Origin of the sequence: Vibrio sp. 10N.286.49.C3, assembly GCF_041469545.1 — a bacterium.
Taxonomy (GTDB): Bacteria; Pseudomonadota; Gammaproteobacteria; order Enterobacterales; family Vibrionaceae; genus Vibrio; species Vibrio tasmaniensis_A.
Map to the genome: position 1 here is coordinate 57,672 of NZ_JBFRKT010000054.1, position 56,516 is coordinate 114,187.

The following is a 56,516-nucleotide window of genomic DNA, read 5'->3' on the forward strand; positions in this document are numbered from 1 at the left end:
GTCAGGCCGATCTCAACGCCATTAACGACCTTAAAATAGGGACGTTAACTATTGCCGTAAGTGACATCATTTCCCGATTCTTGTTGATTCGCCCGTTTCAGAAGTTCAAAGCGCAGTATCCGGGTATTGACCTTACCTTGTTGAATACCACCTCATCTCAGGCGTCGAGTTTAGTTAAGAACGCTCAGGCGGATCTTGGTTTTGTGATTGCCAAAGAGCAACACAACGAGTCGCTCTATTTTACTAAGCTTCAAGAGCTTTCATGGTGTGCGTTAGGCGATGGGTTTGATATCCAAGACTCTGACGAAGAACTCACCTTGATTCTACTTGGCCACGATACGAGAACGCGTGACTTCATTGATGAAGGTTTACCGAGCCTTAATCTACCGAGTTATAGGGTGATGGAAGTAGGGAGTGTCGATGCTCAAATCGACTGGGCGGAAGCGGGATTTGGTGTGGCGATTGTTCCTGAATTTGCGGTATCCACCAAGCAGCATCTGCATTCGAAAGTGACACCGTTGATGAACTTTTCTAGCACCAGTCTTGGTTATATTGTTCGGCAGAACCAAGTGTTGTCTAAAGCGACCAAGCAGTTATTAGGCTGGGTGAATGATGAGATTACTCTGTTACAAAGCAAATAAACGCCATCACTGACTTTGAGTTACCTGAGCCTGCCAAGTGTGGGCTTTTTGTGTTCTGTTAATCATCGTTTTCTAGCATGATAATTCGTAGGTGACTTCCCAAAATAAAAGGGTCGCTAATGAAGTGCTTGGTTGATACGGTATAATTCAATGATATGAAAGTTAATTTAGTACGCTAGTTGGTAAATAGAACATGAAAAACACTGATTTTAGTCTGATCCCGTATTTTGTTGTCATGATGGAAGAGCTCTCTATCTCGAATACCGCGAAACGTTTTGGCGTTACTCAGCCCGCAATTAGTAAGGCGCTTAACCGACTAAAAGAAACCTATGATGACCCGTTGTTTGTGAAAACAAAGGAAGGCTATAGACCGAGCAGTTTTTGTTATGACATCTACCCTCAGATAAAACAGGCCTACGATGCCTTTGAATCGACTTTCCCGAGTAAGCGAAAGTTCGACCCAACAAAAATTGAAAGGTCGTTTAACGTCGCTTGCATTAGTGGTGCAACTTATTCATTGATGAAGCGTGTATCCGATATCCTCTATGCGGAAACGCCAGATATAGGTCTTCATATTGACCCTTACTATACTGCAGACATCATTCTAGACCTTCGCCAACACCGATATGATTTGTGTATAGTCCATACGCCTATCAACGATCCGGCAATGGAATGTATTCAGCTCTCTAACGAACCTATGGTGGTTGCTTATGATAAAAACCACCCTAGATTAGGGAACGAGATTACGTTGGAAGAATACCTTGAAGAGAAGCATGTTCTTCATAGTATGTGGGATATCAAAGAATCGCCGTTAACCAAAACCAGTAAGTATGCGAAGAGTAGAAAGGTTGCACGAAAGGCGCCTGGCCCATTTGAAATGCTTGATATGGTAAGAGGAACGGATTGGCTTTGTATTAGTCAGAAATCGATACTTGAAAGGTATGGTTTGCTGGATGATTTTAAGCTGTCGCCTTTACCGTTTGAATCGGATCTTGGTACTGAATATCTGGTGTGGCACAAGAGTCGTAATGCAGATATGGCGCATTCATGGTTTAGAAAAAAGATTGTTGATGCCTCACAAAAAAAGCCCCAGTGGGGCTTTAATTAGTCAGTTATCTTTAATGGTCGGTAGCCGGGTTATCTAGCTGTTGCTTCGCTGTTTAACCCTTGCTCCGCTATTTCGCGTTTTGTGCTTGCATCTGCTGAATCAGCTTTTGCATTTTTAGCGTGTTGTAATTGATCTCTGCGGCGCTGAAGCCTTGGCCTTGTTGCATTGGGTAATCGTTTAGAGAGCCCATGAACTTAATCACTTCTTGAGACATTGGTACGAATAACCACATGTTGTCTACCATCCAACGAGTGTACATGCCAGATTCTTTCGCTGCGGTTTCAAACGGGTCCATACGTAGGTTTGTAATTGAAGCCCAAGCAGGAGCTTGACGGATAGCCGATTGCATTGTGCCTTCCATCATAGCGAAGCTTGCTTTCCAATCGTTCCAACGAAGCGCATTGAAGTCACCGTTTGCAGAGAAGTAGAAGATAGTTTCACGGGGTGACTTTTCAGCCTCTCCTTCAAAATATGGCATAAAGTTCGAGCCATCTAAGTGAACACGCCAATCTGTATTATTTAGAGAAACACCTTCTTTAAGGTCTTCAACGATAGAGTCATTACCGGCAGCAGCAGCTAGTGTCGGTAACCAGTCTTCTTGAGACATTAGCGCATTGACCGCAGAGCCAGGTTCGATTACACCAGGCCATTTCACGATTTGTGGAACACGCATGCCGCCTTCGTAAGTTGTGCCTTTCTCACCGTGGAAAGGAGATGTACCGCCGTCAGGCCATGTAAACTTTTCTGCACCGTTATCGGTAGAAAGGATAACAATCGTGTTGTCTGCAACTTCTAAGCGTTCAAGAGTATCAAGCAACGCGCCCACGTTGTCGTCTAATTGAGCCATACCATCAGCGTAGATACCTTGACCAGAAATACCGCTGTAATGTTCGTTCAGACGAGTCCAAACGTGCATACGAGTCGAGTTGTACCAGATAAAGAACGGTTTATCTTCTTTTACAGATTTCTCCATGAACGTGATAGCCGCTTCGGTAAAGTCCTCATCGATGTTTTCCATACGAGCGCGAGTCAGTGGACCCGTATCTTCGATTTTGCCATCAGAGGTTGCTTTGATAACGCCGCGAGGCCCGTAGTTCTTTCTGAATTCTGGGTCTTTAGGGTAAAAGTAGGTTTCAGGCTCTTCTTCCGCGTTTAAGTGGTAAAGGTTACCAAAGAACTCATCAAAACCATGGTTTGTAGGAAGGTGTTTGTCTTGATCGCCTAAGTGATTTTTACCGAATTGTGCCGTCACGTAACCTTCTTCTTTAAGAGCATCACCAATGGTAGGAGCCCAGTCAGGAATTCCGTGTGCAGAACCTGGCATACCGATAGTAAGTAGGCCGGTACGGAATGGGTGTTGCCCCGTCACGAACGAAGCACGGCCAGCCGTACAAGATTGTTGTGCGTACATATCCGTAAAAATAGCACCCTCGTTGGCAATACGGTCGATGTTCGGCGTTTCGTAGCCCATCATTCCACGGTTGTATGCGCTCGTGTTGTAGTAACCAAGATCATCTGCCCAGATAGCAAGAATGTTCGGTTGGTCTGCCGCAGCGACGCCTTGAGCAACGCTGAGTGCGCTCATTGCTAACACGGTTTTGGTTAATTTAGTCAAGGTAATGTCCTTTCTTTAGTTTCTATTTGTTTAGAAAGAAAATACCAATTTTGTATTAACTCAGAGGACTACTGGGTATGAATTCTAGTTACTTAGAAGAATAGTGGAGCCGTGATTAGGGCTAGTGTTTTACTCAAAATCAGAGACCTGCCCAGAGTTTATTTCTTGATTAAGTGAGCCTTATTGATTTTCGTCCCATTTCGAAAATCAAATTCGCCGTTGACAAAGTTTGATGATCAAACTAAATTTCAACCAATTGCTTTGATTGTCAAATTACTTGTCAATCAAAGGGCTTTTATTAACAACGATCATCTAACCGCAAACATCAGCTAAGGACGCCATTTTTAGTTTTCCAACACGTCACCAACACAACTTTTCTTCACATAACAGCCAAGGTGAAAAGCGTACTTTCTACGTTCTCTTGTTAACTATCATCACCATGGTTGTTGAGATCGTTGCGGGGACTATTTACGGCTCTATGGCGTTACTTGCCGATGGTTGGCACATGGGGACGCACGCTGCAGCGTTTGGTATCACCTTATTTGCATACCGTTATGCGAAGAAGCATGCCGAGAGCGAACGTTTCTCTTTCGGTACTGGCAAAGTTAGTGTGCTAGGGGGCTACACCAGCGCGATTGCATTGGGTATTGTGGCATTATTAATGCTGGTTGAATCAGTGCATCGTTTATTTAACCCACAAGCGATTCAGTTTAATGAAGCGATCATCGTTGCTTGTATTGGTTTAACCGTGAATGTAGTGAGTATGTTTTTACTCGGCGATCACCATCATGATCACGGACACGAGCATGGCCATGATCATAGTAAGAACCATGGCCATTCGCACGGTCATTCACATAGTCATGATCACGACAGCGACCATGGTCATAAACATGTTGAGCATCACGGACACCATCATGATCACAACCTACGCGCAGCCTACATGCATGTGTTGGCGGATACTTTGACTTCACTGTTGGCTATTGTTGCGCTGCTATTTGGTAAGTTTTACGGTTGGAACTGGTTAGATGCAGCAATGGGCATGGTGGGTGCTGTCGTGATTGCCAAATGGACAATGAACCTAATGAAGCAAACAAGTCCAATCTTGCTCGATCAGAATATTGATGATGAGTACCGTAACGGAATCACTGAAGCTTTAGCTCCTTACGCAGCCGTAACCGACTTACACATGTGGAAGGTGAGTGGACATCACTATTCAGCAGCGATTACTCTTGAATCAAACAGTGATAAAACCGTGTCTGAATATAAACAAATGCTCTCCAAGTTTGATAAGATTAATCATCTTACTCTTGAAGTGCATTCAAACGACCATGCGAAATATAGAACAGCTTAACCAAATACTGACTGAGTTCTACGATAAAATGTCTTCGTGGGAACAGTCTGTAGTCAAAGATACGGGTTACTCCCTGGCTCAAGTACACACTATTGAAGTACTTGGTATGCATGGCGCGTTAAGAATGAAAGAGCTCGCTGAAAAGCTGGGCATCACCACGGGTACATTGACCGTTCAAATCGAAAAGCTGGTTAAAGCCGAATTGATTGAACGCCATGAACACCCAACGGATCGTCGTGCAATTGTGGTTGCATTAACTGATGAAGGGCAGAAGATTCACGTTCACCACAATCAGCTTCACTTGAACCTAGTTAATGAATTAACGCAAGACATCGAAGAAGATGAGAAAGTGGTATTACTGAAGTGCCTATCTAAGATGGTAAAAGCGTTTTAGTCAGCCTTAAGTTCAAACCCTAACTTATTAGCTGCAAAGCGATTGATTAAGAAATCTAAAAATGGACCTGACTCGAATTGAGTAGGTCCATTTTTTCGCCGTTTTCTCTCGACTATACAATCACTAATCGATGGACTCACCGTTTCAAAAAAAAGTCAAAACCTCCCAATATTGCTCTTCGTTCTTGCTCCGCTGATGAGCCAAAAAAATGTCATTCACAGCCGTCAGATCATTAATTGCCCAAACTGTTTTAATTCAAAGCCTTAATAGCAAGGCGTTCAGCTATTTATACCCCGTCAAATATCTGTCTCTCAGTTTTATAATTCTATTAATGTACATGTAGCGAAAATGTGTTATTGATTAATCTGTCGTTAATGGGTTGGGTCTTCTTTGTTTGAATGTATTGATGATGTCACTACTGGCGGGCGGGGCCGCTGCAAAAACTCAACCCCATTACTGATAAAAAATCATAACAATAACTCGATCGCACTAGCCGTATATCCATGCTTTGATGCGATCAATTAGATACTTATAGTTAATTTAGTAAAGACGAGCCATGTATATGAATATAAAGAAAAAGCTCTATTCGTTGGGGGTGTTCTCCATCTTCGGCATGATTTCATTGTTGTTTACCACATCTCAATTTGCGGACACCACCGCTAAAATGAGCGAAGCCAAACAAATTACCAAAGAACTTGAAGTGCGACTGCTCAACCTTCGTCGTAACGAGAAAGATTTCTTACTTCGCAGTGATCTGAAATACCTCGACAAGTTCGACGTAAATTACAAAAAATTCTTAGCGTCTGAATCTGAGCTTAATGCTGTGCTGAATGATCTGGGTTTGGCCAACAGTACGCATTTGCGTGAAGATATCGAAACGTACCACACAAGCTTTGTTAACCTTGTTAAAGCCAGCCAAGTGTATGGACTAGCACGAGACAAAGGATTGTTAGGGGAATTTCATACTGTACTCGATAACATCAGCGCCACCGCGAGTGCTGAACAAAAAATTGAGCTGTATCTCTTCAATGATCTGATCGAGAAGGGTGAGTTCGACCCAAGTGTTCTGTCTATTACTTCTAATGCGGGTGGCTCAGCTGCTTTGATAGAAGCAGCTCGTCAAGTCGTAGATCAGAAACGAGTGATAGGGTTAAAACATAACGAAGGGTTACTAGGGCAAGCGCGCACAGGTTCGCACGTTATCGAGACTCAATTCAAAGAATTCTCGGCCGTGTTAGATCAACAGGCGCAACAAGAGATGGATAAACTATCGCTGATCAACAACACCCTTTGCGTCACACTGTTAGTGGCGATCATTCTATTCAGCTGGTTAATCGTACGTTCAATCATCGGTAAGATTGAATCTCTACTTACTGTGATCCGTAATATTGTCGACTCGAACGACGTGTCTATTCGTGCGACGGAGAATGGCAAAGACGAACTCGGTAAGCTAGGCGAATACTTCAATCAACTGCTAGACCAGCTTGAAGGATTGATTGCGACGTCTCAATCTAAGTCACATCAGTTGACACAAAGTACGTCGAGCATGCATGACGAGCTAGAATCGGTCATCAAACAGTTCGAAGTTCAAGCAAACCACACCTCAACAATGACAACTTCAGTGCAAGAGATGGTACTGACTATTGGGGAGATATCAGAAAGTACATCGGTTGCCGCTGAAGGCGTTCATCAAGCGAAAGTGAATGCTGACAAAGGTCGTGAAGTGGTGGTCGATACTATAAATAACATTACCCAGTTGTCTGAACGCCTTTCAAGTAGCCAAGATTCGATTAGTTCTTTGAATCACCATGTCGATCAAATTGGTAGTGCCGTTAACATTATCCAAGGTATTGCGGAACAGACTAATTTATTGGCACTGAACGCAGCCATTGAAGCCGCTCGTGCTGGTGAGCAAGGTCGTGGCTTCGCCGTTGTTGCGGATGAAGTCCGAGCGTTAGCAAGCAGAACGCACCAATCAACCACTGAAATCACAAGTGTAGTCACTGCAATCCAGAGCCAAATGAATGCTTCTATGACAGAGATTGGCGAGTGTAATCAACAAGGCCAGCTGACACTTAAAGATTCAGAAGAACTGGATGCAAGCTTGCAACTGATCTTGAGTGATATGGAAAGCATTCAAGGCAACTCAGAACGTATTGCTTCAGCGATTGAAGAGCAGGGTGCCGTAATGACACAAGTGAGTGACTCAATTACTGAGTTGAATACCATCTCGAATGATAACAACGCTTCGGCGCAGCATTGCTTGGTCGAAGTCGATAAAGTAGCTGAGCAAGCGAACGATATGGATCAAGCGGTAGCGCAGTTTAAGACGTCATAAGATTTCTAGAGCGGCTATAAAACAAAGGCGTGAATTATTCGCGCCTTTTTTGTGCCTGAAGGATAGGCAAGTTCCTGAATCGATAGAAATAAGAATAAGGCATTACAAAATAGACTTAAGTATCTGTGGAATAAAACTAAAATAATGACAGACTAACGATGAACGAACGCATTGACGTGAGCCATATCTTTGGCGCGTTTCAAATAAACGTTAAATCTTACGGAAGAGGAATAGCATGCACTACGACGTATTCAATGGAGACGCAGACGGCATCATCGCGTTGTTACAACTGCGATTAAGTGAACCGAGAAAAAGCGTGCTCGTCACCGGTGTAAAGCGTGATATTAAGTTGGTTTCTCAAGTTGCCAGTCAAATCATAGAGCCGGGCAATCCAAATGATGTCTCTTCCGTTACCGTTCTTGATGTGTCGATGGAGAAGAACCTGCCAGCATTGCACTCACTGTTAGATGCCAACATCGATGTGTTTTACTGCGATCACCATCGAACAGGGGACGTGCCAATCTCTGAGCATTTAGACACTCTGATAGACACCTCGCCAGAGAGCTGCACGAGTTTACTGATTAACCAGAAGCTAAATGGTGCACACGTAGCTTGGGCAATCGCGGCGGCCTTTGGTGATAATTTAAAAGTAGTGGCCGCACAGTTAGCTGATGAAAATGGATTCGAACAATCACAAATTGAGTTCTTAGAAGAGCTAGGTACCTTGGTTAATTACAACGGCTACGGTACATCACTGAGCGATTTGCACTTCACGCCAGTTGAGCTCTACCAAACCCTTTATCAATATCCGAATCCGTTTGATCTTTTTGATGACACAGACTCGGTGTTTTATCGACTACGAGCTGCTTACCAAAATGACCGCCAGCAACTATCAAACCTTGCCCCTGTTTATGAAAGTAAAGTCGCACGTGTGTTTGAACTGCCCGGTGAGACTTGGGCAAGACGTATCAGCGGTGTATTTGGCAATGAGATCGTGAATCAAGATCCAAACCGAGCGCAAGCAGTATTAACGAAAAACCAAGATGGCGAATCTTATACTGTTAGCCTAAGAGCACCACTATCCAATAGAACAGGCGCAGATGAAATTTGCTCTAGCTTTGTAACTGGCGGAGGAAGAAAAGCAGCGGCTGGCATTAATCAACTTAGCGAACTTGATAGAGGGAATTTCATTTCACTGTTGGACGCTTATTATTCGCCGAGTGTTGAGCGCTAACTAAAATAGTAGCGAGAGTGAATAGGGTAAAGAGAGGCCATTTGGCTTCTTTTTTTGTGTCTAAAGTCACCCAAATAAGCCTTTCAAAAACTTAGTTAGCATCAAATTCGGCACTTCACATTGTATGACATCAAAGTAAGAGTGATTATCAATTGTATTAATTCTGGGGAAATAGCACTATACGCATATTGAATCTTCAGTATTTTGAATATCCTTATAATGAATCTTGCCCAGGTCGACCTTAACCTACTCGTTATTCTTAAACACCTTCTTGAAGAGAAGCACGTATCAAACACAGCCTTGGCGCTAGACATGAGCCAACCGACGGTGAGTCGTTCACTACAAAAACTACGAACGGTATTCAACGATGACTTGTTAGTCCGCGCAGCCTATGGGTATGAGTTAACTCCGAAAGCAGAAGTCATTAAGCAAGACCTCAACTCTGTGCTCACACGCCTTGAGAAATTGGTCCATGGAGACGTATTTGAACCGCAGACGAGCAATAGTACCGTTCGGTTCTTTGGCTTGGTTCCGCAAGTCTCGCATTTGTTACCAAAAGTGGTGGCACAAATCCGCAAGCAAGCGCCGAATATGGTTGTCGATATCGACTCGATTCCTAAACGACACTTTGAACCTCTGTTATCAGGTGATGCGCACTTTGTATTGTCGACGCATGAACCATTAAGTTCTGAACAAAACTTGTATCGAATGTTCGTAATCAGTCGCGACTATCGGTTATTGATGAGCAAAGACCACCCTCTGGCGGATAAAGAGATCACCGTTGATGATTTATTGAGTAGCCAACTCGGCCAGATCTCACTGCAAGGGGATAAGAAGCTCTCGATTGAAAGTCGTTTCAAAGATTTGGGCTTGATCGATAAGCAGCGTCAGCTATCGATACCGATTCAACTGTCTAACTTTAACGTCGCTCCAGATATGGCTGAAGCGACCGATATCATCTTTCACCTGCCGACACCTTTCGCTCAACAAGCAGCAAAACAGAGAAACCTCGTTTGTAAACGCGTACCCAAAGCGATCAGGAGCCCATCAGAAGACGTATATCTCTACTGGCATAAACGTTTCCACAATGACCCTATGTGCCGTTGGATTCGTGAACTATTTAAAGAGACATACTCCTAGATTATCTGGCACATGAATGTTACTGGCTTAATGCTAATGAATTGAATATATGTTGTCTACGTTATTTGATAAATGAATAATCATAATGAATTTTCAGCATGAAACTTTCGTTGATTGGAGTGATAACTGGCTGTTTAATGCAAACTATTATCATTACTAATTACATATAAGAATAAATATCATGCCTGAGAAATCTCTTTTGATTCGCAAGCCTCTTTTGATTCGCAAGCCTCTTTTGGTTCGCAAGCACCTTATAGTTCGCAAACCTCTTATGATTCGTAAACCCCTTTCGGTCGCAGTAGCTGTTATTTGCACCTCACTATCGGCTAACGTGTTAGCGCAAAAAGAAGCGCAAGCGACAGATGAGCAAATGGTTGTTACGGCAACTCGTACTGAAATGGCTCTAAAACAAGTGCCAGCTTCAATGTCGGTTATCACCGCTCAAGACATCGAAGACAGCCCTGGAATCACTTTGGCTGACATCGTTGCAGAATCAACGAGTGTGGAATCTGATTTTGATAGCACACGTGCTGGCCGTCAGATGATCTCTATTCGTGGTATGGATTCAGACTATACGCTTATCATGGTGAATGGCCGTCGCTTAAGCTCTGCAAGTGCCATCATTCGTGGTAACGATTTCGATCTCTCGACTATTCCAGCTGAGTCAATCGAACGTGTTGAAATCATCCGCGGCCCAATGTCTGCACTTTACGGTTCAGCTGGTATGGGTGGCACAATCAACATCATCACCAAAGCTCCAGAAAATGATTGGAGCTCAACGATTAACATGGACACTTCATCTCCATTAGACGGAGATGGTGGCGAAGAATATTCTGTTGGTTTTACTACGTCCGGTGCATTGATTGATGATGAGTTGTTTGCGCGTTTTTCTTTAAATCAAACCTCGCGTGACGCATGGCAACCATATACAGGTAATGGTCGTGAAAATATTACCGCTCTAGAGGAACGCGACACTTTAAGTTTGCTTGCCAACCTGACATGGAATATGACAGACAATCAGACGATTGATTTAGACCTTGGCTATAGTGACGATAAACGTGATGGTTTAGCAGAACACGGTACAGGTTCGAACCTAGTGGATAGTAATGTTGTACGTAACAGTCAAGCGATTACACACAGCGGTTTTTGGAACTGGGGTGACACACAAGTTCGTTACTCTCGTGAAAACGTGACAGACAACGATGCCGCTGATCTAGGTAACAATTACAGTAGCGATGTAGAAGAGCTAACTCAAATAGTAGAAGCGTCAGCAACGACTTATCTCGGTGATAGTCACACCGTAACTTTTGGTATGGACTACCAGTTGAGCGAATTAACCAACAAAGAAAACTTGATCAACGGTACATCAGAAGCGTATCAAGGTGCTTTGTTTGTTCAAGACCAGTGGTTGATGACTGAACAACTCACCGCAACCATTGGTGGACGTTTAGATAAGCACGAATTGTACGGTGAAGAATTCAGCCCGCGTGTGTATTTAGTTCACCAAACGACTAATGACCTCATCATCAAAGGTGGTGTAGGTAAGGCTTTCAAAGCACCTTCGCTGACTCAAAACCAAGCCGACTACACAGTTAATAGCTGTAAGGGAGCGTGCGATTTATATGGCAACGAAAACCTGAAGCCTGAAACGAGCTTGAACTATGAAATTGCAGCAATATACAACCAACCACGTTGGAATGTTGAAGGTGCCTTGTTCCGCAACGAAATCAATGACCTTATTGATCGCGATGAAACGTACTGCGAGAACGGCGGAGTGTTTGAATCGGGTAAAGGGTGCGCAGACAGTTCTAGCTCTACTGGCTATGTGAAAGGGAAGCGTACTTATACCAATGTATCTGAGGCGGTGGTTCAAGGTGCCGAACTTACGGGTCAATTCCAGATTACCGATGAGTGGGGCGTGTCTGGTAACTACACGTTCTTAGACACAGAAGATAAGTCAACGGGTGAAGAACTGCTCGAGCGTTACAAGCATTCAGGCTTAGTTAAACTGAACTGGAGCCCAACTTTCGATCTGAATGCCTTTATTAGTGCGCGTTACCGTGGAGAGCGTAATATCGAAACTGATTTGACTCAAGATGCATACACTACTTTAAACATTGGTGGCGTATACAACATTAATGATTCAGTTAGAGTACGTGCAGGCATTACTAACTTGACTGATGAAGCTGTATCACAAGAGCTAGAGAGTATGGGTTATGTTGAAGAGCCACGTACTTACTACGTAGGTATGACAGCGGACTTCTAATCAATCTGTGTTTGATTTGGTAGCAAGATACATATAGAAACGAAGAACCCACATTGGCTCGATACTCTATAAAGAGAACGGCGAGTGTGGGTTCTTTTTTGTGTGCTTGTATCGGTTTAATTCGTTTGGAATTGGCTTACCTAGATTTTTACACAAGTGACCAAAGCATTACCTGATTTGGTATCCCAAGGCAGCAGCTTGTCATAATCGTGCTCAAAAATATGAACCTCAAAGTAGGGCTTCAATATCTCGATCAATTCCTTAAACGAGAATGCCACCATAGGGTGTTCGTCATTCCATACTTGAGTTTCACCCGCAGTCGTTTTTTCGATACTTAGCTTTAACATTTGCTTACTACCTTCGCCGGAGTAGTACCAACCTGAGCGAAAGGTAAAGTCATCATGTTCTTTGTTGGCTGTATGTCGAACAAACAAGTCATTGCTTATCTTCTCTTTATCAACCACGTTGAAGCAGAAGACACCTTCGTGTTTCAAAGCTCGGTGCACGCTTGCAATGCACTCTTTTAGTCTCTCAATACCGTCGTTGTAATGGATGGAATACAAGAAACAAGTGATAAGATCGAGCGGTTCTGAGACCTCAAAGTTACTCATGTTTTGTACTGAAAAGTTAGCTTCAGGGCAACGAACTTGAGCAATGTCGAGCATTGGTTTATTCAGATCAAGGCCACTACTTTGATAGCCGTAATCAATAAAATGGCGAACGTGTGGTCCAGTGCCACATCCAAGGTCGAGGTGTGTTTTTCCTTCATTTCCAAAAATCTGATGTAACCTACGAACGCAGTCACTCTGCGCTTGGTAGTCAATATCGACACACATTAAATCATAGTAACCGGATAGGTCGGTATAGAGTGCGTTGGCGGACATGTTTGCCTGCAGCATTTGCTGAAAAAATTGGGGTGGCGCATAGTAAACTAGAACTTAAAAATAACAAGAAAATCTTGGGTCAACTTATAGGCTTAAATGACCTTTTCTTGATGCTTAGCAATTGTTTCACGAGCCACACTCTATACATGCACCTTCGTGGTTTACTGAGACTCTATTTTTTCCGTTGGATTTAGCACGATAGAGCGCGTCGTCTGTAACTCGAATCAACGTATCTAGGGAGTTGTTGGTACGAACGATGCAGCTGTCGGTAATGCCAATACTGACGCTTGATTGAAACTTGGTGCGATTAAATCCCAAGAATTGATGAGTTCGAAATTCTTCGCAAATACGTTGACCAACAATTTTCGCTTGGGAGTATGCCGTGTCGAAAATGGTTCCATGAGTCGTTCGGTTTTTTGGAAAGAAGACGATAAACTCTTCACCTCCCCAGCGGCCAACCACGCCGTTCAAGGCTTTGACGTGCTTCTTAATGGTATTCGCGAGAGTGCGAATCACTTCGTCACCAACACTGTGTCCAAATTGGTCATTAATTTTTTTGAAGTCATCAATATCCAACAGTAAACAAGACATCTCAGTTTGTTCTTTTAACGGTTTTTTTAACCAATCGTAAATGGCACTGCGGCTGAATACTTGTGTTAGGTCGTCGTGAAGTGCGCGGTGCAGTAGCTCTTGTTCTAATTTAACCTTGTCGGAAACGTCTTCTACCACCACTTGGATCGCTTTTTCGCCTTCCCAATTGATGATGTTGTCGTAGATATTGAAGTGTTTTTTACTCCCGTCAAAGCATTGGTTTTCAACCACAGAACTGAAGCTTGGTGTATCACCGGCAAGAATACTCTGGCTGCGTCTCATGGCATTGATACGACTGTCCGGCGGAATAATTGAAATGATTGAGTCCATGGCGAGCACTGCTTCTATCGATTTGGCACCCTGCATTTCAACCCAGGCTTGATTAACCATTAGAGGCTTGAAATTTTGGTGGACGAGCACGCCCTGTTTCGAACTATTGAGTAAAGTCCGGTACATACGATCTTTTTCTTGATGTTTACGCTCTGAAGCAACAACTGAGGTAATATCTATGATCATTACACGAAGAGCGGGGCGGTCGTTGACTCTGACCGCTTGAGCAAGGCTAAACAGCGAGAGAAGGCGGTTATTCACCGGAATATCTTTATAAAGCTTTCCCTTTCCCAGTTGGCCTTTAATCGCAGAAAGGTAACGTTCACGGACAGAGCCGTGATAATCTTTGGGTATTAATGAGTAGACAAAATCGACGTTGTTGAGAAGTGCTTCACGGCAACTGTAACCGAAGATTTTTGCAATGTTTTCGTCGACATCGATGACACGGTGGTCTTGCAGCGTAATATAGCCCTGTGCAGAGTCGAAATTCTGCCTAGGGGTGGCTGTGGTTAAATCTAGTTGGATGCTCATATAGATCTGACTACATATCCTCTCACCAAAAACAGGTGCTTTAAATAAATGGTGGTGTCGTAAATAAATTGTGACTGCTGTATATCGACAAAGCTATCAGATACCTAACACGGCAAGCGTCACGAGACTATGTGATTAAAGTGTGCCGTACGCAACTTTTTGAGGGTAGCGTAATTTTACTGTATCTAAAACGGATAAAAAAATTATTAAGGATAATTAAAGAGTTATGGAAATAAAAATTGATGATTTGTCGGGTGGAGAGGTTATTGAGCTACTCGAAGAGCATTTAGCTGATATGTATGCGACATCGCCAGTCGAAAGCGTTCATGCACTGGATCTAGAGGGGCTCAAGTCGCCAGAGATTACTTTTTTCAGTGCTTGGAAATACAGCCAACTGCTTGGGTGTGTCGCCATTAAAGAGCTTGATACACAACACGCTGAACTGAAGTCAATGAGAACCTCGCAGTTTGCAAGAAAGTCCGGTGTCGCAAGCAAGCTATTGCAGCACGTTTTGGATACGGCAACCGCTCGCCAATATCGACGTATTAGCCTAGAAACGGGATCGGAAGACTACTTTAAGCCAGCGCGTAATTTGTACCAAAAATTTGGCTTTGGTTACTGTGAACCTTTTGCTAATTATGTGTTAGATCCGCACAGTCATTTCATGAGTTTTGAGTTACGTTAAGAGGCTAGCTTTAGATGACGACTTACTTAGCAGGTTTCTCCCTTGGCCTTTCGTTGATTCTTGCGATTGGCTCTCAAAATGCGTTTGTTTTAAAGCAAGGGCTTAAGAACCAACACGTATTGGCAGTTTGCGCTGTATGTGCCATTTCTGACGCCTTACTCATTAGCTTTGGTGTGACGGGGTTTGGCGCGATCGTTGAGCAGTTCCCTCAAGTTGAGCAGTTTGCTCGTTACGGTGGGGCTATCTTTTTAGGCGTTTACTCATTCTTGAGCTTTCGCTCAGCATTTACCGAAAATCATGCCTTAGAAGCCAGTGTCGAAACCAAAAGCTCTTTAACCAAAGCAGTTACCATGTGTTTAGCGTTTACTTGGCTTAATCCGCATGTGTATCTGGATACTGTGGTATTGCTTGGTTCTATCTCTACACAATATCAACCAAATCAAATGTTGTTTGGTGCAGGTGCAGTATCGGCTTCATTCGTGTTCTTTTTTTTACTTGGCTATGGTGCACGATTCTTAGCTCCAATGTTTAAGAACCCGAAATCATGGAAGATGTTGGAGTTTGTTGTAGGAGTGATCATGGCATCTATTGCACTATCTTTGGTTGTTTAGTTTTACTCTGCTTTCGTTAACTTCTCCTCATCAGTTGAACGCTGGTGGGGAAAGTACGGCTTGTTAGCTTGCTAGCTCGTTAATTAGTAATTAGTACTGTATCCCTCTGTCTTGCCTCCCTAGCTATTAATTATTCTTTGCAAAGATTTCGCATTTCTCTGTTGGTTTTAAACGTCTTGATAACAACAAATTAAATTATTTCGTGAAATAACGAATTATTCTTCGTCTTTTGGATTTTGGGTTCGTCTTAGGGGTGTAACAAGAAATTATTAACCCGATTCGGAGGCAAAAATGATTAAATTGATTAGCTTTAAAAACTGCCCATTTGTTCAACGTGTAATGGGTTCACTAGTAATGAAAAACGTCCCGTTTGAAATTGAGTACATTGAGCTGAATAACAAACCACAGTGGTTTTTGGATATCTCACCGAACGGGCAGGTTCCTGTATTGATTACAGAAAATGACACGGTTCTTTTTGAGTCTGATGCGATTGTTGAATACCTAGACGATAAATATGCCCCTATTGAAGAGGTTTCACCCGAGCAGAAAGCACTCGACCGTGCTTGGTCTTATCAAGCGAGCAAACATTACATGGCACAGTGCGGCACCATGGCGAGTAAAGACAAAGAGACTTTTGAAACACGCTTAGCCAATTTACAAAAGGCGTTCCTAAAGGCAGAGAAAAAACTGGGTGATACTGAGTTCTTTAAAGGGGACTACATCTCTAACGTCGACATCGCTTGGTTACCACTGTTACACCGAGCATTTGTAATTAAAGGGCGTTCAGGCTTCGATATGCTAGAAAGCTTCCCGAAAGTACAGAGGTGGCAAGCGGCTCTGATTGAATCTGGGTTGACCGATAAAACCGTTCCAGCGGACTTTATTGACAAGTTCAGCGGCTTTTATTTAACGAATAACTACCTGGCAAGCCTAGCAGAAGCTCGCTAAATAAAGATTAAGTAATTTATGGCGTATAGTTTAGGCCACAGACAATTAAAACCGCTCTAACGTTGAGCGGTTTTTTTATGTCAAAAATAATGATTGGTTACGCTATGGGCATAGTTGATCCAAAGCCTGAAATTAGTTGGTTTTCACAAGCTTATAAAAGGGTATTTTGTCGACTATTTTGGTAAATTAAAGCTATTACCGACTTCCAGTGAGCAGCAATGAAGATTCTTCACACGTCCGATTGGCACCTTGGCCAAAACTTCTACAATAAAAGCCGTAAGAATGAACATGAACGGTTTTTACAATGGTTACTTCAGCAAGTTACTGAGCACAACATCGACGCGATCATTGTTGCTGGCGATATTTTTGATACCAGCACACCGCCGAGTTACGCTCGTGAGATGTATAACAAGTTTGTGGTCGATTCGAACAAGATCGGCTGCCAATTGGTGTTATTAGGTGGAAATCACGATTCAGTCTCTGTGCTTAAAGAGACACAACAGTTGCTCAAATACATGGGTGCAGACGTGATTCCGAACACCAATGAAGATCATGCGACTCAGGTTGTCGAACTAAAAGGCAAGAACGGCGATGTAGAAGCGCTGGTTTGTGCCATTCCTTTTATTCGCCCTCGTGATGTGTTGACCAGCCAGGCGGGCGTCACAGGCGTTGAGCGTCAGAAGCAACTCGGCGATGCAATCAAACAGCACTACCAAAGTGTTTATGATGCCGCTGTAGAAAAACGTGCGGAGTTTGAAAACAGCGAGCACATGCCGATTATCGCTACTGGTCATTTAACGGCAATGGGTGTTCAACAATCGGATTCGGTACGCGACATCTATGTCGGCAACCTTGATGGTTTTGCCGCTGATGGCTTCCCAGACGCAGACTATATTGCACTTGGTCATATCCACCGCCCACAAGTTGTGGCAAAGCGTGAATACATTCGTTACTGCGGTTCACCAATCCCTTTAAGCTTTGACGAACTTAAATCTCAAAAGCAGGTATGTGTGGTTGAATTTGTTGAGGGCGTGCGAACCATTTGTCAATTGCCCGTTCCTACATTCCAACCTCTAGCTGAAATCAAAGGCGACTTGAGCGAGATCGAATCTCAGCTGAACCAATACATAGGTTTAGATAGCGAACAAAGCGTGTGGTTATCGATAGAAGTGCAAGCGCAAGATTACTTGTCGGATCTACAAGAGCGCATGCGCTCATTAACTGACGGTTTGAATGTGGAAGTACTTCAACTGCGCCGCGCAAGAGAGCGTCGTAATCAAGCATTAGAGCAAGAGTCGGCAGAGACCTTATCTGAACTGAGCCCGATGGACGTGTTTAGCAAGCGTATTGCCTTAGAAGAGTTTGAAACCGATTCTGAAAAAGCACGTTTAGAGCGAATGACGGTGAAGTTTAAACAAGTGATGGTTGAAGTGTCTGAAAGCGCTCAAACACCAAACAAAGTAGAAGAGTAACCAGTATGAAGATTTTAAGCCTAGAATTTGAAAACCTGAGCTCTTTGAAAGGGCGTTGGAAGCTCGATTTTACCCAATCACCGTTTGCAGAAAATGGTCTGTTCGCGATTACTGGCCCAACAGGGGCAGGTAAAACCACCATTCTTGATGCGATTTGTTTGGCATTGTTCCACCGCACACCGCGTTTAAAGAGCATCGCTAAAGGCAACAACGAATTAATGACGCGTGGCACGGGTGAGTGTTTCGCTGAGCTTGAATTTGAAGTGCAGGGCAAAACGTATCGCTCTAACTTCCACCAAAAGCGAGCTCGCGGAAAGCACGATGGCGCATTACAAACGCCAACGTGTGAATTTGCGGATGCGGACACCGATAAAGTCTTAGAGACTATGTTGACCAAGAAGACAAAGTTGGTGGAGCAGGTAACGGGTCTCGATTTCTCACGCTTCACTAAATCGATCATGTTGTCTCAAGGTGAGTTTGCGGCGTTCTTAAATGCTAATGCTAACGACCGTGCCGAGCTACTTGAAGAGCTGACGGGCACAGAAGTCTATAGCCTGATCTCTGAGCGCATCTACGATCATTTCAAGTCGAGTGAAGAGTCGCTTAATCACCTTAAAGCCAAAGCAGAAGGTGTGAGCTTACTGTCTGAAGAGCAAATCCAAGAGCTAACCGCAGAACGAGAAACGTTAGAAGCGGAACAGAAGCGTTTAGCGGAGCAATTAAAAGAGTGGCAAGCGCATCTAAGCTGGTGGAAAGACGTAACTAAAGCTGAGCAAACTATCGCGACCAGTGAGCACGATCTTAAAACAGCTCAAGATGAACTAGACCGTAATCAACCTTCATTAGAGCGCTTGGCAAACAGTGAGCCGGCTGAAAAGCTGCGCCCAATGCACAAAGATTTAAAGCGTTGCGAACAAGAGGTGAACACTACTCAAGCTCACTTAGATAACAGCTCTAAGTTACTGGCCGTTCGTGATGCAGAAAAGCAAGACGCGCAAATTAAATTGACTCAAAGCAGTGCAATTGTCGAACAAGTAAAAACCGAGCAACAAGATCAAGAGAAGATCATCGATCTTGTCCGTCCGCTAGATAACCAAATTGCCGTACTCAAAGATAAGCAAACTGCGGCCTTTAATGCAGCAAATACGCTAAACGAGCAACACACGCAACAGCGTAATCAACAGATTGTTTTAGTCCAAAAAATTGATGCACTGAAGCAACAAGATCAACTCAGCACTGAGTACTTAAATACACATCAAACTGACCAACATCTGGAAAAATACTTAGGTCAGTGGCAAGCAAAGGTAGAGCAAGTTCGTACTCTAGAGCTTCAGCATGCAGAACAGTTAAACTCAGCGAAGCAAACTTTGTCTGCGATTGATGCACAGCAAACGATCATCAAATCTGCGCAAGAAGCTAAAGCAACGCAAGACAAAACTTTAAGTGAATTGGTTGTGCTAGAGAGTAGTGCAAAGCAACAGTGGGAAGCATTGCAAGGCAACATCAGCGAACAAGTATTGAATGCGCAAAAAGATCTGTTGGAGTACTGGAATCGCAATACGCACTCATTACTTGAGATCAACCGTGGTTTCCTAAATGCCCAGCAACAGCTGCACGCAAAAACTCAGGCACATCAAACTAACACTCAGTTGGTCGATAAGCTTTCGAAAGAACGTGAAGTGTTAGTCGAGCGATATAAAGAGAAAGAGACGTCTCTTGAACGACTAACGCGATTGATTGATCAAGAAGGCGAATTGGCGAAATACCGTGCGGCTTTGGAATCTGGAACTGAGTGCCCACTGTGTGGTTCAACAGACCATTCGATTGAGCAGTCGCAAGATATTGCAAATTTGGTTGCTCAAAAAGAAACGGAAAACCTAGAGTTAACGGCCATCAAAAAAGAAGGCCAAGAGCATCGTCAGCAGTTAGATTCTCTGGCCCCTATGATTGCAGCGCTTAACGATGACATTCAACGTGCGCAAGCGGATATTCAACAAGCTCAACTGAATTGGCAAGGTGTAATCGGCAAGCTTCAACAGAGCTTATCGGATTTCGTTGGCATGGCTCCTGAACTGGCACTGTTAACGATTAACGATTTGGGCAATGAAGCTATAGTCGCGACCTTTGCTCAGCAGTGTGAACTTCAACTAAGTCAGAGCTCACAGCAACTCAAGGCGTTGGCTGATGCGAAAGCGCTCTATGCTGAAGCTGAGAAACAACGTTTATCTGTAAGTGTTATGGCTGACAAGGCGCAGTCTAATCTCGAGTTGGCCGAGCAACGCTTAGCGGATCTGAATAAGCAAAATCACAGCACGAACGAACAAGTGGCTCAGATAGCTCTAGCAAAAGAACAGCAATGGAACGCTCTGAAAGAGAGCATTGTTCAAACGGCTATTGAAGCGCCTGAACTTGAAAATATTGATGATTGGTTTGCTGCTAAATCGCAAGCATCAAACACATGGCAGCAAACCAAACAGCAACAGGCCGATATTGAGAAGCAACTGATCACTCAAAATGCCGAATTGAAAACCTTAGATGACAAGCTAAGCAGTGTTGAGAAAGAGCTCGCGACACTCACGCAAGAAAGTGAGTCTCTAGCGTCAGAGCTCACTCGTGTAGTTTCTGAAAGAACAGAGTTGTTTGGTGACAAAGACATTCAAGCCACCAGCAATGCGATGAAGCAAAAAGTCACAGAAGCGGTTAGTGCATTTGATGCCGCGCAGTTGGTGCTTAACCGCTGTGAACTTGAACATCGAACTGAGCAAACCAAACACACTGGTTTCTCGGACGAGTTGGTCAGTAAGCAATCAAGCTACACACAAGCGTCGAATGCTTGGTTACAAGCACTGAAAACGAGCCCATTCGAAGATGAGGTAAATTTTGAAGCGGCGTTGTTGGATGAAGAGGTTAGAACTCAACTTCAAAGCTTGAAGAAGTCTTTGGACGAAGCGATTGTCAGTGCACAAGCAAGGTTGAACACTGCCAAAGCGACGCGAGTGGAGCTACAAAAACACACCAACGCTAAAGTATGGCAAGAGCAAGACCAACAGCAAGTTGAAGACGCGACTACTGAGTGTCAAAACGCACAACAAAGCCATGCGACAAAGATCGGCGCAATTTCTGCCAATCTTGAAACGGATAGCCAGAACCGCAGTAATCAGCAAGATCTGTTCAAGCAGATCGACGAACAGCAGGTCGAGTTTGATGATATCTCACGTCTGAACTCACTTATCGGTTCTAAGAACGGCGATAAATTTCGTAAGTTTGCCCAAGGTTTAACTCTGGAAAACTTGGTGTATTTGGCGAACAAGCAGCTACAGCGTTTACATGGTCGTTATGAGCTAAAACGTAAAGCCGATGATGGCTTAGAACTTCAAGTGCTCGACACATGGCAGGGCGATGTGATGCGTGATACCAAGACGTTATCCGGTGGCGAAAGCTTCTTGGTGAGCTTGGCGTTGGCATTAGCGCTTTCTGATCTTGTGAGCTACAAAACCAGTATTGATTCTCTGTTCTTGGATGAAGGTTTCGGCACGCTGGATAGCGACACATTGGACATTGCCCTAAACGCGCTCGATAACCTGAATGCGTCAGGCAAGATGATTGGCGTCATCAGTCACGTTGAAGCACTGAAAGAGCGAGTGCCTGTTCAGCTTAAAGTAACAAAACACTCTGGCTTAGGTGTCAGTGAGATGGAGAAGCAGTATAAGGTTGTTGCTTAGGTTCTAGCTATATTCCATCAGCGCAGAAATAGAAATAAAGCTAGATGAAGCAGATCCCCGACTCAGTCGTTCCTCCTTCTCGAGGATGACGGAGTCGGAAGTTGTAATTAATCACTTCGCCGTCATCCCTTAATGTCAGGATCGAACGTAATAGGGAATCTCTAGTTAACGAATAGGTTAATGGATTCATAGACAAGGAAGAGGCAATGCACAAGAAACCACATCTACCCACCAAGACATGTCCCGTTTGCCTCAAACCATTCTCATGGCGTAAAAAATGGCAACGTTGTTGGGAAGAGGTGATTTATTGCTCTGAACGTTGTCGTCGCCATAAGACAAAACCCACATAATCTCCCTTCATTTAAGAATCTATTGAGAATAACCACTCATTTAACGAGTTAATATTTTATCTGTCAGGTAACTCATGTATAAAGACGACATGAAGATACCTAAAAGAATACAGCCTTTAGTTGACGATGGTTTAGTCGACGAGGTGACAAGCCAACTCATGAGTGGCAAAGAAGCATCTGTGTACATTGTACGCTGCGGCGATACGATCCGTTGTGCCAAGGTATATAAGGAAATTAGCCAGCGCAGCTTTAAAAAAGCGACCGCGTATCGTGAAGGCCGAAAAGTCCGAAATAGCCGCCGTGCTCGAGCGATGGAAAAAGGCTCTGGCTTTGGTCGAGAGCAACAAGAAAAGGTTTGGCAAAGTGCTGAAGTGGATGCCTTATATAAACTGGCAGAAGCGGGCGTACGTGTGCCTGTCCCTTACGGTTGCTTTGATGGCGTGCTGCTTATGGAACTGGTCACTGACGATGATGGTTATGTTGCACCACGTTTGAACGATGTTGTAATGCCACCAGAACAAGCGATTGAAGATCATGCGGTGATGATGACTTACGTGGTTAAAATGCTTTGCGTTGGTTTGATCCATGGTGACTTGTCTGAGTTTAACGTATTGGTTGATGAATACGGTCCGGTGATTATCGATCTACCACAAGCGGTTGATGCTTCGGCGAACAACAACGCTGAGTGGATGTTGGCTCGTGACATCAATAATATCCGTGACTACTACGCTCAGTTTGCTCCTGAATTGGCGAAAACCGAGTATGCCAAGGAAATGTGGGCGCTTTACGAGAAAGGCGACTTAAAGCCAGACAGCAAGCTGACGGGCGAGTTTACAGAAACTGACGATTTGGCAGACATCGAAGCCATTATGCAAGAGATAGATGCTGCGCGAATTGAAGAACAACACCGACGCGAGCGAGCGAAAGAAGAGAAAGAAGGTGTCGACGATACCAAGTTCAATTGGGCAGAGTAATCGTGATGATCAGTTTTGATCTTTAGCTAGATATCAACCATACGTCTTAAAAAGTCAGGCGCTCTTTCAAAAAATAACCCAATAGAGCCTCAACTCTGTTGGGTTATTTTTTTAACACTCATGAAAGACGGCCACTGGTATTAACTACCACTTTAACTGCTCACCATCGTAAGCGTAGAAGTGCCGACTGTTATCAGGTGTAGCAGTGCGAATGATGTCCACCAATTGATGGGCGACATAGCTCGACTCAAACAACTTACCTTCAGGGACATTGGTCTGGAAAGGCTTAGATAAAGCCGTGTCTGCTGTGCCCGGGTGTAGCGCTAATACGGTGCCATTCTTAATGGTGCGTTGCCATTCAATCGACATGGTTTTGATGAACATATTGAGTGCCGCTTTCGATGACCGATAACTATACCAACCACCTAATCTGTTGTCTGAAATGCTACCTACCTTTGCGGAAACTACAGCAAACTTTGGATTGTCGCTCGTTCTAAGAACCGGTGTGAAGTGCTTTGCCAATAATAAGCTGGGTAGGGTATTTACAGAGATGTTTTTCAGAAAAAATTCAGGATCAATCGACGACAAGTTCTTTTCCGGTCCAAGATCTGGAGTGTGGAGCATACCCACGCAGTTGATCAGCCAATCAAGTTGTTCAAACTCAGAACTCAAGCGCTTAATGTCAGCTTCGTCGGTGGCATCGACTTTGTGCCATCTCAAGCGATTGTTTTCTAGTTCCGGCTGTTGAGAGTGGTAAGTCGCGTCTACATGCACATCAAGAAAATCAAACCGAGAGAGCTCAGATAATAGGTGTTTAACCACAGCGAAACCAATACCGCCGCTCCCACCGACCACCAATATGTGTAATCTGAGTTGCTCCACCATTATAAGTCCTCCAAGTTTGTTATTCGTTGTTCAGCAGTATCGAGAATCGCTTGTTGTGATTGCTCGTCCATGTTGTCCCAAGAGCGATATAACATGCCCATACGTGGGTTGCGGTTTAACGCATCGCGATGTTGGTTCATAAAGCGCCAATACAAGCTATTGAAAGGGCAAGATTGTTCGCCGCTGCGTTCTTTTATCTTGTAGTGACAGCCTTTGCAGTAGTCACTCATGCGGTTGATATAGGAACCGCTGGCAGAGTATGGTTTGGTTCCGACGATCCCGCCATCCGCAAACAGTGCCATACCTCGCGTATTTGGCATTTCAACCCACTCTATCGCGTCGACGTAAATACCAAGGTACCAACTGTCTACTTGGTCGGGGTCTATACCCGTAATTAAGCAGAAGTTGCCAGTGATCATTAACCTTTGGATGTGATGCGCGTAAGCAAACTCAAGGGACTGGTCAATCGCATGCTTCATGCAATTCATATTGGTTTGTCCGTCCCAAAAATAATGGGGCAGCTTATTGGTTGCTGAATAATGGTTTTTATTGGCGTACGCAGGCATGTTTGCCCAATAGACGGCGCGTATGTACTCTCTCCAACCTAGAATTTGTCGCACAAACCCTTCGATTTGTGCAATATCGATAGTGGGTGCATTTGGCTTAGAAGGAACTTGATAAGCTGATAACGCAGCACCAATCACTTCCTTAGGGCTCAGGAGTTTACTGTTCAGCGAGAACGAGATACGGCTATGATACAAGCTCCATTTAGAGTCGTGCTCTGTAGTCATCGCATCTTGAAACTGCCCAAATAACGGTAAGCAAACTTGGCAGAAATGAGCGAGCAGAGACAAACTTTGTGCTCGGTTCACCGGCCATAATAACTGGCTACCGACTTGACCAATGGTTTGCACTTGGTGGCGCTCGATACGATGCAAAATGTCTGTTATATCATTGGTAAACATCAGAGGCTGAGGCAGGTTTTCGATGTCTTGTTTCTTGAGTTTCTTTCGATTGTTCGCGTCGTAGTTCCATTTGCCGCCAACGGGCTTTCCGTCTTCTAGCAAAATGTCGAAACGCTTTCTCATTCGGCGATAGAAGTGCTCCATCATGATGTGTTTGTCTTTCGGGAACTGTTGTTCGATCTCTTCAAATGGAAAGAGGAAGTGTTCCGTATCACAACAGCCTTTGGTTGCATTGGTGAGCTTGAGCTTGTTCATCTGCTCTAAAAGGCGATATTCATCTGGCCTTTGATATTCGAATTTCTCAGCGCCGAATTCGTGTACATAGTGCTTTAGAAGTGAATCTAGGTTTTCAAATTGCGTTGTCTCGTCAAGAGTTAGGTGGAGTACTTGATGACCTTGTTCTTTGAGTTCGTTAGCGAAGTAGCCCATCGCGCAGAAAAACGCGGCCACTTTTTGAATATGAGAGGCTACATAATCTGTTTCTTGTTTTAGCTCAGCAATGATGTAAATGACGTCATCGTCAACTTGTTGAAACCAAGAATGCTCAATATTTAATTGGTCACCTAATATAAGTCGTACCGTTTTAAAGTTCATAATGCGTCCTGGTTTGTGAGGCTTGTTGAGATTGCGTTACCGCCTGACCATTGATTGATGAAGGCATGGTCTGGGTCGTACATTTCAGTCTGCTTAGTTAAATCAAAATGGCGTGATTTAGGTTGTGATTGGTTTTTAGTTTCGCTGTTGTGGGCTGGTTGATTGAGAGCCCCGGCGATATAAGCCCAATTACCCCAGTTTGATGCCACGTCATAGTCGACAAGCTGGCTTTCAAAATAGGCTGCGCCGTGTCGCCAGTCGATGCCCAACTCGTAAATCAAACAGCTTGCGGCTAACTGCCTTCCGCGATTGGATATGTAGCCAGTAGCGTTAAGCTGGCGAATACATGCATCGACAATCGGGTAGTTGGTATTGCCACTTTTCCATTTGGCTAAATTCAGGTTCAACGTCGCTGAGGAGTCTGAAGAGTCGAGTTTATGGTTTGAGGTTTCACCGAACAACGACGAACCCAATGACAAACACTTCCAATAGAAATATTCGCGCCACAACAACTCAAAGTAGATCCAATAGGTTGAATCGTTACTGCCATGATCGGCTTCGAACTGTTTTAAATGGCAATAAATCGTTTTAGGCGAAACGCAACCGAGTGCTAACCACGGCGAGAACTTTGTTGAGTTTTCGATGCCGTCAAATGCGTTTCGAGTCTGCTTGTAGTTAAGGGCGTAATCATGTGAGAAGTAGTTATCTAAATGCGCTAGTCCGGCATCTTCTCCACCCAAATAATCGCTTATTACTGCGCTTTCATCATTTGGTGAACTGAATAATGAGATTGTCGATGTCGATGCTAGTCTCACTGCTGGTGGTAGAGCTGAAATAACCGTCTCATTGCGATTAACGTCTAAGTGCCCGACTAGCTTTCTAAACTTGGTAAACGAGCTCGGGACTTTTGATAATTCAAACGGCAGCTCATGTGAGTCAAACAAGGTCGAGTGATGTGGCAAGCATGTTATTAAGTCAGGGTGACGACTTTGTAGTGAATGAATCAATTGTCGCTCGTCGTATCCGCAGTGTGCACTGGCGAAAAAGTGGGTGACGTGCTGTGTAGCAATGATTTGGCTGAGTGTTTGCTCGGCTACGTCTGTTTCTAAATGATTACTGTGAATCACGACAGGCTGCTGACCAAACTTAACTAAATTCGATTCTAGGTTAGTTATCGATTGTGAAACAAAAGTCTGGCGATGCGCGCCATAACTTTGCTCTTGCGCGAAATCAGCAGAGAAATGAAACAAAGTGGGTTCGACAATCACGCAAATGAGATTATCGACGCTCTGTGCAGCGCAATTGAGCAATTGATTGTCGTTGATTCTTAAGTCGTTTGTAAAAAGATAGATACCAATCTTTTTCATTGCTTGCACTCGTGATTTGTTAGTTATTAGACGGTTACGAGTGGATGAGTAAACAAGATCACAAATGATTACGTCAAATGGGTAATGGTTGAATTTGGGGAAAGAAGAGGATTAAAGAAGGGATAGAAGCCAACCAATAATACCGATAGAGGCTGGCAATGCAGGAAGTTTTTAAAGTTCGAACGGCAGTATCTAATCCATTGGAACGATTAGAATATCGACTGGAGATGTGTCGATGATCTGTTTCGAATGGGAAATGATTTTATGCCAAAAATCGTGGTGATGGCCACATAGTAGTAGGTCAACGCCATTTACCTCGATGGTATTTTTGAGCTTATCATTCAAATCTCCCGTTCCCACGAATATGTGCTTGATTGGGTGTTTAGCGTATGCCTCAAACTCTTTCAAATGTTTAACGGAATCTTCATTGATGGGTAGATCGCCTTCATTTCCCTGAATATCAACGAGTTCAGGGTAAATCTCTCCATGCGTGCCGTCGATATAAACAAACGAAATGCCAGCCTCTAGTTTGTTTGCGAAGAAGGTAGCTCGATCAATCAGAATCTTAGTGTCGTCGGACATTTCAACAGCGACCAGAATATGTCGGTATTCCATAATTAAAGCCTCGTGTTATCAGTTATATAACAAGCATAGTTTTTGCTAGCGCAAATGATATCGAAGAGATCTCATATTGCATAAAATCATCATTCAATGATCTTCTAAGCACTATCGTATTTATATCGCTTTGATTGATAAGAAATTTACAAAAGGTTGTTATAGTGGTTGAAGCGCTAGCTTATTCTGTTAGATAGGCTTTACGGTTTAATGCGCCAATAACGAAGAGGCATCAATGACAGCACTACTCACCATTCCCACTAGGACGTTAGGTTTCGACTACGATATTGAGATCCGAGATTGGTCTCAAAAGCTTGTCGGCTTTCATGTGTTTGAAGATGGTAGACGCCCGCTCGACGGTGGTATTGGTTTAAGTCTCAACCTCGTTGAACAATTTGATGTAAATGGTCGTTGGTTAGATTCGTTACCTGCTCGTTATCGTGAAATCACTGATGATTTTCCTGAGTATCAATATCAAATGCTATGGTTGGCTGCGAACACTTATGAGGCAGCACAACTGCTTGAATTAAGGCCAGTTATTTTGGCTTTGATCTGTATGAAATACAGTGTCGATAATCAGAAAGCGTTGGCACTAAGTCGCTTAGGGCAGAAGAAGATCCTTACCAAGTTGGGCTTAGACGACAGCAAGGCGACACTCAAATTCATCGACAAGCTAGAGCTTCATTACAATGTTGGTGATGAACTCGACCACATTGTTCGCATTCTCGAGCCACTGCAAAGACGAGTTCTTAAGTTTAAGCATTACTCAAAAGTTGGATACACAGCCCTGCGTTTGGACCAAGTTCATCCATTTCTAACTGGTAGCAGGCTAGGGATTGCAATGGTGGAAGAGGGCAGACTTAACGCACCGTCGAAGATGGCGATGTTCCAAGATGCGATATTGCTAGGGCAAGATTTGGAGATGGATGATCCACTGCGCGCTATTACCAGTCAGAACTCTTTTGCGATGTTTGAACAGCTCCATGACCGCTGGACGGAGCAACGCCAATTACGTCGTTTGGAGGGTAATCGCCCAATGGATAAAGACATCCCTTATCCTGTCCCTTTACTCGGTAATGACAACATTCACCCGCTTACGGATTATTACGATCTTGAACACGAAGGCATCGAGCAGAAGCACTGTATTGGTGTGTACCATAACCGAATCATGAGCGATCGTTATGTGGTGTTCCGCATGCTCAAGCCTCAGCGTTTAACCATAGGTTTACGTCGCGTCCCGAGCAAAGCATTTCCGTTTGAGATTGACCAAATCTGCGGAAAACGAAATGCTCCTCCGTCGGAATCCGCTCGCCAAGTGATTCACGACTGGTTAGAAGCGAGTAAGCAGAAGTATCCTAAGCAATAGCCATGAAGTAGAAGGAATACAGGATGTTTCAACAAGGCGATTTATGCCCGCATTGTGGTTTGATTATTGTGATGCCTACGGATCTACAAGGTGAATGCCTAGGATGCGGCGAAGAAATTAATCAAGACCCAGCAGACGATTACGACGAAGAAGAGTAGCTTTACCTACACTTAGATTGAACAAGGCTAGGATAGCCGAATTGCTCCCTTTCAAAGGACGAACAAATGCAGAAAGTAATCTTTAGAAATTGCGATGAAACCTCACCTTATTGGGATGAGTTAGAGGGCTTATTTCAAAGCGAATGGTCTGATTTCAAGTTTAAAGATACCTATAAAGAAAACGTACAACTCCCTCCAGTAATAACAGTACTTCGCGATAATGTGGTCATTGGTGGCTTGGCGTATTCCTATTTTCAAGAACCTTACCAAGTTCGGGATGTGGTGTGGATCAACGCCGTGTTTGTCGACCCTCAATGGCGCGGTCAAGGCATTGCAAATCGTGGTGTCAGACAAGTATCTTCTGCAGTGCAAACTCAACTCTACGCGTACACCAATATCATGGGACTCTACCAAGGGCTAGGTTGGTCAGTTGTCGATATCGAATCAGAACCGAACCATAAAGTGATGAGTATTGAGCTTATTCGATAAGCTCGGAATAAAAGCCTGATATTAGGTTATCTGCCGTTCGAGTACTGAACTTTTCCCTTTCATCCAAAACGTGTAAACCTGTTAAATTTTCGTTGAAACTCATGTCGATATCGCCTTTAAATCAAACAACTCGCTGTTGATTAAAACGATCAAGACGATTTATTGCAGCAGTTGTTGAGCACAAAGCCTATATTGACTAGAATGACGCACTTTTTTTATTTACGTACATACAGGTAATGAACATGAGCGATACTAATTCAAGACCAGCTTTACCAGATCATCTTGCAGGCAACCCACGCAGCCCACACCACGTTGCTGAGTGTTTCGAATACCCAATCGGCATTCGTCTAAATGGTAAAGAGCGTACTGATGTTGAAGAATACTGCATCAGCGAAGGTTGGGTTAAGATCCCTTCTCCAAAAGCGCTAGATCGTTTTGGTCAGCCAATGCTTATTACTCTAAAAGGCACTGTAGAAGCTTTTTACATAGACGCATAATCACTTCGTGTGGCTAGCTAATACTTCGAGTAAATAGCTATGTTTGCTTAATTAGCCAACATAAAGCCACCAAGCGTTATTACCTAAAAGGGTCTAGAGAAATCTAGACCCTTTTTGTTTGCATTGATTTTGGCGAACTTCTTTAACTAATAGCCCAAACCACCTTCATAACTCCACAGATTCAACCAAAATTGTTGTTATTCACTATGCATTCGCACTAATAACAAAGTTGTTGTTGGTTGATTTATGTTCGCTCGCTCTTTTCGGATTTACTCATACTCGAAAGTTCTGATGTTTAATTAAGCAGATGCAAACAAAAATATGAAGCGCAGTCTAATTAAATGAAACTAATATGCTGTATTTAAAGTTATTTTTTGTTAATAACTACCTCTATCACAGAAATTAATCATGAAGCACATACAATTCCCTTTATTTCGAATGAGCGATAAATTTTTTCGTTCGAGCATTTAAATTCTTCCTTCGCCCAATAATTATGAGGTTCCTATGTTTGGAATATTCAAACCTATGGCGCATATCGATCGCTTGTCATCAGATAAGATCGATAGCACCTACACACGACTACGATGGCAGCTGTTTCTCGGCATCTTCGTTGGCTATGCGGGTTACTACCTAGTCCGTAAAAACTTTAGTTTGGCGATGCCTTATCTCATTGAACAAGGTTTTAGCCGTGGAGAGCTAGGGGTTGCATTAGCGGCGGTATCTATCGCTTACGGCTTATCTAAGTTCTTAATGGGCAGTGTTTCTGACCGTTCTAACCCTCGTTACTTCCTCAGCGGTGGCTTGTTAATGTCGGCACTGGTGATGTTCTGCTTTGGCTTTATGCCTTGGGCAACAGGCAGCATCACTGCGATGTTTATTCTGCTGTTCTTGAATGGTTGGTTCCAAGGTATGGGTTGGCCGGCTTGTGGACGAACCATGGTTCACTGGTGGTCTCGCAAAGAACGTGGTGAGATCGTATCGGTATGGAACGTTGCTCACAACGTGGGTGGCGGTTTGATTGGCCCGATGTTCTTGTTGGGGCTGTGGGCTTTTAACGACGATTGGCGAACCGCTTTTTATGTTCCTGCATTTTTTGCCACTCTCGTTGCTGTCTTTGTTTGGTTTACGGTAAGAGATACACCTCAATCTTGCGGCTTACCACCGATTGAAGAACATAAAGACGATTACCCAGACGACTACGATACGTCTCATGAGAAAGAAATGACGGCGAAAGAGATCTTCTTTAAGTACGTTTTCTCAAACAAACTGTTGTGGTCAATCGCGATTGCTAACGCGTTTGTTTACCTTATCCGTTATGGCGTACTCGACTGGGCTCCGGTTTACTTAAAAGAAGCAAAAGACTTCTCTGTCGATAAATCATCTTGGGCTTACTTCCTGTATGAGTGGGCAGGTATCCCTGGCACCTTATTGTGTGGTTGGATTTCAGATAAGCTATTCAAAGGTCGACGAGCACCTGCAGGTATCTTGTTCATGGTTCTAGTGACAGTCGCTGTGTTGGTATATTGGCTGAACCCTGCGGGTAACCCAACGGTTGATATGTTGGCACTGGTTGCGATTGGTTTCCTTATCTATGGCCCTGTAATGCTGATCGGTTTGTATGCACTGGAACTTGCACCTAAGAAAGCTGCAGGTACAGCGGCTGGTCTAACAGGTTTGTTTGGTTACTTAGGTGGCGCGGTTGCTGCGAACGCAATACTCGGCTTTATGGTTGACCATTACGGCTGGGATGGCGGCTTCATTATTTTGGTCGGTGCTTGTGTGGCTTCAATCATCTGTCTGCTTTACGCGTTCTTAGGTGAACGTGCGCACCACAAACAAAAAGATCTCGAACGAGAGAAAGAAGCGCTAGCTCAGTAGTGTATTTACTGAATCACATCTATAAATAACAACAGAGGCAGGTATATCCTGCTTCTGTTTTATCAAGGGGAAACAATAATGAAAACAACGTCACTGTCTCTGACCTTATTAGCACTAAGTTTATCTGCAAATGCGTTCGCTGATCCTTTAGTGATTGCGCATCGCGGCGCTTCTGGTTATTTACCTGAACACACATTACCCGCTAAAGCGCTCGCTTATGCGATGAAACCCGACTACATCGAACAAGATGTCGTGATGACCAAAGACGACCAATTGGTGGTTTTGCATGATCATTATCTAGACCGAGTTACCGATGTCGCGGATCGCTTTCCAGACCGTGCTCGTTCAGATGGCCGTTTCTATGCGATTGATTTTACGCTCGCTGAGATCAAATCCCTAAAAGTGACCGAAGGCTTTAACCTAGATGACCAAGGCAACAGAGTGGCAGGGTACCCAACGCGCTTCCCAATGTGGCAGTCTGATTTTCGCGTACCAACGTTTGCTGAAGAAATCGAAATGATCCAAGGATTGAATAAGACTCTTGGTTACGATATAGGTATCTACCCAGAAATCAAGGCGCCTTGGTTCCATCGTCACGAAGGCAAAGACATCTCCAAAGCTGTACTTGCGACCTTGCATCAATATGGTTACCTATCAAAAGACGACAAAGTGTATTTGCAGTGTTTTGACGCCAATGAACTTCAACGCATCAATGATGAACTCATGCCTGCGATGGAAATGGATCTTAAGCTCGTTCAGTTGATGGCTTATACAGATTGGAATGAAACCATGACGTACCAAGGCGACAAAGCAACGCCGTACAGTTACGACTGGATGTTTGAAGCAGGTGGCATGGAAAAAGTGGCGACTTATGCGGAAGGAATAGGCCCTTGGAAGCCAATGTTGGTGGACGATGCATCAACCAAAGATAACATCATTATTAAACCGTTAATGAAGTCAGCAAAAGACGCGGGCTTAGACGTTCACCCGTACACGTTCCGTGCCGACCCGGGAAGAATCCCAGCTTATGCTGATAACTTTGATGGCATGTTGGATGTCTTCTACAACCAAGTCAAAGTCGATGGTGTGTTTACTGACTTCCCAGACAAAGCGGTCGACTTCTTGAACCGTTAATATCCTGCCAATTACAAGCGACTATTAACGAGATATTCAGAGCCAAAAGCACACACTAAAGCTGTTTTTGGTTCTTCTTTCACTTTTTTGTATTGGCCTCGAAATCCTTCCGATATTCTTCTTTCTTAGCCCACATTTTGATATTTACTCGGTTTACAGCAATAACCTGACTTGATAGGTTACTCCCAATGCAGCCAGATGCTTAATCTATAAGTATTTATCGGCTCAACCTGATATTGAATTTGGAAAGATCATGGAAGAAAGAAGCAAAGCTTATCTTGATAGCTACCTCAACACATTGCCAGCAGACGTTGCTTCGCAATACACCTCTTTCAGTGCCGACTATTACTGTGCTGATGAATACAACGCCAACCTCTGCGCTCAGTTGATTCTCAAAGGTGAAAAACAAGCGTCCTGCAGCCTTGAACATTGGTACAGCCATGAAGGAGAGACGAGACCAGTCGTTGGTCACTTGCAAGTTGTCACCGATTGGGATGGCAAGCCCGTCTGCATTGTAGAGATTACCTCGGTGTCGTCGTGCAAATACAACGAAGTGACGGCGGAGTTTGCTGCTGCAGAAGGCGAGGGTGACAAAACACTAGAATGGTGGAGAGAAGCACACTGGAATTTCTTCTCTCGTGAATGTGAAGAGCTCAAGATCTCACCAAGTGAAGACATGTTACTTATGTTGGAGCGTTTTAAAGTGGTTTATAAATAGTGAAGTCCCAGCGCGTGATGTGTTGAATCGGAAGGCATGGCACTTGAGCCTTCATTTGACCAATACAAGATAACTAACAATCAAAAGGAGAGTGATGTGAAAATAGCGATATTGGATGACTACCAGAACGTCGTTAAAGACCTCGACTGCTTCAACAAACTTGAACAACACGATGTCACGGTATTTACCCAGACTTTCTCAGAGCAAGAGCTCATCGCTAAGTTGGTCCCGTTTGAAGCCATTGTGCTCATTCGTGAAAGAACCGAGATCACCGAATCTTTGTTATCGCAGCTGCCAAACCTCAAGCTGATTAGCCAGACGGGCAAAGTGAGTAATCATATCGACCCGCAAATGTGCGAGCGATTTGGTGTTACCGTTTTAGAAGGCCGAGGCTCGCCAGTTGCACCCTCTGAATTATGCTGGGCATTGATTATGGCTGCATCGCGCCACATTCCCACTTACGCTTCAAACCTTAAACAGAACCAGTGGCAGGATTCTGGCTCGTTAGGGCTAGGTCGAACTTTGAAAGGCTTGAAGCTAGGTATTTGGGGCTACGGCAAGATCGGCAAATGCATTGCACAATATGCCCAAGTATTTGGGATGTCTGTCGTAGTGTGGGGTAGCAAAGCTTCACGCGATCAGGCGCAAGCAGATGGTTTTGAAGCAGCAACAACCAAACAAGACTTCTTCCGAGAAGTTGATGTGTTTTCTTTGCATTTACGTTTGAATGGTGCGACCAGAGGATGTGTTACGGCACACGATCTAAGCTTGATGAAGCCGGACTCACTGTTTGTGAACATCAGCCGTGCCGAGTTAGTCGAACCGATGGCCCTGTATCATGAACTACGCGAGATACCGACCAAAACAGCCGCTATTGATGTGTTCGATTGTGAGCCAGTAACTACAGACTCCGAACCGCTACTGTCCTTACCAAATGTCACTGCAACTCCACATTTGGGCTATGTTGAACAAAATAGCTACGAACTCTACTTCGATATCGCCTTCGACAACATTCTGTCCTATCAAAGAGATGGCCTATAAAGGCGCGATGGCTTTTTGAAGGTGCGATAATTAATGCAGGAGGCAAGATGACAAAGCTAATCGAATTAACAGAAGTAGTCTTATTCGACTGGGGCAATACGCTGATGGTCGATTTCCCAGACGCACAAGGGAAGATGTGTGACTGGGAAGTTGTCGAAGAAGTTGCAGGGGCGCGTGAAGTGCTGGCTGCGCTTTCGAAACAGCACAAACTCTATGTCGCAACCAATGCCGCTGACTCTACAGAACAAGATATCATTCAAGCATTTGAACGGGCTGGTCTGTCTCAGTATCTCTCCGGTTACTTCTGCAAGGCGAGTCTTGGCGTATCCAAATACGATTCTGATTTTTATCCTGCCATCATTTCCAAACTCGGTGTAGCACCACAAGATATCACCATGGTGGGTGACACCTTAGACAAAGACATTTACCCAGCACTTGAAGCGGGTTTGAAAGCGGTGTGGTTGAACACGGAGGGCGCTGATCTTAAGTCAGGGCATCCGAATGTCATGCAAGTTCAATCCCTAAACGAACTGTTGGAGAAGTACCATGGATGATCACTCTGAGATCTGGCGTCAGTATTACCAAAAGGCACTAAGCAAACCTCATTTAAAGAGAACTGAGTACGCAATTAAACTGAATGAGTCAGGCTTAAATGTTGCGATTGATTGTGGTTGTGGAACAGGTAGTGACATCGCCTTTTTAGAACAGCAAGCGTATCAAGTGTATGGCTTCGACGTTAATCCTGATTCGATTGCACTATGTCGGGATCGTTTTGGTCGCAAATCTTTGGTCGAGATATCTGAAAGTGGATTTGAACACTATGATTACCCGAAATCTGGCGTAGTGATTGCCAATTCGAGTCTGTTTTTTGCTGATCCAACCCATTTTGACGAGGTTTGGCACAATATTGAAAACTGTCTTGAAGTGGGAGGCGTGTTCGCGGGCGATTTCATGGGCGTCGATGACAGTTGGGCACATGGCTATCGAGCCCCAACAACGCCGTTAACAAAAGCCAAAGTACTTAGCTTATTCAACGACTTTGAGATAGTACGATTCCATGAGCGAGACGAACAAGCACTCACGTCGCTGGGTAGGATGAAGCATTGGCACACTTATTCGGTTGTTGCGATTAAGCGCTGTTAAAATATCAGTATTTAAAATTCGTTTGGATGCATGTCTGTTTTGACGCCAACCTCTCATCTCTTTGTTATTTAATCCTCTAAGCTAACTCTAGTTTCCACTATGAGGGCTAGGTTATGAGTATCGAACGTCACGTAATATCAGTTGGAATTGAACGTGTTAGCGGTGAAACTATCGTTGTGTTCAAAGCGAAAGGTAAACTCACACACGATGACTATCAAGCAATGATGCCAATTCTAAATACTACGCTAGAAGAACTCGATTCATCTAAACTCAAGATGCTGGTCGACATCTCTACCTTAACGGGTTGGGAGTTACGTGCTACTTGGGATGATTTCAAACTGGGATTAGAGCTCAATTCGAAGATAGACAAAATCGCGATTTATGGTAATAAAAGCTGGCAAGAATTCGCTTCAAAAGTAGGGAGCTGGTTTGTGTCCGGTGAGATAAAGTCATTCGAAGACCATGACTCCGCTATCGAGTGGCTAGTTGATTAATTCAACCACAGTTCAGTTCTTATGACAGCTGGCGAGTGTTCTACTTGAAGGCTGTCGTTTATCGACTCTCAAAGCCATTTCCTAAGCAATTCAATAGAATATGTTCACTTCTGGATGTAACATACGCCTAGCGCGATACGTTGTGCTAACCAAAATAATAAACACAATAACAAGGTTTAAGAACATGAATAAGGTAATTGATAAGCTCGCTTGGATATTCATTGAAGATGGCAAGTTGCTGATGGTGAGATCAAAAGGCAAAGAGCTGTTCTACTTGCCGGGCGGAAAGCGCGAAGCAGGGGAAAGTGACGAGCAAGCACTGGTTCGCGAAATAAAAGAAGAGATCTCAGTAGATTTAATGCCTGATTCAATCAAATACGTTGAGACGTTTACAGGCCAAGCTGATGGCAAAGCGGAAGGCGTATCAGTGCAATTGACTTGCTATCTTGCTGATTATACTGGCGAACTGTCTCCAGATGCCGAAATCGAAGAGCTTAAGTTTGTTGATGGCAACGACAGAGCGGTATGTTCATTGGCAGCACTGGTTGCGCTTGATTGGTTAGAAGCAAACCAGTATTTGGCTTAAGGTTTTAGCGGCTATTAGCTAACGCTGAAGATTGATCTTCAAAAGATCATCGCTTACGAATAGCTTGAAGGGCGGCTGTCTTTCATCAACAGGTCGAGTTTCCTTTGAGCTTTCTTCGTGTCTTGTAAATCCACCACCTCAATCATTTCACACTCATCTCGTACCATCTCATTAATCAGGCTTGGATAGTGTCTGCAATCTTCTGGTCGGTCTAAGTAGATGCTGCATGTGTACTTGGCTTGAGCCTTGGTGTCTTTCGTCGGAACTAGTTCCAGAAAAGGGCAGCGAGTTAAACGTTCACCAGATTCAGGGTCGAACCAGATCTCGCTTCCTCGGACATACTCAAAGATGTCTGGGTTGAACAACTCCCACAAATCAATCTCTTCTTGAGTCGCGGCAAGGTCGCCATCTCCGTATTTGATACAGCATTTTCCGCATTGATTACAATCTTTCATTATCGACTTCATAAGTTGGTGAGCTTTTATCATTTTACCACTGATAGGCGTGGCACGTTGATTTTGTTGTTCATGGTTAAGCCGTTACGGGGCGGGAACTTGGAATAGCGGTACTTAAAATCAATTTATCTATGAACCACCACTCCAATCCAAGATGTAAACAGTGATACAATTTGCGCCTCTCACGTTATTCAAGCAAAGGCATCAAAATGAGAACCGTATACACCACCGAAGGCGACATTAACGCAAAGAAACAGAAAGACGCTTACCCAAAGTTGGCGTTATGTGATAACTGCGTTCGAGACTATGTGGTGATTGCTCAAGGAGAACGTACCTATAAGCCTTGTGCGAAATGTGGCGCAGACGATTAATGCGCCTTGATAAATACCTTTGTAAAAGCACAGAACTAACAAAACTCGAAGCCGTTCAGCGAATCCAAAACGGTGAGGTGAGTGTGAACAGCGTGGTTGTGCTAGACGAGTCTACTCAGGTTCATGAAAGTAACGCTATCCTGCTTAATGGTGATGCATTAACGCTACGAGAGTTTAGATACATCTTAATGCACAAGCCTGCGGGCACCATCTGTTCTAATATCGACGAAGTGTACCCATCGCTTTTCAATTACCTAGAGTTAGAGAAAGCGTCTGAACTGCACATCGCAGGGCGCTTAGATGCAGACACTACAGGCTTAGTCTTAATTACCGATGATGGGCGATGGTCATTCAATATCACGCTGCCAACCAAGTCATGTAAGAAGGTGTATCGCGTGACATTGTCACGAGATATCAAAGACGATGTCGCAGATAAATTCAAGGCGGGTGTTCAGTTGCAAGGCGAGAAAACCCCAACGCGCCCAGCAGAGCTAGAAGTGGTAAGCTCGAAAGAAGTGCTCTTGACCATTACAGAAGGCAAGTTTCATCAAGTAAAACGAATGTTTGCTGCGGTAGGAAACCGAGTTGTTGGCCTTCACCGTGAACAGATTGGTGATGTTCGTTTGGATGTTGAAGCAGGCCAGTGGCGTTATCTAACTAAAGCCGAAGTTGACTCATTTCAGCAAGACTCTGAATAAACGCTGTAACCACTTAAAGCGTTAAGCGTGTCAGCACCAGAATATCAACACTATAAGGATATAGGATGGAAAACCTCAAAGTCTCAGAAATTAAGTCTTTCGTACCCGCGAAAGACTTCGATTTATCCAAGCGTTTTTACCAGTCAATCGGCTTCGAGCTGATGTCTGAATTTCACGATATCGCCTATCTACGACACGGCGGTTGTGCGTTCCTTCTGCAAAACTTTTATGAACCTGCGCACTGTCACAATTACATGATGCACTTGCTGGTTGAAGACGTAAAAAGTTGGTATCAACACATCCAAAACTCTAATGTAGTGTCGGAATTTGAAGTTACCGTTTCCGAGGTTGTTGAACAGCCTTGGGGAATGCTTGAGTTTTGTATCACCGACCCAAGTGGTGTGTTGTGGCGTATGGCTGAAAACATCAGGTCGAGCTGATTCATCCAACTTGCATTGATAGTATGTCTAGGTTCACGGTGCTTTTCTGTCCTATTTGCTAGAGTGACAATTCAATGAGCATGGAGGTTTTATAATGGGAACTGTAATCGGTTTGGTGATTTTAGTTGCTATAGATTGGTATCTTGTTCGTAAAACAGGGCTTCATATTCATAAATGGATCTCTAAAAAGTATGCCGCGTATCTGTCGGAGAAGGGAAATCAAAAATAGCCTTTCTTATTAAGTCATCGGTATAAAAAGCGTTATCTGCTATTCATTTTACACACATTGCAAAGATTGGAGGATTTATGAAAGGTAAAGGAAAGTGCCTATGTGGCTCGGTTGAGTTGGAAGTAGAGTACGCCAGTAATGAATTGGGGGCTTGTCATTGTAGTATGTGTAGAAATTGGTCGGGCGGTCCGATGTTAGCCATTGATTGCGCTGATTCTGTCAAAATATCAGGTGAATCAAATGTAGTGAGATATAAGTCATCCGATTGGGCTGAGAGAGGGTTCTGCGGTAAATGTGGTACTCACTTGTTTTACTTTCTGGTGCCAAATAATCAGTATCACCTTCCTGTCGGTTTATTGATGTCTGGGGATGACTACAAGTTAACTCATCAGATATTCATCGATGAAAAGCCCGAATACTACGAATTTAAAAATGAAACACAAAATATGACTGGTGCAGAAGTATTTGCCCACTTTGAAAGTGGAGAGTAGCACTTAGTTTTTGTTGGCTTAAGACTAATTCCCAACACTCGGTATTTTCAGTTGCGTCGAGTTTTGTGTTTGCAGTGTAATGGTTTCGGTTAGGTGTTGCTCACGCTTAACGTCCCAGCATCAACCCCCAATTTGAAGTGACTCGAAACTCGATTGTGTGAACTGCTAATAGTTGAATGGTTACTCTAAAGTACACTGAGTTTTCTAACGGCTCTTAGGGGGGCAGAAATGACAGATATGGCAATATCAAGCTACCTTGGCTGGTTGTTACTTCTTATAGGTTGTTATCCTTTCTGCCTTGTTGGTGTCAGTATGTTTTTCTATGATGCAGAGCGTAAACAAGCATTAAGGTGGTTGAACGGCGTTAGTTTTCTATTGGCTGTATTCCTTCTTTATATGCATATGCAAACAGAAGTTATCTATGGTCGGGAACTGCTCGAAGCCTGGTATCGTGATAACCCAGGAGATAGCCCTCAATAGAAAGCACATAACAAGCGCTTATTATCTATATCAGCATGATGCTAAACGATTGGCATTTCCAGTTCGAATCAACTTTAGTGTTTTCGGTACAATGGTTGAGGTTAGGTGGTTGCTATGTCAGCCACTTAAAGCGGCGATAACTCGTCTATCCAATTATGCTTATCTGAGTGAACCATGTTCTCTTATAAGTATAGCTCACCATTTTTGGCATCAACTACGTACGGTTTTTGACTGGTAAAAAGAGTTACTTAATGTTGGTAATTACTTAGGTTACTATTTAGCAAAGTATTGATTTGATATACAAAATTTTTGGACGAAGGTTATGAGAAAAATAATATTAAACATTGTCTTACTATCGGTGTTTGTTGCGTCTTTATTTCTAACAATTTCATCAGCAATAGACATTTCAAAAGAAGTGACAGTAAAGCTCCATGAGTTTGATTGGAGTGGTGTCTCCGGTGTAATGGACATGGTCATGGTTATTTTAACTTTCGTCTTACTGGTTGGACTGAAACAAGGTTCGAAATCTATTGAGGAATCGACCCGAAGTCGTAACGCCGAATTGTTGAATTGGGCGATGGAAGAGATGTCAGCATTAAAACCTGCGATTAGGTTGGTGACAGACGCTCACAAAAGAGAGCCTTATAGTCAGGTAACTAGTGACGTTAGTGTGGATTATGTATCGACATGGAGCAAAGAAGAATTACAAGCAGCTCAAGCTGTAAGTGTCGCGTTGCAGAGAATGGGGTACTTTGCTACTCATGATTTGGTATCAAAAAAGCATTTTCTGAATCTTTGGGGGCCTTTATATCTATCATGTTGGTACTCACTCGAAGGTTGGGTTAAACACAAGCGACTTCAACTTGATGAACCTTTTGATATCGCTGATGGTGCATACTCGAGGCTGTACTTTGAAAAATACGCCATGTACTGTGAAGAAAAGTTACCGCCTTTGTTATTGAATAATACAAGAAAGCAGTTTGGCTTAGAGCCAATGGTTCAACCCAAAGCCCACATTAAGTTGGGCATAAAATTGAAAGCAAGGCTCACAGAAAAGGTTGATATCTAACTACTCACCACACAATACTTTTTGGAATCAAAGGGGCTTGTTAGCTTGATCAACACATAAATGCTAAGAGTGTATTGGCTGATCGTATATTGAAGAATGTTTCTTCAAAGGGAGATGCATGTCATTGGTTATGTGTAATGGAGAGAATAAGGGAATAACGAAAGTTTTAATTGCGGGGGCTAGTGGATACATTGGTCGTCACGTTACATCGCTATTCACAAAAAGTGGCTTTGAAGTTTTTACATACGGTAGAGACAAAGTCGTCACACCTCCTATAGTTGGGTTAATAGAAGATAGAGCTGACTTTGAAGGCTTCTTTGACGTGGTTGTGAATTGTGCGCGTCCACATTGGTCACAATTCTCCGCACATGAAATAGCCGATGTGGAGCAGAAATTGCTCTCTGAGTTAGACCTACTTGCCGCTAAAGGCGCAACAAAGATACATACATCAGGTGTTTGGCTTTTTGGCAACGCATCTAGCGCTGATTTGAGACAGTTTAGACTGAAACCCTTAGACGCCGTTAGATTAGACGTAGAAACGATACATAGCGCTATTAGAAACAGGTGGCACGTCGTCTACTGTCCTAGTTTGGTTTATGGCGGTGAGGATTGTCAGCTAAAACGAATTGTAGAACCTTTCGCTAGCCAAACGATTCAAGTAGGTGTGCCGTCTATAGGCTATAACCAATATGTTCATGTCTACGACATTGCGAAGTTCTATCTACTTTTGGCGCAAGGCCGAACCTTAGAAAAGCAGCATTTTATTGCTGAGACGCAAGGCTATAGTCCTGCAGAGTTCGCTCGACTCTTACTAGCTGCAAAAGCTGTAACAAAAGTAAGAAAGGTCCGTTGGGAAGAGTTTGAGTCAGAAAATGGCTCTATGGCCGTTGGTATTGAACAACTGAATCTAAAATTACCAATTAGTTCTTCGTTTGAGGCTACTGAGTCAATTAGTGAATATATTGAAAATTACATATAGTTGAGTGCTTATTTCTAATTACCAACCCTAGTTACTTTTAGTTGAGTTTAGTCTCTCCGGCGTCTGTACTTAAGTTAATCGGTAGCGTCACAATAATTTCCTTTCGTAACAGATATGAAGCTACCGAGTCGCAGGAATAGATCTTTTTGTAGAGCTGAGTCCGAGGTCAACGTTATCTTTGAGTTAGCTCTATATCATTGAATGACAAGCGTGCGTCACACCTTTGTTTGGCGTGAGGATTAGTTCAAACATGGAGTGAAAATATGCAGTCAGATTTTTCTAAATTAGCGACAACCGATTACGGAAACATACTAAGTAACGACCACTTTATTAACTTTAATATTGGTCCTCTTTGGCTGGGAATGCCCAGAATTTTTGGAGAGGCGTTTACTGTCCAGTTAACGTCTGGTGATAATTTAATGCTTCATTCTGCAATATACGAAGCACCAGAAGGTTCCATCATTGTAGTGGATGGAGTTGATAGCGAATATGCAGTAGCTGGTGGTAATGTCTGCGCAGTCGCTAAGAGTCGAGGTATCAAAGGTTTTATTATTGATGGTGTCATTCGAGATTTGAGTGAAATTTCAGATATGAAGTTTCCAGTTTTTGCGAAAGGTGTTCATCCAGTACCGGGAAAGAAAGAGGTCTATTCTGAATTGGGTGCTCCAATCACTTGCGGGGGAGCAAAGGTGTCTACGGGAGATATCATTGTTGCTGATGCAGAGGGTATTGTCGTTATTCCTAAATCAAGAAAAGACGAAGTGTTTCTAATGGCTTCAAAGAAAGCAAGTGACGAAGCTTCATTAACACTCGCTGAGTGGGAAACGAGTCATAGGGCTAAAATAGCCCAAGCAATAACGTCTGCGAAACAAAAAACTTAATTGGTGCAGCAAGCTGATTTGTAACACGTGGCATTTGTCATAAATTAACAGGCGTTAGGCGACAACGAATAAATTCATCCATGGAGAAGAGAGTGATCGTACGGACTGCGACGAAAGAAGACTCAAGTGTCTTGTTAGAGTTTATTGAACAAAAAGCTGACTTTGACCGGAGTATGAAAGGGTTTAGTGGTGAAATCTCGACAACTATAGAGAAAATCGAACGCACATTATTCGGTGATTACGCATTTGCCCATGCATTAATATTGGAACGGAATTGTGAGCCTTTTGGCTTCGCACTGTATCACTATCGATATTCATCCTTCAGTGGAGAGCCATCAATCTGGCTTGACGACCTATTGGTAACAGGAAATCAAAGATCAAAAGGGTATGGCCGTGAACTTATGTTGGCTTTAAAGTCACAAGCGGAGTCATCATATGCCTCTCACATCTCATGGACGGCAAGTCCACATAATAAGAAAGCGCATGATTTCTACAAAAGGTTGGGTGCAGAGGTTGAGCGAATGGATGGTCAAAGACCTTATTTCCGTTTGGCAATGTGCGATTCGTAAATGAATCAAAAGGGAACTATGAAAATAACGACGCTGGTTGACAACTCTCGATTGGATAACAGGAAAGATTTAGCCGTTGAGTGCGGACTATCACTGCATATTGAAACTGAATCGCTAAAGATCTTGTTCGATATGGGAAGTGGCGATACGTTTTGTCAAAACGCACCATTACTGGGTATTGATATCAAAGATGTAGACCTCGCTGTCATATCACACAGGCATCATGATCATTGTAATGGCACCGCTGATTTTGTTGCTCATAACTCTAAAGCCAAAGTGTTTCTGAAAAATTGCGAACAGAAAAGCTATCATTTCCGGGCTTTCGGTTTCAAAAGTGATGTCGGGATCAATCCGGACTTACTAGAAAACAGCAACGAGCGGTTAGTCTTCGTTAATCGTACGACTGAGATCGCCTCAAATGTCTTTGCTATCACAGATATTAGCGTGAAACACGAACAACCTAAGGGTAATAAATACCTTTATACACAGTCGAAGAATCGACAGGAGCGCGACTCATTTGATCATGAATTACTGTTGGTGATTAAAGAGAAAGACGGTTTAGTTATATTCACCGGTTGTGCTCATAGTGGCGTTCTCAATATGGTTGATACAGCCGTTACTTTGTTCCCAGAAGAGAGAATAAAAGCCGTTGTCGGAGGGTTCCATCTTGTGGGGTTACCATTATTCAATAGTATTGGCGGAACGAAGCAAGAGATTAGAGAGCTTGGGTTGACGTTGTCTCAATATCCCATCGATAAACTGTTCACAGGGCACTGCACAGGCAAGAAAGCTTATGGCCTGTTGAAAGACGTATTAGGCGAGCGTCTTGAGGCAATGCCGACAGGTCGATGTATTCATGTGTAACATTGGTAAAAAACTCAGCTTGATGTTAGTTAGGTCACGATGAATAAACAAAAACTAAAGAACCTCATTCAACAAGTTCCAGAGCTAATCGAAACAGCGAAAGCATGTCATGAAGTCGGCTTACCAAACTTTTATATTGCCGGCGGTGCTATCACTCAAATAATCTGGAATGATATTGAAAACAAACCGCTTCTAGAGCAAGTTAAAGACTTCGATGTTGTCTATTTCAATAGTACCTCAGCTATCACCGAAGGTGAGTTCAAAAACCGCATTCGTTCGCGGTTAAGCCATCGTGTCGACGTGGATGTAAAGAACCAAGCGATCATCCATGAGCGTTACGCTAAGAAGTTTGGTTGCGCCATTCAGCCATACGAACGTGTTGAGCAAGGTATCGAGTCTTGGCTTTCTGCGTTTGCTATTGGGTTTACTCTGGATGATTCAGGCGATATAAATTTGTTTGCTCCATACGGTGTGGAAGACGCGTTTGATATGCTGATTAAACCGAATAAGCGAGCAATGACTCAATCAAATTACAATAAAATGACCACTGGATATAAGGTTCGATGGCAGCAAGTTAACGTACTCCCTTGGGATTGAACGATAGAGTTTGCGAGATGATTCTCAACATTTGGTATTTAACTCGGTTTGGGGTCAGTGGTAAGTTTGAAAGCAATCTCAGCATTGTTAGTCATTTAGCTGTACGTTTGTCCCTTGGTAAGAATTAAGGAGTTTTAAGTGAGTCAGGAAGTAAGAGTAGGTGTCGCTGCGGTTATTCTCCGCGAAGGCCGAGTGTTACTTGGAGAGCGAATTGGTTCTCACGGGGCTCATACTTGGGCTACGCCGGGCGGACACCTTGAATGGGGTGAGAGCATTGAAGGTGTGCCAAGCGCGAAACATTCGAAGAGACAGGCTTAGTTGTTAATGCATTTGAGAAGCTGACTTTTACCAATGATATTTTTGAGAAAGAGAACAAGCACTATATAACGCTGTTTGTTGTTGCTTCTGATGCTAGCGGCGAACCAGAGGTAACAGAACCTGATAAATGTAAGCAATGGAAATGGTTTAAGCTAGATGAGTTACCTGAGCCATTGTTTCTTCCTCTGACGAATCTGTTGAGCGATTCGGTCATCCTTGGGAAGCTGGCTTAGTAAAACAGATTCTCCTCATATCTCTAATTGAATGACTAAAGGATCAATGATGACATTACGAGTAGTTCCAGAGCTTTATTGTTTCGATATTAATGTGAGCAAATCCTTCTTTGTCGACGTGTTAGGGTTTGAAGTGAAATACGAGCGCCCAGATGAAGAGTTTACTTATCTAACGCTTGATGGTGTTGATGTGATGCTTGAAGGGATTGCGGGCAAAAGTCGAAAATGGCTTTCAGGTGATCTGGAGTTTCCGTTAGGGCGTGGTGTTAACTTCCAATGGGATGTTATCGATATCGAACCTCTATATCAGAGAGTTAACGAAAGTGCCGCTGATTCTATTTATCTAGCCTTAGAATCAAAGTCTTATCAATGTGGGGACTCGATCGCGACTCAGAAGCAGTTCATCGTTCAAACTCCAGACGGTTATCTTTTTAGGTTCTGCCAAGATATTCTTTAACACATAAACTTTATTGGCTATTCAATTCTTATGAGAAACACGGCTAACTAAATACCCGCATAAACAAGGAGAGTAGAGTGGTCAACATTCGGGAAATGGCAATTTCAGACTACGACTCAGTGATCGCGTTGTGGTGCCAGACAGAAGGCATGAGTATTCGCGATGCCGATTCGAAAGAAAGCATTGCGAGCTATTTAGATCGTAACCCTGGTCTGAGTTTTGTGGCTGAAAGTAACAACGAGATCATTGGCGCTGTGTTAGTAGGAACGGATGGACGTCGTGGGTATTTACAACATTTAGCTGTCTCGGCCAACTTTAGAGGACAAAAGTTAGGTTGTAAGCTTGTCGCAGAGGCGGTCAACGCACTTGCAGGGTTAGGCATCCCGAAGACCCACTTGTTTGTCTATAACGACAACATCAACGCTCAACAGTTTTACGAAAAATTGGGCTGGTTTCCTCGAGATGAAGTTCGAATGTACTCGTTTAATAGCTCGGATAATAGTAACGTTTAGCCTTAAAGGTTAGTGTTGGCTGAGCGTTAATTTGTAACAGGTTCGCGCGCATCTTCCCAATATCAAAACAATCCTTGGAGTATTTAGAAATGTTGTTTTTTAGTCTGTCTAAACCATTGATTCAAGGCTCCGAGTTATGTTCTGAGCTGCTCAATTTCTTAACCGAGCATAAGAGTGATTTCGAAGAAAAGTTAATCCCAGACCTGTCATACATAGATGATATGGCACACGTGGTGGACGGTATTAAAATCAAAGACGTTCTACACATCAATGCGAATCAATACCGCCTTCAATATTCGTTTGATTGGGAGCTGTTTCTAGGTTGTTCAGATAGGAACGAAACTGGTGTCGAGAATGGAAGCGTTCTATTCACACTTGAGGATGATAACGTTCTTAATATCAACTTCCCAAACTACGGTTCTCGAGACACTAGCGATGAGCTCTAGTCGGTTTTTCGTGCGTGTTATACAGAAGGAACAACAATGATAACTATTGAAAGGCTTCAAGAATCACATGTGGCGTTAGTTCAGGCCATCCAACTCGCCGATGAACAGGTTAAGTTCGCTGGTACAGCTGCAGAGTTTTTATTAGACGGCAGTGAAACGACGCACTTGCACGTGATTAAGTCTGATAACGAAGTTGTGGGTTTTTTTAAGCTGGATATCGCTTACGCAGAGCACTACGAATTCTGCCCTGAAGGAAGTATTGGCTTAAGAGCTTTTGTGCTTGATAAAAACCAGCAAGGTAAAGGTTTAGGAACTGGCACGGTCAAAGCTTTGTTTCCATATTTAAAAGCGAATTACTCAGCGTATGAGTCGATTTACTTAACTGTGAATTGCAAAAATCCCGCAGCATTTAACTGTTATCAGAAAGGCGGCTTCGAAGATACCAATCAACAGTATCTAGGTGGCGCAGCAGGCCCGCAATTTATCATGCGCGGTCAAATCGTTTAGTCACATAAATAGGTTAATTGTTGAACGACAAACGATCTAGGGAGGGATCATGTCAATTACATCAGGAATAGCTCTATTTGTTGCGATGTTACTATCTGCAGCCATACCGGGACCCAGCGTTCTCGCAGTTCTGTCGAGGTCTCTAAGCTTTGGTTGGAAACAAGGCTTGTTAGTGGTGCTTGGCGTACTAATCGCGGATTACATTTTTATATTCTTAGCTTTGTCTGGTTTATCAGCTTTAGCTAGCGCAATGGGTGAATTTGCTACGGTAATTAAATATGTAGGCGTTACCTATTTGTTTTGGTTGGCTTACACAACATGGACGTCAGATGTTAGTGAATCATCGAGTACATCTTCGGAGCAAGGAACGAAAGCCTCAAGCGTGACTATCGGCTTATTGATGACAGTTTCAAACCCAAAGGCGATTTTGTTTTACATGGGTTTCTTTCCCGCATTCATAGACCTAAAAACATTTACCACAACAGATGTGATGATGATTTTGGTGATTTCAACTGTAGCTGTAGGTGGAGTATTGAGTCTCTATGCTTGCACTGCCTCTAAAGCTCGTTTTGTATTTCAAGGGCGCTCAGCAAAGATGCTATTGAACAGGTTATCAGGTGGCTTTTTGGCGACTTGCGGTGCTTTGCTAGCAACTAAAACATGAGTACTCTTAGGACTGTTTTAACCATAACACCAAACTAAGTGTTAACACCTAGTGTCTTTGCCTGCTTCATGGCATCATTCCACGTAGCTAAAACCCCAACAAGGTATGTTATGAAACAGAATATTGTCCACATTGCACTCGTGGTAAAAGACTACGATGAAGCGCTTGATTTTTATGTAAACAAGCTTAAGTTTGATCTCATCGAAGACACGTATTTACCAGAAGAAGATAAACGCTGGGTTGTTGTTGCTCCACCAAATTCAACCGGTGTGAGCCTGTTACTTGCTAGAGCTTCCAAGCCAGAGCAACTTGATTTCATCGGCAACCAAGCTGGTGGACGCGTATTCCTATTCTTAAACACCGATGATTTCTGGCGTGATTACGAACGCATGACGTCTTTGGGCATTAACTTTGTCCGAGAGCCTAAAGAGCAAGGTTACGGTACCGTTGCTGTGTTTGAAGATCTTTACGGTAACTTGTGGGATCTCCTTCAGTTAAACCCTGAACACCCTATGGCTAACAGGTAAATAAGCTAAGGCTCATTCGTGTGTTGCTCAAGCTCAATTAAAGGAAGCTCATCGTGGAAGAAATCAAAGGCATTCTGCAATTCATGGTCGAAATTGAACAATTAAAGGACGTTCATCGACAAACAAAACCGGTTGGATTGGATCGCTATGAAAACTCCGCCGAACACAGCTGGCACGTCTGCTTGAGCGCACTTATGTTGAAAGATTACGCCAATGAAGAAATCGATATTACGCGAGTGATGAAGATGCTGTTGATTCATGACCTTGGGGAAATCGATGCCGGAGACACTATCATTTATGCCAGTGAGACCGAAGAAAATAAGCTTAAAGAGCGAAACTGTGTCGAGCGCTTGCTGAATTCATTACCGAGCCACTCAAGAACTGAGTACTTGGAGCTATGGCTTGAGTTTGAAGCGGGTGAGTCACCGGAAGCCAGGTTTGGTAAGGCGATCGATAGAGTACCGCCTTTGCTTCATAACATCCATGGTGATGGTCACAGCTGGAAGAAGCACAACATATCCAAAGACAAAGTACTGACCTTTAATGGCGAGCGTATCTCTAAAGGCAGTCGTGCTCTATGGAAAGAACTAGAAGTGCAACTTGAAGGTGCTGCGGACAAAGGGTTGTTAAAGTAAAAGTTAGCTATCTTGCCAAGTAATGGCAAACAAGTTTCACCTAACAACGTTTAAATTAAACCCGGGAATTCATAGTGTTACTTCAGAGTAGCAAGCCCATTGTTGAAGGAATAAGAACCACATGAAAACCACTGCTTTAGCTGTATTGTTACTTGGCGTTTCCGGTTGTGTATTTGCAACCGATAACAATATTGAAGCTATCGATTACCAAGTGTCGATCACTGTCGAGGATTCTGAATCAAAACTCAACTTCCCAACCTTTAAGTTCGACTCTTTCGGACAGGAAGTCTCATCTCAAACTGAAGAATGCATTTATTCGGGTGTTCTTTCTAAGCATGAAGCTAACGCTATTCTTCTGGAAGCCAAAATGTCATGCGATTATGAAAATGGAGAGTCTAGCGGACAGATGCCTGTTTTTATTCTTGATAAAGAGGGTGGAGAAGCAAGTATCGAGCTCGGAGAAGATGAAGCAAACCTGTGGAAATACACGGTTCTAATTAAAGCGCTTAACTAAATTTCAAACGATACACGGTTACTCTTTTTGTTCTGCGCAATGCCAATAAAAGTAGATACATGGCACATGGTATTATCTCGTGTCTCATTTCTTTCTAATAAAACTCTAAAGGACAACAATGAGTTCGAGAACCGAGTGATAAGTTGTTAGTATTCATCAACTTTATAAATGTTAGATGGCTTATATAAATGCTTGATAATAAATATATTAAACACCCTTATCACTGTGAGCAGTGCAACGCACTTACCCCGCACCTTGCTGTTAACGCTTCCGATGCTCAATCTAAAGCGGAAGCTGAATCTGAAAAGAAACAATGGAAACTAGGCGTGTTGATGGAGTACCTGATGACGTTATTGTTTAAAGGTGACCATAATGTTCCCGGTTTTTATGTCGACAGTGATTACGAATACCAGTGTGAAAAGTGTGGGACTAAGTCGTGGCACTGATCATGTGTTTAGCTTTTGAAACAATTCCTATCTCAACTGCGGATAATAAGACGCATTAGAAAAGTGATCCTCTCTGCAAATTGAGAATGGAAACGTGTCTATACTGACATGGGTTACGTCGCTGATTTTAGAAGTGGCGCTACGAATGTAAGTTTGATTAGGTTAAATCTCAGAGGTGACGATGAAAAAATTACTACCACTATGCGCCATTTTACTCTCGGCATCATTTTCAGCTACGGCTTCTGATGGTTTGATTAAATATCAAAGTAATTACTCAGTGAAAGAGACCGCTGACCGCTTTGAAGAAATCGCCAAAAGCAAAGGATTGACCTTGTTTGCGAGAATCGACCATCAGAAAAATGCGAGTAAGGTTGATCTTGACTTGAGACCAACGGAAGTCATCATCTTTGGTAACCCAAAAGTAGGGACAACATTAATGCAATGCGCTCAAGATGTCGCGATAGACTTACCGCAGAAGGTGTTAGTCACGGAAGATTCCAATAAAAAAGTATGGTTGTCTTACAACGATCCTAATTACTTGGTAGAGCGTCACGCAATCAATGGCTGTGACGAAGTGGTTAAGAAGATATCGGGTGTACTAAGCAAGCTTTCAGAAGCGACAGTGGCGAAAGCTGAATAACCGAGCCAATAGGCACTCATTTAGACCATTAATGGGTGCGACTTGACGATGATATAGCTTCCCAATCAACGTTTGGCTGCATTGACAACTAAGCAACAATATATAAAAGTAGTGTTATGAAACTGAATTTAGCGTCATCTAACCAACGAATTATCATCATTCCATAGGAATGGTGGGATTGTTGATGCGCTTTGTTTATCGAACCCACCCGTAAGGTGGGTTTTTTGTCGCTGTCTTATGGGTTTTATCTGAATAGAGGAAGTCATATGAAAAAGGTCGCGGTTTTTGGCAAACCTGGGAGTGGAAAGTCCACAATCAGCAAGGCGTTGGCTCTAGCTACAGGCATAGAGCTTCACCAGTTGGACTCTATTGTTTATAAGGCCAACGGAGAGTTTGTTGAGCGTGAAGTGTTCGACCTAGCGCACGACAACATAATCAATTCTGAAAGCTGGATCATCGATGGTTTTGGCCCTCTAGGCTCGTTCAACACACGGTTAGATGCAGCTGATACCTTGGTTTATATCGACCTTCCTTATTCAACTAGCTACTGGTTTGTAACCAAGCGAATGCTCAAAGGTTTATTTGTTAAACCTGAAGGCTGGCCTGATGGAAGCTCAGTGATAAAAGGCACGATACAAAGTTATAAGACACTAAAACTGTGTCCTAAATTTTGGAATGACGACTTTAGAGCGCAGTTAGAATTGCGCGCTAAAGAGAAAGAGGTTTACATCATCAGAAGCGTGACTGAATTGAATAACTTTGTTCATCAACACGTCACTTAACAGTCGAGAGCTTACCTTTCTTTGAAACGCTTTAATTTGCTCATAACTTTATGAAAATATATAGATTTAACTCAACATGTGGCATATTTGCCATGTGTTGAATTTGTGCTTTGAGTTAAGGCTATAGATATTATGTATGGAAGTGAGAAGACGAGAGCGTTCTGCTGTAACTGTAAGAAACTTACACTGCATAGGTACACGATGTTCAGTAGCCAAGTGCAAAAGGCACCACAAGCTGAAGATAAAGAACCGAGTTTACTCCAACGAATTTTATCGGAGTTTCTATCTTTTGGTGTTACAGGTTCGGGCGCGACAGGTGATTACAAATGTACCCAATGTGGAACATATTTGAATACACCAGACAACCTCGACTGAGTTTGTGGGTTTGGCTTAGGCAAATAAAAACGGGAAGACCTCAATGATCTTCCCGTTAGATATTACTTAACTCATCGTGCTATTGGCAGTTTTGAGTGAGAAGCCTTATGCGCAACACTTCTTGTATTTCTTACCGCTACCGCAAGAACATGGATCGTTACGGTTAGGTGTTTTTTCGAACGTCATTGTTTTTGGCTTGTTTAGCAACGTGTCGAACTCAAGTGTGTTTTCTTCTTTCTCTGCATCCACAGATACAGTCACGAAGATTGAATGTTCAGCAGCGATTGCTTCAACTTCAGTTTTGCGAGCGTCAGTTTGAACCGTTACATTGACTGGTGACTCTTCAGTACCCACTTTAACATCGCGGTTTACATTGTAGCCAGCAAGAACGTGGTTCTGTCTTGTTTCGATACGGCCTTTGAAAAATAGTTTCGACATTGGGTACTCACAAAATTTGGGATGACGCTATTCCTATGCTAGGTAGCGTTATAGAGCGGGGGATTATACGCATATATTCCAATTGATAAAGCAGTGATGTGAGTAAAGATTGTTGGTTTTTGTTTGCTAGCAATTATTTGTTTTATTGCTTTGTTCTAATTAGACTAATTTTGAAACTCAAGACAATAAGATTTCCCTTAACAGGGCCTCAAGTGATAAATTGAAATCGTCAATTTAAACAACGAGATACCCCATGAAGTTAGATGCCATCCTGTGGGATTACGATGGAACCTTAGTCAACTCCGTTCCAAAGAATATCGCAATCACCAAAGACATTATCTCTTTAGTTGCGCCACACTTGTCAGGCGACAACTTACCTAAATATTTGCTTAGCGAAGCGCTTTATCGTGAAGCTAACCACGGTGCTAAAAACTGGCAAGCCTTATATGTCGACTATTACGGTTTATCACACGATGAAATGTTGATCGCTGGTGGAATGTGGGCAGAGCATCAAGAGAAAAACCAAACAGCCGTTGCCTTGTATGAAGGAATGGAAATCGTGGTTAATCAGTTTGCGCATCTTCCACATGGGATCTGCTCTCAAAACTCTCAATTGAATATTCGTGGTGTACTCGACAGTTATGGCATCGGCGATTTGTTTAAATCGGTCGTGGGTTATGACGATGTCTCGAACGGCAACCAAAAACCCCATCCATTTGGTGGTGTGAAATGTGTCGAGAACATATTTGGCGCCGATCCGACTAATGAGCTTTGTTTGATGTACATCGGTGACCATGAAGCGGACACACAGTTTGCTCGCAATATTGAAGCCGCGCTGGGTAACAATGCAAAAGTGATTGCCGTAGCCGCAGGTTATAGCCGATCGGAGCCTGAAAATTGGCAAACCAAGCCGGACTACATTGCTAACAGTGTCGATGATCTTTTAACGATCATCGGCAAGTACGCATAGAAAACTAAGTACGTATAGAAAGCTAACGTACACATAACGAAGCCGACGTTTAAAAATCACCACACGTAAATGACTTTAAGGAAGAATAATGACACCAAAACAAGTGGTATTAGGATTTTGGGATGCAATGCGCAGTAATGATTTTGCAAAGGCGAGTGATTGGCTAGCCGCAGATTTTGAAGGCTATTGGCCTCAGTCGTCTGAATTGACGGTAGGGCGTGATAACTTCACGGCAGTCAATGCTGAATACCCAGCTAATGGTGTTTGGGAGTTCGCGCTCAATTCAATTGTCTGTGAAGGTGATACCGTAGTAACGGACGTTTCGGTTACAGACAGTGTGTTGAAAGGCCGAGTGATTACCTTTCACACGGTTGTTGATGGCTTAATTCAAAAGCAAACTGAGTTTTGGCCAGACCCATTCGAAGCGCCGGCTTGGCGATCGCAGTGGATTCAGGTTGTATCGAACAATCAGTTTGTGTCGATACGATCAGTTTGTAACGAAAAACCAGGTCGTATCGAATAATCAGGTTATAACAAACAAGTGGCATTAGGAGGTTTCATTGAACAAGGTAGTGATTGTAACAGGCGGGAGCCGAGGCATTGGCGCGGCGACATCTAAATTGTTGGCCAGTAAAGGTTATGCCGTATGCGTTAACTTCATACACAATGAATCGCGAGCGGAAGAGCTAGTTAATGATATTCGTGAACAAGGCGGAACCGCTATCAGTGTTCGGGCGGATGTGTCTGTTGAATCGGACGTGAAATCCTTATTCGAGATTGCACGTAATAAGCTAGGCCCAGTGACTCACTTGGTCAATAATGCCGGGATCTTGTTTACCCAGTCACCTTTGGTTGACATCGAATTGGATCGCTTTGAAAAGGTGATGAAATCGAACGTATCAAGCTGCTTCCTTTGCAGTAAAGCCTTTATTAAACAAGCTGACGGTGCGGGTTCTATTGTGAATGTATCATCTGCTGCTTCGCGAACGGGCGCACCGTTTGAGTACGTGGATTACGCAGCATCGAAAGGTGCGATGGATTCACTCACCAAAGGCTTATCGCTTGAATTGGCTTCACGCAATATCCGAGTGAATGGCGTAAGGCCAGGCTGTATTTATACTGAGATGCACGCAGACGGCGGAGAGCCTGATCGCGTAGACAGACTCGCTTCGCAGTTACCATTACAACGAGGTGGCACACCAGAAGAAGTCGCTAACTCTATCGCGTGGTTATTATCGGACGAGGCTTCGTATGTCACCGGCTCGTTTATTGATATTGCAGGCGGTCGGTAGGGCACGTTGGCCTTTGCACTAAGATAAACAAGTTAATACCATCAACACGCAACACAAGTACCTAACTAAAAGAACGAAACTAAGAGTACAAACATGAAAAACTATTTTGAAAGTCCGTTTGTCGGAAAGTCACTCAAAGAACAAGTGACCAACCCAAACATCATCGTGGGTGAGCACAGCTATTACTCGGGTTACTACCATAACCACAGCTTTGATGACTGTGCGCGTTACCTATTACCGGATAGAACAGACATCGACAAGTTGATCATCGGCAGTTATTGCTCGATTGGTTCAGGTGCCGTATTTATGATGGCGGGCAACCAAGGCCACCAAAATCAATGGGTGAGTACCTTCCCGTTCTTCTACCAACACGACGAGAAGTTTGAAGATGCGATAGACGGCTTTGAACGCTCTGGTGATACCGTGATTGGTAATGATGTGTGGATCGGTACAGAAGCGATGATCATGAGTGGTGTTAAGGTTGGTGACGGGGCGATTATCGCGAGTAGAGCGGTTGTGACCAAAGATGTCGCGCCATACTCGATTGTCGGTTCAAACCCTGCGCGTCACATCCGTTATCGTTTCAATGAAACTGAAATTGCTCAGTTGTTAGAAATGAAATGGTGGGAATGGAGCGAAGAACAGCTCAAAGGCGCGATGTCGTTGATGTGCTCTTCAGATATTGATGGGCTTTATCAATACTGGAAAGCGCTGTCTAAGGCTTAGGTTCTAAATTGTAGATTACAGGCAATTCGTGAAGAGTTAAAAATCAGTTTTAAGTTAACAAATTACTCAATAACTTTACTGTTAAAGCGTCAATGTGACTTGGGTAAATGATTGATTATATGCATATTGCATAGTATGGCGTGTCGCATTAGCGTGGTGGATGAATTGGAGGGGTATTATGATTAGTTGCAACGATTACGATTATATTGAGATTGTGTGTATGCACCGATACCCAATCAAATTAACGCTGAAGTCTGGCGAGCAGATTGAATGTGTCGGATTAGATACTCAACGCAATGATAGCCGTGAAGAGTGCATTAAGGTCAGTATTCAAGGTGTAGAACAACTTGTCGTACTCACTGATCTTTCCACACTAGAAGTCTGTGTCAACAATCCTCATTTTCAGCAAATTTCATTCAAAACGTCATAGGCTTTCAAATGAATAACACCATAGAACAATGCTATTGCACCGCGTGCAGAGAAGACACACAACACGTTGTTGTGTTGGTCAGAAAGACCAGTGCGTTTGCAGACAAACCTAACCAAAAGCGAAGCGAGTTTTGGGCAGGCATGATAAAAGGTTGGTTCCTTGGCCCGTTTATCGCGTCAATGGATGAGTTTTCTCGTCATCTTGTCTGTGAAAAGTGTGGCCACAAAGAGATACAAGATTAGTTAAGATTTTACATAGTTAAAACGTCGATTGGCTTAGGAATAAAACGAATGAAAGTAGAAACGATTGAAGCCGTAAAGGCGTACGGGTTTTCAGTAAGAACCACTAATACCGATGAGATTGATC

At 43.3% G+C, this 56,516-nt stretch carries 66 protein-coding genes and 1 pseudogene (2 of these 67 cut by a window edge); 58 read left to right on the forward strand and 9 right to left on the reverse strand.

Annotated elements, in window-relative coordinates; all coding sequences use genetic code 11:
- Both AB4180_RS19250 and AB4180_RS19255 read left to right on the forward strand, forming a co-directional pair.
- Positions 1-641, forward strand: partial view of a LysR family transcriptional regulator gene (locus tag AB4180_RS19250; protein ID WP_102248865.1) — the 3' portion only. 232 nt of this gene lie to the left of the window's left edge; only the last 641 of its 873 coding nucleotides appear in the window; its start codon lies beyond the left edge, outside the window; its stop codon occupies positions 639-641.
- A gap of 193 nt (positions 642-834) precedes the next feature.
- Positions 835-1,749, forward strand: coding sequence for a LysR family transcriptional regulator (locus tag AB4180_RS19255; RefSeq protein ID WP_102248866.1), 915 nt, complete (start codon positions 835-837; stop codon positions 1,747-1,749).
- Positions 1,750-1,816: 67 nt separating this feature from the next.
- On the opposite strand, the gene AB4180_RS19260 is transcribed toward AB4180_RS19255, so the two are convergent.
- On the reverse strand, positions 1,817-3,334 hold the full coding sequence (locus tag AB4180_RS19260) for an arylsulfatase (RefSeq protein ID WP_241909234.1): 1,518 nt from the start codon (positions 3,332-3,334) through the stop codon (positions 1,817-1,819).
- 370 nt (positions 3,335-3,704) lie between these two features.
- Here AB4180_RS19260 and dmeF point away from each other — a divergent pair, with 370 nt between their 5' ends.
- The 6 genes from dmeF (at position 3,705) to AB4180_RS19290 (ending at position 12,087) form a co-directional block, all read left to right on the forward strand.
- Entirely contained in the window at positions 3,705-4,715 is a 1,011-nt protein-coding gene (gene dmeF / locus AB4180_RS19265) for a CDF family Co(II)/Ni(II) efflux transporter DmeF (RefSeq protein WP_102248868.1), read from the forward strand.
- Entirely contained in the window at positions 4,693-5,109 is a 417-nt protein-coding gene (locus AB4180_RS19270; protein WP_102248869.1) for a MarR family winged helix-turn-helix transcriptional regulator, read from the forward strand. Before dmeF ends, AB4180_RS19270 begins: the two co-directional genes overlap by 23 nt.
- Positions 5,110-5,722: 613 nt before the next feature.
- The gene (locus AB4180_RS19275) at positions 5,723-7,447 is read left to right on the forward strand and encodes a methyl-accepting chemotaxis protein (RefSeq protein WP_102248903.1); all 1,725 of its coding nucleotides are present in this window, start codon (positions 5,723-5,725) and stop codon (positions 7,445-7,447) included.
- A 235-nt stretch (positions 7,448-7,682) separates the two neighbouring features.
- The gene (locus tag AB4180_RS19280; protein ID WP_102248870.1) at positions 7,683-8,681 is read left to right on the forward strand and encodes an acetyltransferase; all 999 of its coding nucleotides are present in this window, start codon (positions 7,683-7,685) and stop codon (positions 8,679-8,681) included.
- 219 nt (positions 8,682-8,900) lie between these two features.
- Positions 8,901-9,821 (forward strand): LysR family transcriptional regulator, encoded by a 921-nt coding sequence (locus AB4180_RS19285; protein ID WP_009846869.1) that lies wholly within the window; start codon positions 8,901-8,903, stop codon positions 9,819-9,821.
- Between the two features lie 271 nt (positions 9,822-10,092).
- Complete coding sequence (locus AB4180_RS19290) at positions 10,093-12,087, forward strand: TonB-dependent receptor domain-containing protein (protein ID WP_198592235.1); 1,995 nt, start codon at positions 10,093-10,095, stop codon at positions 12,085-12,087.
- Positions 12,088-12,227: 140 nt separating this feature from the next.
- On the opposite strand, the gene AB4180_RS19295 is transcribed toward AB4180_RS19290, so the two are convergent.
- Together AB4180_RS19295 and AB4180_RS19300 are read right to left on the reverse strand one after the other, a co-directional pair.
- Positions 12,228-12,971 (reverse strand): class I SAM-dependent methyltransferase, encoded by a 744-nt coding sequence (locus AB4180_RS19295; RefSeq protein WP_102248871.1) that lies wholly within the window; start codon positions 12,969-12,971, stop codon positions 12,228-12,230.
- Between the two features lie 126 nt (positions 12,972-13,097).
- Positions 13,098-14,423, reverse strand: coding sequence for a sensor domain-containing diguanylate cyclase (locus AB4180_RS19300; protein ID WP_102248872.1), 1,326 nt, complete (start codon positions 14,421-14,423; stop codon positions 13,098-13,100).
- A gap of 226 nt (positions 14,424-14,649) precedes the next feature.
- On the opposite strand from AB4180_RS19300, the gene AB4180_RS19305 reads away from it, so the two are divergent.
- The 7 genes from AB4180_RS19305 to AB4180_RS19335 all read left to right on the forward strand — a co-directional run bounded on the left by AB4180_RS19305 (position 14,650) and on the right by AB4180_RS19335 (position 23,185).
- Positions 14,650-15,108 (forward strand): GNAT family N-acetyltransferase, encoded by a 459-nt coding sequence (locus tag AB4180_RS19305; RefSeq protein ID WP_102248873.1) that lies wholly within the window; start codon positions 14,650-14,652, stop codon positions 15,106-15,108.
- Positions 15,109-15,122: 14 nt separating this feature from the next.
- Positions 15,123-15,719 (forward strand): LysE/ArgO family amino acid transporter, encoded by a 597-nt coding sequence (locus AB4180_RS19310; RefSeq protein WP_017104375.1) that lies wholly within the window; start codon positions 15,123-15,125, stop codon positions 15,717-15,719.
- A 291-nt stretch (positions 15,720-16,010) separates the two neighbouring features.
- Complete coding sequence (locus AB4180_RS19315; RefSeq protein ID WP_102248874.1) at positions 16,011-16,667, forward strand: glutathione S-transferase family protein; 657 nt, start codon at positions 16,011-16,013, stop codon at positions 16,665-16,667.
- A gap of 218 nt (positions 16,668-16,885) precedes the next feature.
- Positions 16,886-18,139, forward strand: coding sequence for an exonuclease subunit SbcD (sbcD, locus tag AB4180_RS19320; RefSeq protein ID WP_102248875.1), 1,254 nt, complete (start codon positions 16,886-16,888; stop codon positions 18,137-18,139).
- Between the two features lie 5 nt (positions 18,140-18,144).
- Positions 18,145-21,861: an AAA family ATPase gene (locus AB4180_RS19325; protein WP_102248876.1), complete on the forward strand. Its 3,717-nt coding sequence runs from the start codon at positions 18,145-18,147 to the stop codon at positions 21,859-21,861.
- A 206-nt stretch (positions 21,862-22,067) separates the two neighbouring features.
- Positions 22,068-22,211, forward strand: a complete 144-nt coding sequence (locus AB4180_RS19330; RefSeq protein WP_076671818.1) for a DUF2256 domain-containing protein — start codon at positions 22,068-22,070, stop codon at positions 22,209-22,211.
- Between the two features lie 89 nt (positions 22,212-22,300).
- Positions 22,301-23,185: a PA4780 family RIO1-like protein kinase gene (locus tag AB4180_RS19335; RefSeq protein ID WP_080544715.1), complete on the forward strand. Its 885-nt coding sequence runs from the start codon at positions 22,301-22,303 to the stop codon at positions 23,183-23,185.
- 144 nt (positions 23,186-23,329) lie between these two features.
- Here the strand turns inward: AB4180_RS19335 and AB4180_RS19340 are convergent, their stop codons facing one another.
- The 4 genes from AB4180_RS19340 to AB4180_RS19355 form a co-directional block, all read right to left on the reverse strand.
- Positions 23,330-24,070 carry an SDR family oxidoreductase gene (locus AB4180_RS19340; RefSeq protein WP_102248877.1) on the reverse strand — a complete coding sequence of 247 codons (741 nt, stop codon included), beginning with the start codon at positions 24,068-24,070 and terminating at the stop codon, positions 23,330-23,332.
- Positions 24,070-25,629: a cryptochrome/photolyase family protein gene (locus AB4180_RS19345; RefSeq protein ID WP_102248878.1), complete on the reverse strand. Its 1,560-nt coding sequence runs from the start codon at positions 25,627-25,629 to the stop codon at positions 24,070-24,072. Before AB4180_RS19345 ends, AB4180_RS19340 begins: the two co-directional genes overlap by 1 nt.
- Positions 25,626-26,996, reverse strand: coding sequence for a DASH family cryptochrome (locus AB4180_RS19350; RefSeq protein WP_102248879.1), 1,371 nt, complete (start codon positions 26,994-26,996; stop codon positions 25,626-25,628). The genes AB4180_RS19345 and AB4180_RS19350 overlap by 4 nt, the downstream gene beginning before the upstream one ends.
- A gap of 192 nt (positions 26,997-27,188) precedes the next feature.
- Positions 27,189-27,611: a universal stress protein gene (locus AB4180_RS19355; protein ID WP_012604051.1), complete on the reverse strand. Its 423-nt coding sequence runs from the start codon at positions 27,609-27,611 to the stop codon at positions 27,189-27,191.
- Positions 27,612-27,846: 235 nt separating this feature from the next.
- Here AB4180_RS19355 and AB4180_RS19360 point away from each other — a divergent pair, with 235 nt between their 5' ends.
- The 12 genes from AB4180_RS19360 (at position 27,847) to AB4180_RS19415 (ending at position 37,115) form a co-directional block, all read left to right on the forward strand.
- Positions 27,847-28,977: a PcfJ domain-containing protein gene (locus AB4180_RS19360; protein ID WP_102248880.1), complete on the forward strand. Its 1,131-nt coding sequence runs from the start codon at positions 27,847-27,849 to the stop codon at positions 28,975-28,977.
- Between the two features lie 23 nt (positions 28,978-29,000).
- A complete protein-coding gene (locus AB4180_RS19365; protein ID WP_017059202.1) occupies positions 29,001-29,135 on the forward strand; it encodes a hypothetical protein in 135 nt (44 codons plus the stop codon).
- Positions 29,136-29,201: 66 nt separating this feature from the next.
- Positions 29,202-29,624 carry a GNAT family N-acetyltransferase gene (locus AB4180_RS19370; protein WP_102248881.1) on the forward strand — a complete coding sequence of 141 codons (423 nt, stop codon included), beginning with the start codon at positions 29,202-29,204 and terminating at the stop codon, positions 29,622-29,624.
- Positions 29,625-29,866: 242 nt separating this feature from the next.
- Complete coding sequence (locus AB4180_RS19375) at positions 29,867-30,121, forward strand: DUF3297 family protein (protein WP_017059204.1); 255 nt, start codon at positions 29,867-29,869, stop codon at positions 30,119-30,121.
- Between the two features lie 504 nt (positions 30,122-30,625).
- On the forward strand, positions 30,626-31,999 hold the full coding sequence (gene glpT / locus AB4180_RS19380) for a glycerol-3-phosphate transporter (protein ID WP_029235560.1): 1,374 nt from the start codon (positions 30,626-30,628) through the stop codon (positions 31,997-31,999).
- 78 nt (positions 32,000-32,077) lie between these two features.
- Positions 32,078-33,133: a glycerophosphodiester phosphodiesterase gene (gene glpQ, locus AB4180_RS19385; RefSeq protein WP_102248882.1), complete on the forward strand. Its 1,056-nt coding sequence runs from the start codon at positions 32,078-32,080 to the stop codon at positions 33,131-33,133.
- 253 nt (positions 33,134-33,386) lie between these two features.
- The gene (locus AB4180_RS19390; RefSeq protein ID WP_012604043.1) at positions 33,387-33,851 is read left to right on the forward strand and encodes an ASCH domain-containing protein; all 465 of its coding nucleotides are present in this window, start codon (positions 33,387-33,389) and stop codon (positions 33,849-33,851) included.
- 96 nt (positions 33,852-33,947) lie between these two features.
- Positions 33,948-34,892, forward strand: coding sequence for a D-2-hydroxyacid dehydrogenase family protein (locus tag AB4180_RS19395; protein ID WP_102248905.1), 945 nt, complete (start codon positions 33,948-33,950; stop codon positions 34,890-34,892).
- A gap of 47 nt (positions 34,893-34,939) precedes the next feature.
- Positions 34,940-35,446 (forward strand): HAD family hydrolase, encoded by a 507-nt coding sequence (locus AB4180_RS19400; RefSeq protein WP_102248883.1) that lies wholly within the window; start codon positions 34,940-34,942, stop codon positions 35,444-35,446.
- Positions 35,439-36,035, forward strand: coding sequence for a class I SAM-dependent methyltransferase (locus tag AB4180_RS19405; RefSeq protein WP_102248884.1), 597 nt, complete (start codon positions 35,439-35,441; stop codon positions 36,033-36,035). Before AB4180_RS19400 ends, AB4180_RS19405 begins: the two co-directional genes overlap by 8 nt.
- Positions 36,036-36,148: 113 nt before the next feature.
- Positions 36,149-36,529 carry an STAS/SEC14 domain-containing protein gene (locus tag AB4180_RS19410; RefSeq protein WP_102248885.1) on the forward strand — a complete coding sequence of 127 codons (381 nt, stop codon included), beginning with the start codon at positions 36,149-36,151 and terminating at the stop codon, positions 36,527-36,529.
- 184 nt (positions 36,530-36,713) lie between these two features.
- Positions 36,714-37,115: an NUDIX domain-containing protein gene (locus AB4180_RS19415; protein WP_102248886.1), complete on the forward strand. Its 402-nt coding sequence runs from the start codon at positions 36,714-36,716 to the stop codon at positions 37,113-37,115.
- A gap of 53 nt (positions 37,116-37,168) precedes the next feature.
- Here AB4180_RS19415 and AB4180_RS19420 read toward each other — a convergent pair whose 3' ends face one another.
- Positions 37,169-37,570 carry a YkgJ family cysteine cluster protein gene (locus AB4180_RS19420; RefSeq protein ID WP_017065706.1) on the reverse strand — a complete coding sequence of 134 codons (402 nt, stop codon included), beginning with the start codon at positions 37,568-37,570 and terminating at the stop codon, positions 37,169-37,171.
- A gap of 209 nt (positions 37,571-37,779) precedes the next feature.
- Between AB4180_RS19420 and AB4180_RS19425 the strand changes: the two genes are divergently transcribed.
- From AB4180_RS19425 to AB4180_RS19540, 24 genes and pseudogenes are all read left to right on the forward strand, one after another.
- On the forward strand, positions 37,780-37,941 hold the full coding sequence (locus AB4180_RS19425) for a hypothetical protein (protein ID WP_012604036.1): 162 nt from the start codon (positions 37,780-37,782) through the stop codon (positions 37,939-37,941).
- Complete coding sequence (locus AB4180_RS19430; protein WP_102248887.1) at positions 37,914-38,639, forward strand: pseudouridine synthase; 726 nt, start codon at positions 37,914-37,916, stop codon at positions 38,637-38,639. Before AB4180_RS19425 ends, AB4180_RS19430 begins: the two co-directional genes overlap by 28 nt.
- A gap of 65 nt (positions 38,640-38,704) precedes the next feature.
- On the forward strand, positions 38,705-39,079 hold the full coding sequence (locus AB4180_RS19435; protein ID WP_102248888.1) for a VOC family protein: 375 nt from the start codon (positions 38,705-38,707) through the stop codon (positions 39,077-39,079).
- Positions 39,080-39,385: 306 nt separating this feature from the next.
- On the forward strand, positions 39,386-39,799 hold the full coding sequence (locus AB4180_RS19440; RefSeq protein ID WP_102248889.1) for a GFA family protein: 414 nt from the start codon (positions 39,386-39,388) through the stop codon (positions 39,797-39,799).
- 228 nt (positions 39,800-40,027) lie between these two features.
- On the forward strand, positions 40,028-40,279 hold the full coding sequence (locus AB4180_RS19445; protein WP_009846834.1) for a hypothetical protein: 252 nt from the start codon (positions 40,028-40,030) through the stop codon (positions 40,277-40,279).
- A gap of 322 nt (positions 40,280-40,601) precedes the next feature.
- On the forward strand, positions 40,602-41,348 hold the full coding sequence (locus tag AB4180_RS19450) for a hypothetical protein (protein WP_017061792.1): 747 nt from the start codon (positions 40,602-40,604) through the stop codon (positions 41,346-41,348).
- Positions 41,349-41,466: 118 nt separating this feature from the next.
- The gene (locus AB4180_RS19455; protein ID WP_012604028.1) at positions 41,467-42,327 is read left to right on the forward strand and encodes an NAD(P)-dependent oxidoreductase; all 861 of its coding nucleotides are present in this window, start codon (positions 41,467-41,469) and stop codon (positions 42,325-42,327) included.
- Between the two features lie 263 nt (positions 42,328-42,590).
- On the forward strand, positions 42,591-43,208 hold the full coding sequence (locus tag AB4180_RS19460; RefSeq protein WP_102248890.1) for an RraA family protein: 618 nt from the start codon (positions 42,591-42,593) through the stop codon (positions 43,206-43,208).
- Positions 43,209-43,288: 80 nt separating this feature from the next.
- Positions 43,289-43,777, forward strand: coding sequence for a GNAT family N-acetyltransferase (locus AB4180_RS19465; protein ID WP_102248891.1), 489 nt, complete (start codon positions 43,289-43,291; stop codon positions 43,775-43,777).
- An 18-nt stretch (positions 43,778-43,795) separates the two neighbouring features.
- The gene (locus AB4180_RS19470; protein WP_102248906.1) at positions 43,796-44,641 is read left to right on the forward strand and encodes an MBL fold metallo-hydrolase; all 846 of its coding nucleotides are present in this window, start codon (positions 43,796-43,798) and stop codon (positions 44,639-44,641) included.
- Positions 44,642-44,680: 39 nt separating this feature from the next.
- Positions 44,681-45,238, forward strand: coding sequence for a nucleotidyltransferase family protein (locus AB4180_RS19475; RefSeq protein ID WP_065678030.1), 558 nt, complete (start codon positions 44,681-44,683; stop codon positions 45,236-45,238).
- 138 nt (positions 45,239-45,376) lie between these two features.
- A pseudogene (locus AB4180_RS19480) lies at positions 45,377-45,789 on the forward strand (nucleotide triphosphate diphosphatase NUDT15).
- Between the two features lie 49 nt (positions 45,790-45,838).
- Positions 45,839-46,246 (forward strand): VOC family protein, encoded by a 408-nt coding sequence (locus tag AB4180_RS19485; protein WP_102248892.1) that lies wholly within the window; start codon positions 45,839-45,841, stop codon positions 46,244-46,246.
- 77 nt (positions 46,247-46,323) lie between these two features.
- A complete protein-coding gene (locus AB4180_RS19490; RefSeq protein WP_017078753.1) occupies positions 46,324-46,758 on the forward strand; it encodes a GNAT family N-acetyltransferase in 435 nt (144 codons plus the stop codon).
- A gap of 89 nt (positions 46,759-46,847) precedes the next feature.
- Positions 46,848-47,204 carry a hypothetical protein gene (locus tag AB4180_RS19495; RefSeq protein WP_009846824.1) on the forward strand — a complete coding sequence of 119 codons (357 nt, stop codon included), beginning with the start codon at positions 46,848-46,850 and terminating at the stop codon, positions 47,202-47,204.
- 36 nt (positions 47,205-47,240) lie between these two features.
- On the forward strand, positions 47,241-47,711 hold the full coding sequence (locus tag AB4180_RS19500) for a GNAT family N-acetyltransferase (RefSeq protein ID WP_102248893.1): 471 nt from the start codon (positions 47,241-47,243) through the stop codon (positions 47,709-47,711).
- A 49-nt stretch (positions 47,712-47,760) separates the two neighbouring features.
- The gene (locus tag AB4180_RS19505) at positions 47,761-48,375 is read left to right on the forward strand and encodes a LysE family translocator (protein ID WP_012604019.1); all 615 of its coding nucleotides are present in this window, start codon (positions 47,761-47,763) and stop codon (positions 48,373-48,375) included.
- Positions 48,376-48,485: 110 nt separating this feature from the next.
- The gene (locus AB4180_RS19510; RefSeq protein ID WP_017061801.1) at positions 48,486-48,902 is read left to right on the forward strand and encodes a VOC family protein; all 417 of its coding nucleotides are present in this window, start codon (positions 48,486-48,488) and stop codon (positions 48,900-48,902) included.
- 53 nt (positions 48,903-48,955) lie between these two features.
- Positions 48,956-49,537, forward strand: coding sequence for an HD domain-containing protein (locus AB4180_RS19515; protein ID WP_102248894.1), 582 nt, complete (start codon positions 48,956-48,958; stop codon positions 49,535-49,537).
- A 121-nt stretch (positions 49,538-49,658) separates the two neighbouring features.
- Positions 49,659-50,051, forward strand: a complete 393-nt coding sequence (locus AB4180_RS19520) for a hypothetical protein (RefSeq protein ID WP_102248895.1) — start codon at positions 49,659-49,661, stop codon at positions 50,049-50,051.
- Between the two features lie 188 nt (positions 50,052-50,239).
- Positions 50,240-50,497: a hypothetical protein gene (locus tag AB4180_RS19525; protein WP_009846818.1), complete on the forward strand. Its 258-nt coding sequence runs from the start codon at positions 50,240-50,242 to the stop codon at positions 50,495-50,497.
- 181 nt (positions 50,498-50,678) lie between these two features.
- Positions 50,679-51,137, forward strand: coding sequence for a DUF302 domain-containing protein (locus AB4180_RS19530; protein WP_102248896.1), 459 nt, complete (start codon positions 50,679-50,681; stop codon positions 51,135-51,137).
- A 266-nt stretch (positions 51,138-51,403) separates the two neighbouring features.
- Positions 51,404-51,919, forward strand: a complete 516-nt coding sequence (locus AB4180_RS19535; RefSeq protein WP_017097409.1) for an adenylate kinase — start codon at positions 51,404-51,406, stop codon at positions 51,917-51,919.
- 132 nt (positions 51,920-52,051) lie between these two features.
- Positions 52,052-52,294 carry a hypothetical protein gene (locus AB4180_RS19540; protein WP_029223182.1) on the forward strand — a complete coding sequence of 81 codons (243 nt, stop codon included), beginning with the start codon at positions 52,052-52,054 and terminating at the stop codon, positions 52,292-52,294.
- 105 nt (positions 52,295-52,399) lie between these two features.
- On the opposite strand, the gene AB4180_RS19545 is transcribed toward AB4180_RS19540, so the two are convergent.
- A complete protein-coding gene (locus AB4180_RS19545; RefSeq protein WP_009846816.1) occupies positions 52,400-52,732 on the reverse strand; it encodes a PBPRA1643 family SWIM/SEC-C metal-binding motif protein in 333 nt (110 codons plus the stop codon).
- Between the two features lie 253 nt (positions 52,733-52,985).
- Here AB4180_RS19545 and AB4180_RS19550 point away from each other — a divergent pair, with 253 nt between their 5' ends.
- The 7 genes from AB4180_RS19550 to AB4180_RS19580 form a co-directional block, all read left to right on the forward strand.
- A complete protein-coding gene (locus AB4180_RS19550; RefSeq protein WP_102248897.1) occupies positions 52,986-53,702 on the forward strand; it encodes an HAD family hydrolase in 717 nt (238 codons plus the stop codon).
- Positions 53,703-53,790: 88 nt separating this feature from the next.
- On the forward strand, positions 53,791-54,225 hold the full coding sequence (locus tag AB4180_RS19555; RefSeq protein WP_102248898.1) for a nuclear transport factor 2 family protein: 435 nt from the start codon (positions 53,791-53,793) through the stop codon (positions 54,223-54,225).
- Between the two features lie 37 nt (positions 54,226-54,262).
- On the forward strand, positions 54,263-54,994 hold the full coding sequence (locus tag AB4180_RS19560) for a glucose 1-dehydrogenase (protein ID WP_012604011.1): 732 nt from the start codon (positions 54,263-54,265) through the stop codon (positions 54,992-54,994).
- 93 nt (positions 54,995-55,087) lie between these two features.
- On the forward strand, positions 55,088-55,720 hold the full coding sequence (catB, locus tag AB4180_RS19565; protein ID WP_102248899.1) for a type B chloramphenicol O-acetyltransferase: 633 nt from the start codon (positions 55,088-55,090) through the stop codon (positions 55,718-55,720).
- A gap of 178 nt (positions 55,721-55,898) precedes the next feature.
- Positions 55,899-56,150: a Rho-binding antiterminator gene (locus tag AB4180_RS19570; protein WP_029223861.1), complete on the forward strand. Its 252-nt coding sequence runs from the start codon at positions 55,899-55,901 to the stop codon at positions 56,148-56,150.
- A gap of 8 nt (positions 56,151-56,158) precedes the next feature.
- Positions 56,159-56,392: a hypothetical protein gene (locus AB4180_RS19575; protein WP_004733848.1), complete on the forward strand. Its 234-nt coding sequence runs from the start codon at positions 56,159-56,161 to the stop codon at positions 56,390-56,392.
- Positions 56,393-56,440: 48 nt separating this feature from the next.
- Positions 56,441-56,516, forward strand: partial view of a GyrI-like domain-containing protein gene (locus AB4180_RS19580; protein ID WP_009846810.1) — the 5' end (the start) only. The gene runs 374 nt beyond the window's last position; the window shows 76 of its 450 coding nt (coding positions 1-76); the start codon lies at positions 56,441-56,443; its stop codon lies off the right edge, out of view.

Bases quoted from the DNA above. Each gene is read 5' to 3' on its own strand.
- AB4180_RS19255 (WP_102248866.1), top strand. From the start codon at position 835: ATGAAAAACACTGATTTTAGTCTGATCCCGTATTTTGTTGTCATGATG.
- AB4180_RS19260 (WP_241909234.1), bottom strand. From the start codon at position 3,334: ATGAGCGCACTCAGCGTTGCTCAAGGCGTCGCTGCGGCAGACCAACCG.
- AB4180_RS19270 (WP_102248869.1), top strand. From the start codon at position 4,693: ATGCGAAATATAGAACAGCTTAACCAAATACTGACTGAGTTCTACGAT.
- AB4180_RS19275 (WP_102248903.1), top strand. From the start codon at position 5,723: ATGATTTCATTGTTGTTTACCACATCTCAATTTGCGGACACCACCGCT.
- AB4180_RS19280 (WP_102248870.1), top strand. From the start codon at position 7,683: ATGCACTACGACGTATTCAATGGAGACGCAGACGGCATCATCGCGTTG.
- AB4180_RS19285 (WP_009846869.1), top strand. From the start codon at position 8,901: ATGAATCTTGCCCAGGTCGACCTTAACCTACTCGTTATTCTTAAACAC.
- AB4180_RS19290 (WP_198592235.1), top strand. From the start codon at position 10,093: ATGATTCGTAAACCCCTTTCGGTCGCAGTAGCTGTTATTTGCACCTCA.
- AB4180_RS19295 (WP_102248871.1), bottom strand. From the start codon at position 12,971: ATGTCCGCCAACGCACTCTATACCGACCTATCCGGTTACTATGATTTA.
- AB4180_RS19300 (WP_102248872.1), bottom strand. From the start codon at position 14,423: ATGAGCATCCAACTAGATTTAACCACAGCCACCCCTAGGCAGAATTTC.
- AB4180_RS19305 (WP_102248873.1), top strand. From the start codon at position 14,650: ATGGAAATAAAAATTGATGATTTGTCGGGTGGAGAGGTTATTGAGCTA.
- AB4180_RS19310 (WP_017104375.1), top strand. From the start codon at position 15,123: ATGACGACTTACTTAGCAGGTTTCTCCCTTGGCCTTTCGTTGATTCTT.
- AB4180_RS19315 (WP_102248874.1), top strand. From the start codon at position 16,011: ATGATTAAATTGATTAGCTTTAAAAACTGCCCATTTGTTCAACGTGTA.
- sbcD (WP_102248875.1), top strand. From the start codon at position 16,886: ATGAAGATTCTTCACACGTCCGATTGGCACCTTGGCCAAAACTTCTAC.
- AB4180_RS19325 (WP_102248876.1), top strand. From the start codon at position 18,145: ATGAAGATTTTAAGCCTAGAATTTGAAAACCTGAGCTCTTTGAAAGGG.
- AB4180_RS19330 (WP_076671818.1), top strand. From the start codon at position 22,068: ATGCACAAGAAACCACATCTACCCACCAAGACATGTCCCGTTTGCCTC.
- AB4180_RS19335 (WP_080544715.1), top strand. From the start codon at position 22,301: ATGAAGATACCTAAAAGAATACAGCCTTTAGTTGACGATGGTTTAGTC.
- AB4180_RS19340 (WP_102248877.1), bottom strand. From the start codon at position 24,070: ATGGTGGAGCAACTCAGATTACACATATTGGTGGTCGGTGGGAGCGGC.
- AB4180_RS19345 (WP_102248878.1), bottom strand. From the start codon at position 25,629: ATGAACTTTAAAACGGTACGACTTATATTAGGTGACCAATTAAATATT.
- AB4180_RS19350 (WP_102248879.1), bottom strand. From the start codon at position 26,996: ATGAAAAAGATTGGTATCTATCTTTTTACAAACGACTTAAGAATCAAC.
- AB4180_RS19355 (WP_012604051.1), bottom strand. From the start codon at position 27,611: ATGGAATACCGACATATTCTGGTCGCTGTTGAAATGTCCGACGACACT.
- AB4180_RS19360 (WP_102248880.1), top strand. From the start codon at position 27,847: ATGACAGCACTACTCACCATTCCCACTAGGACGTTAGGTTTCGACTAC.
- AB4180_RS19365 (WP_017059202.1), top strand. From the start codon at position 29,001: ATGTTTCAACAAGGCGATTTATGCCCGCATTGTGGTTTGATTATTGTG.
- AB4180_RS19370 (WP_102248881.1), top strand. From the start codon at position 29,202: ATGCAGAAAGTAATCTTTAGAAATTGCGATGAAACCTCACCTTATTGG.
- AB4180_RS19375 (WP_017059204.1), top strand. From the start codon at position 29,867: ATGAGCGATACTAATTCAAGACCAGCTTTACCAGATCATCTTGCAGGC.
- glpT (WP_029235560.1), top strand. From the start codon at position 30,626: ATGTTTGGAATATTCAAACCTATGGCGCATATCGATCGCTTGTCATCA.
- glpQ (WP_102248882.1), top strand. From the start codon at position 32,078: ATGAAAACAACGTCACTGTCTCTGACCTTATTAGCACTAAGTTTATCT.
- AB4180_RS19390 (WP_012604043.1), top strand. From the start codon at position 33,387: ATGGAAGAAAGAAGCAAAGCTTATCTTGATAGCTACCTCAACACATTG.
- AB4180_RS19400 (WP_102248883.1), top strand. From the start codon at position 34,940: ATGACAAAGCTAATCGAATTAACAGAAGTAGTCTTATTCGACTGGGGC.
- AB4180_RS19405 (WP_102248884.1), top strand. From the start codon at position 35,439: ATGGATGATCACTCTGAGATCTGGCGTCAGTATTACCAAAAGGCACTA.
- AB4180_RS19410 (WP_102248885.1), top strand. From the start codon at position 36,149: ATGAGTATCGAACGTCACGTAATATCAGTTGGAATTGAACGTGTTAGC.
- AB4180_RS19415 (WP_102248886.1), top strand. From the start codon at position 36,714: ATGAATAAGGTAATTGATAAGCTCGCTTGGATATTCATTGAAGATGGC.
- AB4180_RS19420 (WP_017065706.1), bottom strand. From the start codon at position 37,570: ATGAAAGATTGTAATCAATGCGGAAAATGCTGTATCAAATACGGAGAT.
- AB4180_RS19425 (WP_012604036.1), top strand. From the start codon at position 37,780: ATGAGAACCGTATACACCACCGAAGGCGACATTAACGCAAAGAAACAG.
- AB4180_RS19435 (WP_102248888.1), top strand. From the start codon at position 38,705: ATGGAAAACCTCAAAGTCTCAGAAATTAAGTCTTTCGTACCCGCGAAA.
- AB4180_RS19440 (WP_102248889.1), top strand. From the start codon at position 39,386: ATGAAAGGTAAAGGAAAGTGCCTATGTGGCTCGGTTGAGTTGGAAGTA.
- AB4180_RS19445 (WP_009846834.1), top strand. From the start codon at position 40,028: ATGACAGATATGGCAATATCAAGCTACCTTGGCTGGTTGTTACTTCTT.
- AB4180_RS19450 (WP_017061792.1), top strand. From the start codon at position 40,602: ATGAGAAAAATAATATTAAACATTGTCTTACTATCGGTGTTTGTTGCG.
- AB4180_RS19455 (WP_012604028.1), top strand. From the start codon at position 41,467: ATGTCATTGGTTATGTGTAATGGAGAGAATAAGGGAATAACGAAAGTT.
- AB4180_RS19460 (WP_102248890.1), top strand. From the start codon at position 42,591: ATGCAGTCAGATTTTTCTAAATTAGCGACAACCGATTACGGAAACATA.
- AB4180_RS19465 (WP_102248891.1), top strand. From the start codon at position 43,289: ATGGAGAAGAGAGTGATCGTACGGACTGCGACGAAAGAAGACTCAAGT.
- AB4180_RS19470 (WP_102248906.1), top strand. From the start codon at position 43,796: ATGAAAATAACGACGCTGGTTGACAACTCTCGATTGGATAACAGGAAA.
- AB4180_RS19475 (WP_065678030.1), top strand. From the start codon at position 44,681: ATGAATAAACAAAAACTAAAGAACCTCATTCAACAAGTTCCAGAGCTA.
- AB4180_RS19485 (WP_102248892.1), top strand. From the start codon at position 45,839: ATGACATTACGAGTAGTTCCAGAGCTTTATTGTTTCGATATTAATGTG.
- AB4180_RS19495 (WP_009846824.1), top strand. From the start codon at position 46,848: ATGTTGTTTTTTAGTCTGTCTAAACCATTGATTCAAGGCTCCGAGTTA.
- AB4180_RS19500 (WP_102248893.1), top strand. From the start codon at position 47,241: ATGATAACTATTGAAAGGCTTCAAGAATCACATGTGGCGTTAGTTCAG.
- AB4180_RS19505 (WP_012604019.1), top strand. From the start codon at position 47,761: ATGTCAATTACATCAGGAATAGCTCTATTTGTTGCGATGTTACTATCT.
- AB4180_RS19510 (WP_017061801.1), top strand. From the start codon at position 48,486: ATGAAACAGAATATTGTCCACATTGCACTCGTGGTAAAAGACTACGAT.
- AB4180_RS19520 (WP_102248895.1), top strand. From the start codon at position 49,659: ATGAAAACCACTGCTTTAGCTGTATTGTTACTTGGCGTTTCCGGTTGT.
- AB4180_RS19525 (WP_009846818.1), top strand. From the start codon at position 50,240: ATGCTTGATAATAAATATATTAAACACCCTTATCACTGTGAGCAGTGC.
- AB4180_RS19530 (WP_102248896.1), top strand. From the start codon at position 50,679: ATGAAAAAATTACTACCACTATGCGCCATTTTACTCTCGGCATCATTT.
- AB4180_RS19535 (WP_017097409.1), top strand. From the start codon at position 51,404: ATGAAAAAGGTCGCGGTTTTTGGCAAACCTGGGAGTGGAAAGTCCACA.
- AB4180_RS19540 (WP_029223182.1), top strand. From the start codon at position 52,052: ATGTATGGAAGTGAGAAGACGAGAGCGTTCTGCTGTAACTGTAAGAAA.
- AB4180_RS19545 (WP_009846816.1), bottom strand. From the start codon at position 52,732: ATGTCGAAACTATTTTTCAAAGGCCGTATCGAAACAAGACAGAACCAC.
- AB4180_RS19550 (WP_102248897.1), top strand. From the start codon at position 52,986: ATGAAGTTAGATGCCATCCTGTGGGATTACGATGGAACCTTAGTCAAC.
- AB4180_RS19555 (WP_102248898.1), top strand. From the start codon at position 53,791: ATGACACCAAAACAAGTGGTATTAGGATTTTGGGATGCAATGCGCAGT.
- catB (WP_102248899.1), top strand. From the start codon at position 55,088: ATGAAAAACTATTTTGAAAGTCCGTTTGTCGGAAAGTCACTCAAAGAA.
- AB4180_RS19570 (WP_029223861.1), top strand. From the start codon at position 55,899: ATGATTAGTTGCAACGATTACGATTATATTGAGATTGTGTGTATGCAC.
- AB4180_RS19575 (WP_004733848.1), top strand. From the start codon at position 56,159: ATGAATAACACCATAGAACAATGCTATTGCACCGCGTGCAGAGAAGAC.